At 66.4% G+C, this 56,925-nt stretch carries 53 protein-coding genes (1 of these 53 only partly in view); 29 read left to right on the top strand and 24 right to left on the bottom strand.

All coding sequences use genetic code 11. From position 1 onward, the window contains the following. The 6 genes from FVD38_RS20645 to FVD38_RS20620 all read right to left on the bottom strand — a co-directional run. On the bottom strand, positions 1–420 hold the 5' portion of the coding sequence (locus FVD38_RS20645) for a biotin-independent malonate decarboxylase subunit beta (protein ID WP_147936527.1). The gene continues 483 nt to the left of window position 1, outside the view; the window shows 420 of its 903 coding nt (coding positions 1–420); its start codon is at positions 418–420; its stop codon lies beyond the left edge, outside the window. Further along, on the bottom strand, positions 417–743 hold the full coding sequence (gene mdcC, locus FVD38_RS20640; RefSeq protein ID WP_147936526.1) for a malonate decarboxylase acyl carrier protein: 327 nt from the start codon (positions 741–743) through the stop codon (positions 417–419). Before mdcC ends, FVD38_RS20645 begins: the two co-directional genes overlap by 4 nt. Positions 744–753: 10 nt before the next feature. Beyond that, positions 754–2,421, bottom strand: a complete 1,668-nt coding sequence (gene mdcA, locus FVD38_RS20635; RefSeq protein ID WP_147936525.1) for a malonate decarboxylase subunit alpha — start codon at positions 2,419–2,421, stop codon at positions 754–756. 34 nt (positions 2,422–2,455) lie between these two features. Continuing rightward, positions 2,456–3,880, bottom strand: coding sequence for an SLC13 family permease (locus FVD38_RS20630; protein WP_147936524.1), 1,425 nt, complete (start codon positions 3,878–3,880; stop codon positions 2,456–2,458). A gap of 246 nt (positions 3,881–4,126) precedes the next feature. Continuing rightward, positions 4,127–5,041, bottom strand: a complete 915-nt coding sequence (locus tag FVD38_RS20625; protein ID WP_123071043.1) for a LysR family transcriptional regulator — start codon at positions 5,039–5,041, stop codon at positions 4,127–4,129. 43 nt (positions 5,042–5,084) lie between these two features. After that, positions 5,085–6,011, bottom strand: a complete 927-nt coding sequence (locus tag FVD38_RS20620) for a LysR family transcriptional regulator (protein WP_147936523.1) — start codon at positions 6,009–6,011, stop codon at positions 5,085–5,087. A 283-nt stretch (positions 6,012–6,294) separates the two neighbouring features. Here FVD38_RS20620 and FVD38_RS20615 point away from each other — a divergent pair, with 283 nt between their 5' ends. The 11 genes from FVD38_RS20615 to FVD38_RS20565 all read left to right on the top strand — a co-directional run bounded on the left by FVD38_RS20615 (position 6,295) and on the right by FVD38_RS20565 (position 18,345). Then, on the top strand, positions 6,295–8,577 hold the full coding sequence (locus FVD38_RS20615) for a TonB-dependent receptor (protein WP_147936522.1): 2,283 nt from the start codon (positions 6,295–6,297) through the stop codon (positions 8,575–8,577). Between the two features lie 146 nt (positions 8,578–8,723). Further along, on the top strand, positions 8,724–9,596 hold the full coding sequence (locus FVD38_RS20610; RefSeq protein ID WP_147936521.1) for an alpha/beta fold hydrolase: 873 nt from the start codon (positions 8,724–8,726) through the stop codon (positions 9,594–9,596). Between the two features lie 21 nt (positions 9,597–9,617). Further along, on the top strand, positions 9,618–10,817 hold the full coding sequence (locus FVD38_RS20605; protein ID WP_187271657.1) for a substrate-binding domain-containing protein: 1,200 nt from the start codon (positions 9,618–9,620) through the stop codon (positions 10,815–10,817). Position 10,818: 1 nt separating this feature from the next. After that, positions 10,819–11,616 carry an ABC transporter ATP-binding protein gene (locus FVD38_RS20600; protein ID WP_147936520.1) on the top strand — a complete coding sequence of 266 codons (798 nt, stop codon included), beginning with the start codon at positions 10,819–10,821 and terminating at the stop codon, positions 11,614–11,616. Further along, positions 11,603–12,349, top strand: a complete 747-nt coding sequence (locus FVD38_RS20595; RefSeq protein WP_147936568.1) for an ABC transporter ATP-binding protein — start codon at positions 11,603–11,605, stop codon at positions 12,347–12,349. The genes FVD38_RS20600 and FVD38_RS20595 overlap by 14 nt, the downstream gene beginning before the upstream one ends. A gap of 8 nt (positions 12,350–12,357) precedes the next feature. Beyond that, positions 12,358–13,392, top strand: a complete 1,035-nt coding sequence (locus FVD38_RS20590) for a branched-chain amino acid ABC transporter permease (protein ID WP_147936519.1) — start codon at positions 12,358–12,360, stop codon at positions 13,390–13,392. 4 nt (positions 13,393–13,396) lie between these two features. Then, the gene (locus FVD38_RS20585; protein WP_147936518.1) at positions 13,397–14,488 is read left to right on the top strand and encodes a branched-chain amino acid ABC transporter permease; all 1,092 of its coding nucleotides are present in this window, start codon (positions 13,397–13,399) and stop codon (positions 14,486–14,488) included. 100 nt (positions 14,489–14,588) lie between these two features. Beyond that, the gene (locus FVD38_RS20580) at positions 14,589–15,710 is read left to right on the top strand and encodes an FAD-dependent monooxygenase (protein WP_222706954.1); all 1,122 of its coding nucleotides are present in this window, start codon (positions 14,589–14,591) and stop codon (positions 15,708–15,710) included. A gap of 321 nt (positions 15,711–16,031) precedes the next feature. Next, positions 16,032–16,454, top strand: a complete 423-nt coding sequence (locus FVD38_RS20575; RefSeq protein WP_147936517.1) for a choice-of-anchor J domain-containing protein — start codon at positions 16,032–16,034, stop codon at positions 16,452–16,454. A 15-nt stretch (positions 16,455–16,469) separates the two neighbouring features. Next, positions 16,470–16,889, top strand: coding sequence for a post-PEP-CTERM-1 domain-containing protein (locus tag FVD38_RS20570; RefSeq protein WP_147936516.1), 420 nt, complete (start codon positions 16,470–16,472; stop codon positions 16,887–16,889). Continuing rightward, the gene (locus FVD38_RS20565) at positions 16,876–18,345 is read left to right on the top strand and encodes a PA domain-containing protein (protein ID WP_147936515.1); all 1,470 of its coding nucleotides are present in this window, start codon (positions 16,876–16,878) and stop codon (positions 18,343–18,345) included. Before FVD38_RS20570 ends, FVD38_RS20565 begins: the two co-directional genes overlap by 14 nt. 116 nt (positions 18,346–18,461) lie before the next feature. On the opposite strand, the gene ppa is transcribed toward FVD38_RS20565, so the two are convergent. The 5 genes from ppa to hemC all read right to left on the bottom strand — a co-directional run bounded on the left by ppa (position 18,462) and on the right by hemC (position 23,313). Continuing rightward, positions 18,462–19,001, bottom strand: a complete 540-nt coding sequence (gene ppa / locus FVD38_RS20560; RefSeq protein WP_123071033.1) for an inorganic diphosphatase — start codon at positions 18,999–19,001, stop codon at positions 18,462–18,464. Between the two features lie 89 nt (positions 19,002–19,090). After that, the gene (locus FVD38_RS20555) at positions 19,091–20,287 is read right to left on the bottom strand and encodes a heme biosynthesis protein HemY (protein ID WP_147936514.1); all 1,197 of its coding nucleotides are present in this window, start codon (positions 20,285–20,287) and stop codon (positions 19,091–19,093) included. A 26-nt stretch (positions 20,288–20,313) separates the two neighbouring features. Further along, entirely contained in the window at positions 20,314–21,567 is a 1,254-nt protein-coding gene (locus FVD38_RS20550) for a uroporphyrinogen-III C-methyltransferase (RefSeq protein WP_147936513.1), read from the bottom strand. Continuing rightward, on the bottom strand, positions 21,567–22,355 hold the full coding sequence (locus tag FVD38_RS20545) for a uroporphyrinogen-III synthase (RefSeq protein ID WP_147936512.1): 789 nt from the start codon (positions 22,353–22,355) through the stop codon (positions 21,567–21,569). Before FVD38_RS20545 ends, FVD38_RS20550 begins: the two co-directional genes overlap by 1 nt. Beyond that, positions 22,348–23,313 carry a hydroxymethylbilane synthase gene (gene hemC, locus FVD38_RS20540; RefSeq protein ID WP_147936566.1) on the bottom strand — a complete coding sequence of 322 codons (966 nt, stop codon included), beginning with the start codon at positions 23,311–23,313 and terminating at the stop codon, positions 22,348–22,350. Before hemC ends, FVD38_RS20545 begins: the two co-directional genes overlap by 8 nt. Positions 23,314–23,480: 167 nt before the next feature. Between hemC and ppc the strand changes: the two genes are divergently transcribed. Continuing rightward, positions 23,481–26,294: a phosphoenolpyruvate carboxylase gene (ppc, locus tag FVD38_RS20535; protein WP_147936511.1), complete on the top strand. Its 2,814-nt coding sequence runs from the start codon at positions 23,481–23,483 to the stop codon at positions 26,292–26,294. A 75-nt stretch (positions 26,295–26,369) separates the two neighbouring features. Here the strand turns inward: ppc and rpoD are convergent, their stop codons facing one another. Further along, complete coding sequence (gene rpoD, locus FVD38_RS20530; RefSeq protein ID WP_147936510.1) at positions 26,370–29,108, bottom strand: RNA polymerase sigma factor RpoD; 2,739 nt, start codon at positions 29,106–29,108, stop codon at positions 26,370–26,372. A gap of 562 nt (positions 29,109–29,670) precedes the next feature. Between rpoD and FVD38_RS20525 the strand changes: the two genes are divergently transcribed. From FVD38_RS20525 to budC, 5 genes are all read left to right on the top strand, one after another. Further along, positions 29,671–30,168 carry a ProQ/FINO family protein gene (locus tag FVD38_RS20525; RefSeq protein WP_147936509.1) on the top strand — a complete coding sequence of 166 codons (498 nt, stop codon included), beginning with the start codon at positions 29,671–29,673 and terminating at the stop codon, positions 30,166–30,168. Beyond that, the gene (locus FVD38_RS20520) at positions 30,165–30,770 is read left to right on the top strand and encodes a 3'-5' exonuclease (protein ID WP_147936508.1); all 606 of its coding nucleotides are present in this window, start codon (positions 30,165–30,167) and stop codon (positions 30,768–30,770) included. The genes FVD38_RS20525 and FVD38_RS20520 overlap by 4 nt, the downstream gene beginning before the upstream one ends. A gap of 90 nt (positions 30,771–30,860) precedes the next feature. Next, positions 30,861–31,580 carry a c-type cytochrome gene (locus tag FVD38_RS20515; RefSeq protein WP_147936507.1) on the top strand — a complete coding sequence of 240 codons (720 nt, stop codon included), beginning with the start codon at positions 30,861–30,863 and terminating at the stop codon, positions 31,578–31,580. After that, a complete protein-coding gene (locus FVD38_RS20510; RefSeq protein WP_147936506.1) occupies positions 31,577–32,845 on the top strand; it encodes a c-type cytochrome in 1,269 nt (422 codons plus the stop codon). The genes FVD38_RS20515 and FVD38_RS20510 overlap by 4 nt, the downstream gene beginning before the upstream one ends. 158 nt (positions 32,846–33,003) lie before the next feature. Continuing rightward, positions 33,004–33,765 carry a meso-2,3-butanediol dehydrogenase gene (gene budC / locus FVD38_RS20505; RefSeq protein ID WP_147936505.1) on the top strand — a complete coding sequence of 254 codons (762 nt, stop codon included), beginning with the start codon at positions 33,004–33,006 and terminating at the stop codon, positions 33,763–33,765. A 266-nt stretch (positions 33,766–34,031) separates the two neighbouring features. On the opposite strand, the gene FVD38_RS26695 is transcribed toward budC, so the two are convergent. From FVD38_RS26695 to FVD38_RS20490, 3 genes are all read right to left on the bottom strand, one after another. Further along, a complete protein-coding gene (locus tag FVD38_RS26695; RefSeq protein ID WP_222706953.1) occupies positions 34,032–34,859 on the bottom strand; it encodes a DUF2845 domain-containing protein in 828 nt (275 codons plus the stop codon). Between the two features lie 170 nt (positions 34,860–35,029). Then, positions 35,030–36,151 carry a type IV pilus twitching motility protein PilT gene (locus tag FVD38_RS20495; protein ID WP_147936504.1) on the bottom strand — a complete coding sequence of 374 codons (1,122 nt, stop codon included), beginning with the start codon at positions 36,149–36,151 and terminating at the stop codon, positions 35,030–35,032. A gap of 69 nt (positions 36,152–36,220) precedes the next feature. Further along, a complete protein-coding gene (locus FVD38_RS20490) occupies positions 36,221–36,703 on the bottom strand; it encodes a DMT family transporter (protein WP_147936503.1) in 483 nt (160 codons plus the stop codon). Between the two features lie 181 nt (positions 36,704–36,884). Between FVD38_RS20490 and FVD38_RS20485 the strand changes: the two genes are divergently transcribed. Next, a complete protein-coding gene (locus tag FVD38_RS20485; protein WP_147936502.1) occupies positions 36,885–37,655 on the top strand; it encodes a head GIN domain-containing protein in 771 nt (256 codons plus the stop codon). A gap of 17 nt (positions 37,656–37,672) precedes the next feature. Here the strand turns inward: FVD38_RS20485 and FVD38_RS20480 are convergent, their stop codons facing one another. Next, positions 37,673–38,215 (bottom strand): YaeQ family protein, encoded by a 543-nt coding sequence (locus FVD38_RS20480; RefSeq protein ID WP_147936501.1) that lies wholly within the window; start codon positions 38,213–38,215, stop codon positions 37,673–37,675. A gap of 115 nt (positions 38,216–38,330) precedes the next feature. Between FVD38_RS20480 and FVD38_RS20475 the strand changes: the two genes are divergently transcribed. The 4 genes from FVD38_RS20475 (at position 38,331) to FVD38_RS20460 (ending at position 40,928) form a co-directional block, all read left to right on the top strand. Then, positions 38,331–39,362, top strand: coding sequence for an NADP-dependent oxidoreductase (locus FVD38_RS20475; RefSeq protein WP_147936500.1), 1,032 nt, complete (start codon positions 38,331–38,333; stop codon positions 39,360–39,362). Positions 39,363–39,427: 65 nt separating this feature from the next. Beyond that, positions 39,428–39,832 (top strand): phasin family protein, encoded by a 405-nt coding sequence (locus FVD38_RS20470; protein ID WP_187271656.1) that lies wholly within the window; start codon positions 39,428–39,430, stop codon positions 39,830–39,832. A 151-nt stretch (positions 39,833–39,983) separates the two neighbouring features. Beyond that, positions 39,984–40,328: a KGG domain-containing protein gene (locus FVD38_RS20465; protein WP_147936498.1), complete on the top strand. Its 345-nt coding sequence runs from the start codon at positions 39,984–39,986 to the stop codon at positions 40,326–40,328. A gap of 84 nt (positions 40,329–40,412) precedes the next feature. Then, positions 40,413–40,928: a M48 family metallopeptidase gene (locus FVD38_RS20460; RefSeq protein WP_147936497.1), complete on the top strand. Its 516-nt coding sequence runs from the start codon at positions 40,413–40,415 to the stop codon at positions 40,926–40,928. Here FVD38_RS20460 and FVD38_RS20455 read toward each other — a convergent pair. Further along, positions 40,925–41,335, bottom strand: coding sequence for a hypothetical protein (locus FVD38_RS20455; protein WP_147936496.1), 411 nt, complete (start codon positions 41,333–41,335; stop codon positions 40,925–40,927). The genes FVD38_RS20460 and FVD38_RS20455 overlap by 4 nt on opposite strands. Before the next feature lie 243 nt (positions 41,336–41,578). Between FVD38_RS20455 and FVD38_RS20450 the strand changes: the two genes are divergently transcribed. The 5 genes from FVD38_RS20450 to FVD38_RS20430 are packed head-to-tail and all read left to right on the top strand — an operon-like array spanning position 41,579 to position 47,743. Continuing rightward, positions 41,579–42,844: a hypothetical protein gene (locus FVD38_RS20450; protein ID WP_147936495.1), complete on the top strand. Its 1,266-nt coding sequence runs from the start codon at positions 41,579–41,581 to the stop codon at positions 42,842–42,844. Continuing rightward, a complete protein-coding gene (locus FVD38_RS20445; protein ID WP_147936494.1) occupies positions 42,844–43,281 on the top strand; it encodes a phosphate ABC transporter substrate-binding protein in 438 nt (145 codons plus the stop codon). The genes FVD38_RS20450 and FVD38_RS20445 overlap by 1 nt, the downstream gene beginning before the upstream one ends. Before the next feature lie 7 nt (positions 43,282–43,288). Next, positions 43,289–45,997, top strand: coding sequence for a bifunctional diguanylate cyclase/phosphodiesterase (locus FVD38_RS20440; protein WP_147936493.1), 2,709 nt, complete (start codon positions 43,289–43,291; stop codon positions 45,995–45,997). After that, on the top strand, positions 45,994–47,094 hold the full coding sequence (locus tag FVD38_RS20435) for a diguanylate cyclase (protein WP_147936492.1): 1,101 nt from the start codon (positions 45,994–45,996) through the stop codon (positions 47,092–47,094). The genes FVD38_RS20440 and FVD38_RS20435 overlap by 4 nt, the downstream gene beginning before the upstream one ends. A gap of 31 nt (positions 47,095–47,125) precedes the next feature. After that, the gene (locus tag FVD38_RS20430) at positions 47,126–47,743 is read left to right on the top strand and encodes a YdcF family protein (protein ID WP_147936491.1); all 618 of its coding nucleotides are present in this window, start codon (positions 47,126–47,128) and stop codon (positions 47,741–47,743) included. Here the strand turns inward: FVD38_RS20430 and FVD38_RS20425 are convergent. From FVD38_RS20425 to FVD38_RS20395, 7 genes are all read right to left on the bottom strand, one after another. Beyond that, entirely contained in the window at positions 47,695–48,297 is a 603-nt protein-coding gene (locus FVD38_RS20425; RefSeq protein WP_147936490.1) for an LOG family protein, read from the bottom strand. The genes FVD38_RS20430 and FVD38_RS20425 overlap by 49 nt on opposite strands. Before the next feature lie 10 nt (positions 48,298–48,307). Continuing rightward, positions 48,308–49,003, bottom strand: coding sequence for a TetR/AcrR family transcriptional regulator (locus tag FVD38_RS20420; protein WP_123070826.1), 696 nt, complete (start codon positions 49,001–49,003; stop codon positions 48,308–48,310). Positions 49,004–49,094: 91 nt separating this feature from the next. After that, positions 49,095–49,934 (bottom strand): response regulator, encoded by an 840-nt coding sequence (locus FVD38_RS20415; RefSeq protein ID WP_147936489.1) that lies wholly within the window; start codon positions 49,932–49,934, stop codon positions 49,095–49,097. 60 nt (positions 49,935–49,994) lie between these two features. After that, positions 49,995–50,960 (bottom strand): esterase/lipase family protein, encoded by a 966-nt coding sequence (locus tag FVD38_RS20410; protein WP_147936488.1) that lies wholly within the window; start codon positions 50,958–50,960, stop codon positions 49,995–49,997. After that, a complete protein-coding gene (locus FVD38_RS20405) occupies positions 50,957–52,576 on the bottom strand; it encodes a GMC family oxidoreductase (RefSeq protein ID WP_147936487.1) in 1,620 nt (539 codons plus the stop codon). Before FVD38_RS20405 ends, FVD38_RS20410 begins: the two co-directional genes overlap by 4 nt. Then, positions 52,573–53,139, bottom strand: a complete 567-nt coding sequence (locus FVD38_RS20400; protein ID WP_147936486.1) for a hypothetical protein — start codon at positions 53,137–53,139, stop codon at positions 52,573–52,575. Before FVD38_RS20400 ends, FVD38_RS20405 begins: the two co-directional genes overlap by 4 nt. A 47-nt stretch (positions 53,140–53,186) precedes the next feature. After that, positions 53,187–53,948 carry an RNA methyltransferase gene (locus FVD38_RS20395; RefSeq protein ID WP_147936485.1) on the bottom strand — a complete coding sequence of 254 codons (762 nt, stop codon included), beginning with the start codon at positions 53,946–53,948 and terminating at the stop codon, positions 53,187–53,189. A 183-nt stretch (positions 53,949–54,131) separates the two neighbouring features. On the opposite strand from FVD38_RS20395, the gene FVD38_RS20390 reads away from it, so the two are divergent. Together FVD38_RS20390 and FVD38_RS20385 are read left to right on the top strand one after the other, a co-directional pair. Beyond that, complete coding sequence (locus tag FVD38_RS20390; RefSeq protein WP_147936565.1) at positions 54,132–54,911, top strand: inositol monophosphatase family protein; 780 nt, start codon at positions 54,132–54,134, stop codon at positions 54,909–54,911. A 254-nt stretch (positions 54,912–55,165) separates the two neighbouring features. Next, positions 55,166–56,536, top strand: a complete 1,371-nt coding sequence (locus FVD38_RS20385) for a DEAD/DEAH box helicase (protein WP_147936484.1) — start codon at positions 55,166–55,168, stop codon at positions 56,534–56,536. The last annotated feature ends 389 nt before the right edge of the window (positions 56,537–56,925 follow it).

The raw sequence follows: 56,925 nt of genomic DNA, 5'->3' as shown, positions 1-56,925 counted from the left end.
CACCGCCACCACCGGGATGCCGGCGGCGCGCACGTCGAGCATGGCGCGCATCACCTCCGACACCGCGATCAGGCCGGCGTTGGCCTCGTGCAGGCGCACCCCGCCCGATTCCAGCAGCAGCAGCACCGCGTGCGCGTTCTCGTCGATCGCGCGGCGCAGCATGCCCACCAGCTTGGCGCCGTGGACCTCGCCCACCGCGCCACCCATGAAACCGCCCTCTTGCGCGGCGCCGAACACCAGCTTGCCATCGAGCTTGCCGCGGCCGACGACGACGCCGTCGTCGAACGACACCGGCGCGTCGAGCTGGGCCAGGTGCGGGCTCGCCACCCGTTCGCTCGGCGGCAGGAATTCCTCGAAGCTGCCGGCGTCGAACATCGCCGGAATGCGCTGGCGCGCCGTCAATTCCTGATAACTGCTCATGGCGAGTCCTTTGAAAATGCGCCCGTCAGCGACTCCACCGCCTGGTCCAGCCGCAGGCTGACCACGGCCGGCGTGGCGCCCATATCGTTGATGCTGATGCGCGCGTCGGCGAGACTCCAGCGATCGTGAAAATCGGCCATCACGGCCTGCCAGGTAGCGCCGAAGCCGACGGCGGCGGTGCGCACCTCGATCTCGCACGCACCCTGCAAGGGTGACGGCTCGATCAATACTTCGAGATTGCCCGAGCCGACCACGCCCACCAGCTGCGGCATGCCGGCCAGCGAACGCCTGCCCTGCTCGAAACGGTATTTCAACGTTTCCATGGTTGTTTCCTCACCAGTTCCTGAAGCGCTTCGGCGGATCGTACAGGCCGCCGGACGCGCGCACCAGGCCCTTCATGTTCTTGGCGGCCAGCAGGTCGCGGGTCGCCATCCGTTTGTCGATGCCAAGGTCTTCGGGGCGCTGGACGATGCCGCGGTCGCGCAGGTTCTCGACCATGCGCTTGTCGCGCGCCATGCCCACCGGCGTGTAGCCTGCCACGCCGCGGATCGCCTGCTCGCGTTCTTCCTCGGTGCGGCACAGCAGCAGGTTGGCGATGCCCTCCTCGGTCAGGATATGGGTCACGTCGTCGCCATAGATCATCACCGGCGGGATCGCCATATTCGCCTGCTCGGCCAGCTGCCAGGCGTCGAGTTTTTCGACGAAGGCCGGCGCCATGTGCTCGCGGAAGGTCTCGACCATCTGCACCACCAGCTTCTGCCCGCGCGGGATCACGTTGCGGCCCGCGCGCGCCTGTTCGCCGGCCTTGAGCCAGGCCTTGCTCGGATGCCGCCGGCCGCGCGCATCGGCCCCCATATTCGGCGCGCCACCGAAACCGGCGATGCGGCCCAGGGTCGCGGTCGACGAATTGCCCTGCAAGTCGATCTGCAGGGTCGAGCCGATGAACATATCGCAGGCATAGTGGCCGGCCGCCTGCGAGAACGCGCGGTTGCTGCGCATCGAGCCGTCCGGTCCGACGAAGAACACGTCCGGCCGCGCACTGATGTATTTTTCCATGCCCAGTTCGGACCCGAAGGAATGCACCGATTCCACGAAGCCGGCTTCGATCGCCGGGATCAGGGCCGGATGCGGGTTCAGGGCCCAGTGACGGGCGATCTTCCCTTTCAGCCCGAGGCTGGCCGCATAGGTAGGCAGCAGCAGCTCGATGGCGGCGGTGTCGAAGCCGATGCCGTGGTTCAGGCGCTCGATCTCGTACTCGGCATAGATGCCTTTGATCGCCATCATCGCCATCAAGACCTGGATCTCGGAGATCTGGGCCGGATCGCGTGTAAACAGCGGCTCGATGTAGTACGGGGTCGGCGACTGCACCACGTAGCCGACCCAGTCGCCCGGAATGTCGACCCGCGGAAGCTTGTCGACGATCTGGTTGACCTGGGCGATCACGATGCCGCTCTTGAAGGCGGTCGCTTCGGCGATGGCCGGCGTGTCCTCTGTGTTCGGGCCGGTGTACAGATTGCCCTCGCGGTCGGCCATCTCGGCCGCCACCAGCGCCACGCGCGGCGTGAGGTCGATGAAGTAGCGCGCGAACAGCTCCAGGTAAGTGTGGATCGCGCCGATATTGAGCTTGCCGGCTTGCGCCAGCTTGGCCAGGCGGCCGGCCTGCGGGCCGGAGAACGAGAAGTCCAGCTTCGACGCGATCCCCTTGTCGAACACGTCCAGGTGCTCGGGCAGCGACAGCACCGACAGCAACATGTGCAGGTCATGCACGCGGCTGGTGTCGACTTTCGTGAGCGCCTTGCCCAGGAAATCGGCCTGCTTCTGGTTGTTCCCCTCCAGGCAGACCCGGTCGCCCGGCTCCAGCACGGCATTGAGCAGGTCGACGATGTGCGCGGCCTGGACGATCTTGCCGTCCAGCGCCCCGCCGAGCGCCGCCTGGACCCGTGCCAGGCGATCGCCGCGGTTGCGTTGCTGGGTAGTCCAGCGGCCTTCACTGTGAGTCATGAGATTTCCCGTTGTTGCAAAAGTTTGTCTGTCCTTAGAACACCACGAACAGCACCCACAGCACGACCGGCGCCACCAGGGTGACGATACCGCCATAGATCATCAGCTGTCGCAGGAACACGTCGCGGTCGATGCCCTGGGCGCTGGCCAGCACGAGCGCACCGTTGGTCGAGAACGGGCTGACGTCGACGATGGTCGATGCGACCGCCATGGCGGCGATGAAGCCGATCGGGTCGACGCCGGTGCCCGAGGCCAGGAATGGTACGGCCAGCGGGATCAGTGAGCCCAGCACCGCGGTCGAGGAAGCGAAGGCCGAGACAACCGCACCGACGAACAGCAGCAGCAAGGCCACGGTCAGCGGCGAAGCCAGGCTGGCGGCACTGTCGCCGACCCAGGTGATGGTGCCCATCTTCTGCATCACGCCGACATAGGTACTGACACCGACGATCAGCATGATCTCGGGCCACGACACCTGGCCGATGGCGCGTTTCTGCACCTGCGGCGACAGGATCGAGATCAACAGGCCGATGGTGATGGCAACGAAGCCGATGTCGAGCTTGTACAGCAGGGTCAGCACGGCCAATGCGACCAGGCCGGCCACGGTGAACATCTGGTGGAAGGTCGGGCCTTCGTTCAGGTCGACCGCGGCGTGGCCGGCGGCGCTGCCCGAGCCGGTGGCGCCCACGGCGCCGACGGCCGCCGTCGAACGTTCCTTGGTCAGGCGTTCTTCGCTGGCCGATTCATTCTCGGCATCGCCATAGATTTGCGGGCCCTGGGCCGCCACCGCGACCGGCGGACCGAAAGGCGAAACCGGCAGGCCCTTGCCCGAGCGCTCGGCCTTCGGCACTTGCTGGCGCATTAGCTTGGCGCCGCCGAACACGAAGAACAGCAGCACCGACACCGCCAGGTTGACGCCCAGGCTGGTGAAGGCGGTGGTCAGCGGCGAAATCGGCAGCCCCGCTTCCATCACAACCTTGTTGGTGATGCCCCCGTAGATGCTGATCGGCGAGAAGCCGCCGCCCTGGGCGCCGTGGATCACCAAGAGGCCCATCATGAGAGGATTGATCTTGTACTTGGCCGCGAAGCCGAGCGCGATCGGCGCGATGATCGCCACCGCGGCCGGGCTGACCGCGCCCACCGAAGTGAGCAAGGCGGTGATGAAGAACATCACCCACGGGATGGCCGCGATGCGCCCGCCGACGGCGCGCACCGCGAGCCGCACCAGCCAGTCGATGGTGCCGTTGTTCTGGGCCTGAGCGAACAGGAATGTAATGCCGACCAGGGTCAGGAATAGTTCGGCCGGGTAGCCGGACATGATGGTCTTGGTTTCCATGCCGGCGACAAGGGTGCCGACAAGGAAGGCGCCGACGAAGGCGATGACACCCATATTGATGGGCATGGCGGTGGCGACGATGAACATCAGCGCCAGCACGCAGATTGCAATGACATGAGAGGACACGGCAAGGCTCCTTCGAGGTGCGGGCCGGCTCCAACCGGTTGACCGCGGGTGGTACGTCTCCAATACATGCCCCGTGCCGTGCGCCACCCTCGGAATTTGCGGCGGGCCGGACCATGCTCTTTTTTATGCTGTTCGTGACGCCAAGTTAACCGCGATTGGAGTGGAGATCAATTACGCTCGGTCGGCAACGTTTACTGTCAGCGAAACTGTCAACCTGAAGGCGAGCCAGGATGCTGCGCTGCGGTATCAGGCAGTGCGGTGCTTGAGCATGCGACACACGGCCGCCAGCGCCAGCAGATTGGGGTCGCGTTCACGCACCCGCAAGAAGCTCAGGCCGATGGTCTGCTGCATGTGGTAGTCGGCTTTCAGGGGGATCAGCTGCACCTTGTCGCCAAAGGCATTGCGCACCCGGCCCGGCAGCAAGGTGTAGCCGATGCCGGCCGCCACCAGGTTCATCAGCGAGAAGATGTCGCCCACGCGGGTGACGATGGTCGGCGCATAGCCGGCGATGCGAAAGGCTTCCTGGAAGCCCGTGAGGGTCACGAAGCCATCCTTCAGGCATACGAATTTCTCGGCCGCGCAGGCGCGCAGGTCTACCTCCTTCATGTTCGCGTAGGGCGAGCCGGCCGGCGCGGCGAAGAACACCTCATCCTCGAACAGCGGGATCGATTCGATCTCGGGGTCGGGATCGGGCATGCCCATCAGCGCCGCGTCGATCGCGTTCTGCTTCAGTTTATGCAGCAGCTCGGCGTTCGAGCCCAGCACCAGCTCGGTTTCGATTTCCTGCTTGCGCAGCTTGATGCCGATGATGACCTCGGGGATCGCTCCGGTGGTCAGCGAATACAAAGAGCCGATCCTCAGGTGGTCGGCCGAATAGCCGGCCGCCGAGCGGGTGGCGGCGATCCCGTCGGCCATCAGCTTGACCACTTCGCGGCTCACCTCGGCCAGCACCTGGGCCGCCTCGTTCGGGATCAGGTTGCGGCCCTGCAGGCTGAACAGCTGGCAGCTCATACCTTCCTCGAGCGAATGCAGCGCGCGGTGCACGCTCACCGCGCTGATGTCGAGCATGCGCGCGGCGGCGTTCAGGTTGCCGCCCTCCATATAGGCCAGCAGGATCTCGAGCTTGCGGAAGGTGATGTCGTCGCTGATCTGGCTGCGCATGGTTGCCTTTACAAAGTTGAACCGTGCGAGGATACCGCGCTCTTCAATCCTGCGCCAATGCAGGCTGCATGTCGTCCTGGACGAACAGGCCGGGAGAGCTGTCGGCATACTCGCGCAGCACGTCCCACACCACCTTCACGCGGCGCAGCCGATACAGGTCGGTCGGCGCCGCCAGCCAGAACGAGCGCTCGGCCGAAAAGCCCGGCAGCACCGGCACCAGCCGGCCATCGTCCGGCACCGCATAGGGCGGCGCCATCATGAGGCCCATGCCCAGCGACGCCGCCTCGATCTGCGCCGTCATGCCCGAGCAACACATGCGCCGGCGCGGCGTGAAACCCAGCTCGTTCAGGTACGACAGTTCGCGGCTGGCCAGGCGGTCCTGCACGTAGTCGACGAAGTCGTGGCGCGCCAGGTCGGCCTGGGTGCGGATGGTCGGATGGCGCGCCAGGTAGGCGGGCGACGCGTACAAATAAAAGCGGAACGAGGCCAGGCGCGTCACCACGTAGCGGCCAGTGGTGGGCGGATCGAGCATCACGCCCAGATCGGCCTCGCGGTTGGCCAGATTGGCGAAGCGCGGCAGCGCCAGCAAATCGATCTGCAGGTCCGGGTGCTGGTCCAGCAGGCCGACCAGCAGCGGCGCCACGACCTTTACCCCGAATACTTCGGGCACCCCGAGCCGCACCACGCCGTGGGCCGCCACCTCGGCCCCGCCGATCTGCTCGGCCGCCGCCAGCGCCGCCCCTTCCATCGCCTCGGCGTGCGGCAACAGGGCCAGGCCGACCTCGGTCAGCTCATACCCTTCGCGCGAGCGGTCGAACAGGGTCGCGCCAAGCTGGGTCTCGAGCCGGTCGATGCGGCGCGCGACGGTCGTGTGCTCGACGTCGAGACGGCGCGAGGCGCCGGACAGGGTGCCGGCGCGGGCCAGTTCGAGAAAAAATCGTAAGTCCGTCCACTCCGGGAGCGTATTCATGAGATCGCTTGTCAGATATCAAGATGACACATTGTGCACTCGTGCACATTCCCTCTGCAAGCAATTTACCGACGATGTCTGCAGTGCCACAGAAATGGTGCGATGCGGCATCTGTCCCTAGGAAAGCTCACCACGAAGTCCGGCAAGCGGGCTGTGCATTCATGCACAACGGGGTGGGCGATTGTTGACTATTCAACCAAACCCGACCTTGGCACACTGCTTGGCACGCGCTCGATCGCACGCATGCTCGATTGCATGCCATACCAAAAATGAGGAGACTAGAATGCGTCTGACCAGGAAGAAGATGAAGCTGCTGAACCAGTCCGCCGCCGCCCTGCTGGTGCTGTCCGGCGGATCGGTGGGAATGGCCCAGGCCCAGGATGCCGGAGCCGCGCCGGTGGCTTCTGCCGAGGAAAACGTCTCGAAGGTGGTCGTCACCGCGCGCCGGCGCGAAGAGACCCTGCAGGACGTCCCGGTCTCGGTCACCGCGTTCAGCGCCGACCAGCTGTCCAAGCAGGCCGTGCCCGACGTGACTGCCCTGGCCCTGGCGCTGCCCAACACCACCCTCAAGGCTTCGCGCGCCACCAACAGCACGCTCACCGCCTTCATCCGCGGCGTCGGCCAGGCCGACCCGCTGGCCGGCTTCGAATCCGGCGTCGGCATCTATATCGACGACATCTACCTCGCCCGCCCGCAAGCCGCGGTGGCCGACATCTACGACGTCGAACGCATCGAGGTGCTGCGCGGCCCGCAAGGCACGCTGTACGGCCGCAATACCATCGGCGGCGCCGTCAAGTACGTCACCCGCAAACTCGGACCGCAGCGCGACGTGCGGGTGCGCGCCACGGTCGGCGAGTACGGCCAGAAAGAAGCCGTGATCACCGCCAGCACGCCGCTGACCGACACCGCCCGCGTGGGCGCCACCGTCGCCCGCTTCAAGCGCGATGGCTTCGGCGACAACCTGTTTACCGGCAAGGGCAACTACGACAAGGACGTCACCGCCGGCCGCGTCTCGGCCGAGTTCACGCCCAACCAGGACCTGTTCATCCGCCTGGCCGGCGACTTCACGCAAGACGACTCCAATCCCAAGAACGGCCATCGCCTGATCGTCGGCCGCACCAGCGGGGCGCCGATCCTGCCGGACGTGTTCGACACCCAGGGCAACCTGACCAAGGCCCTTGGCCACGACCAGGAAGTGCGCGCCTACGGCGGCTCGGCCACCATCGAATACATGCTCAATAGCGAGTGGAGCGTAAAATCGATCACCGCCGCCCGCCGCGACAAATCGTATGCGCCGATCGACTTCGACGCCCTGCCGGTGGTCGACATGGAAGTGCCGGCGCTGTACACCAACCGCCAGTTCAGCCAGGAGTTCCAGGTCAGCTACAACGGCCCGCGCCTGCAGGGCGTGGCCGGCGTCTACTATATGGACGCCAACGCCTTCAACAAGTTCGACACCATCCTGGCCGGCGCCGTGCCGACGTCCACCTACACCATGGGCGACATCGCTACCCGCGCCTGGGCCGCCTACTTCGACGGCAGCTACAACCTCACGGATACCGTGAGCCTGTCGCTGGGCGGCCGCTATACGGTCGACAAGCGCGAAGCCGACGTGCTGCGCCAGATCTACTTCGGCCTGGCCGGCACGCCCGACATGGGCAACCCGGGCGCGATCCTGTTCCGCACCGACACCGACCTGCGCAACGGCCTGCTGGAACGCGAAGACAAGAAATTCACGCCGCGCGTGGCCATCAACTGGAAGATGAACCCCGCCCATAACGTCTACGCCTCGTATTCCGAAGGTTTCAAGGGCGGCGGCTTCGATCCGCGCCTGAACGTGGTCGGCACCCGCATCCCGCTCGACGTGGCGCGCGCCGGTTATGCGCCCGAGACCATCGAGACCTATGAGCTGGGCCTCAAGTCGGCCTTCAACGGCGGGCGCATCACCACCAACGCCGCCCTGTTCTACAGCGACTACCAGGACGTGCAGATTCCCGGCTCGATCGCGGTCGACACCAACGGCGACGGCCGCGACGACAGCTTCGCCGGCGTGACCACCAATGCCGGCAAGGCCGAGATCAAGGGCGCCGAACTGGAAGCGATCGCCAACATCACGCCCAACTTCATGATCGCCGGGATGTACAGCTACATCGACGCCAAGTACAAGGAATACATCGTGGCGGGCGTGAACGTGGCCGACCAGCGCATCTTCCAGAACACGCCGAAGAACTCGGCCAACCTGCGCGCCAACTACGACATTCCGCTACCGCTGATGGGCCACAACGGCCGCATCTCGCTGATCGGCAGCTATTCGTACAAGGGCGCGACCGCCCAGTTCGAGACGCCGTCGATCCTCGACCAGGAGTCGTACAAGATCTGGGACGCGTCGATCGTCTGGACCCGCGCCGATGGCAAGGTGCGTGCCGGCCTGCACGGCAAGAACCTGGGCGACGAGCACTACAAAACCGCCGGCTACCTGTTCCCGACCCTGGGCAACGAAGGCACCGTCACCGCCTTCTACGGCAACCCGCGCACAGTGTCCGCCACCCTGGAGCTGCGCTTCTAGGAGCAAACCCGCTGCAGCGAGCGAAGCCACACGAAAGGCCCGCTGCAGCAACCGAAACCACACGTCATCCCCGCGAAGGCGGGGACCCCAGTTCTCATCCGAAGTCAAAGACATCAAGTAACTCGAACATCAAACAGGAACCCCGCGTGCACCACTCCAGCGCCATCACCTACACCAGCAGCGACGGCCTCGCCCTCTACGCACGCGACTACCACGGCGCCGGCGGCCCGGCCCGCCTGCCCGTGATCTGCATCCACGGCCTCACCCGCAACTCGCTCGACTTCGACGAACTGGCGCCGCAAGTGGCCGGCCTGGGACGCCGCGTGCTGGCGATCGACGTGCGCGGCCGCGGCCACTCGGCGCGCGACCCGAACCCGGCCAACTACACGCCGATGGTGTACGCCGCCGACGTGGTGGCCCTGATGCATGCGCTGGGCATCGCGCGCGCCGTCTTCATCGGCACCTCGATGGGCGGCCTGATCACGATGACCCTGGCCGCCCAGCGCCTCGACCTGGTGGCCGGCGCGGTGTTGAACGACATCGGCCCGGTGCTGTCCCCGCGCGGCCTGGAGCGGATCGCCGGCTACGTCGGCAAGCCGGCCACCTTCGCCAGCTGGGACGAGGCGGTCTGCCATGTACGCGACATCAATGCGTGTGCCTTCCCCGCCAATCCGGACACGGAATGGAACAAGTGGGCCCAGCGCGCGTTCGAACAACGCGACGATGGTCTGTTGTGCGCCCGCTACGATCCCAGTATCGCCCACAGCCTGCAAAAAGGTAGACTTCCTCCAACCTCGCTGGCCTTGCGCATGGCCTTCCGGCGCCTGACGCGGCATCGCCCTACCCTGATGATCCGCGGCGAGCTGTCCGACCTGGTCGAAGCCGAACAGGCGGCCTGGATGCGCAAGGCTGCCCCCAGCCTGGCCTATACCGAAGTGCCGAACGTCGGCCATGCGCCGATGCTCACCGAACCGGAAGCCTTCGAGGCGATCGGCGCTTTCCTGGCGCGGATCCCTTAAATAGAACAAGGAGACACATATATGCAGCATCTGATCAAACCCCTCGCCTTCTCCCTGGCCTTCGCCTTCGCAGCCGGCGCCGCACCTGGCGCGCTGGCCCAGGGTAAAGACTTCAAGGTCGCCCTCATCGCCGGCAAGACCGGCATCATGGAATCGTATGCGCGCGAGACCGAGGCCGGCTTCATGCTCGGCCTCGAATACCTGACCAAGGGCACCATGGCCATCAACGGCCGCAAGATCAAGGTCATCGTCAAGGACGATCAAAGTAAACCAGACCTGGGTCGCACCTTGCTGGCCGAGGCCTATGGCGACGACCGGGTCGACATCGCCGTCGGCACCACGTCATCCGGCTCGGCGCTGGCGATGCTGCCGGTGGCCAAGGAATACAAGAAGGTCCTCATCATCGAACCGGCGGTGGCCGACGCCATCACCGGCGACAAGTGGAACAAGTACATCTTCCGCACCGCGCGCAGCTCGATGCAGGATGCATTGGCCGCCGCCAGCACCCTGAAGGGCGGCAGCATCGGCTTCCTGACCCAGGACTATGCCTTCGGGCGCGATGCGATCAAGGCCGGCAAGGAGGCACTGGCCGCGACCGGCAGCAGCGCCAAGGTGGTGCATGAAGAGTACGCCCCGCTGGCGACGACCGACTTCACCGCGTCCTCGCAGCGCCTGTTCGACGCACTGAAGGACAAGCCGCAGCCGCGCATCCTGCAGATCGTCTGGGCCGGGCCCAACCCGATGAACAAGATCGCCGACCTCAGGCCGGAACGCCATGGCATCGTGCTTTCCCCGGGCGGCAACATCCTGCCGGTGATGAAGACCTGGAAGAACTTCGCCGGCACCCAGGGCACGATCTATTACTACTACGACTTCCCGAAGAACAAGATGAACGACTGGTTCGTCGCGGAACACACCAAACGCTTCAAGGCGCCACCCGACATGTTCACCGCCGGCGGCATGGCGGCGGCGGGCGCGGTGGTGGCGGCGCTCTCCAGGGTCCCGGACGGCAATGGCGACAAGATGGTGGCGGCGATGGAGGGCATGAGCTTCGAGACCCCGAAGGGATTGATGACGTTCCGCAAGGAAGACCACCAGGCGATCCAGCCGATGTACCACTTCCGCATCAAGAAGGACCAGAAGAACGAATGGGACTTGCTGGAACTGGTGCGCGAAATCCCGGCCAGCGAGATGCCGCTGCCGGTGAAGAACAAACGCTGACATGACGGTGCCCCCTACTCTTGACCCGCGCCAGCCGGCGCTGTCGACCCGCGACCTGACCATCCGTTTCGGCGGCCACGTAGCGGTGAACGCGGTGACGGCGGACTTCTACCCCGGCACCCTGACCGTGATCGTCGGCCCCAACGGCGCCGGCAAGACCACCTATTTCAACCTGGTCTCGGGCCAGTTGACGGCCACGAGCGGCAAGGTCGCGCTGCACGGGCGCGACATCACCCGTGATGGCGCCGCGCGCCGCACGCGGCTGGGCATCGGCCGCGCCTTCCAGCTCACGAACCTGTTCCCGCACCTGACCGTGGTCGAGAACGTGCGCCTGGCGGTGCAGAGCCGCGCCGGCATGGGCCTGAACTTTTTCTCGATCTGGTCGAGCCACAAGGAGCTGGTCGCGCGCGCCGAGCACTACCTGGAGCGCGTTGCCCTGATGGCCCGGCGCGACATGTTCGTGGGCGCGCTGTCGCACGGCGACCAGCGCAAGCTCGAAGTGGCGATCCTGCTGGCGCTCGAACCCTCGGTGATGATGTTCGACGAACCCACGGCCGGCATGAGCGTGGATGAGGTGCCCGTGGTACTCGACCTGATCCGCCAGGTGAAGCAGGAGCGCGACAAGACCGTGCTGCTGGTCGAGCACAAGATGGACGTGGTGCGCCAGCTGGCCGACCGCATCGTCGTGCTGCACAACGGCACGCTGGTGGCGGACGGCGATCCGCGCGAAGTGATGCAATCGAAGATCGTACAGGAAGCCTATCTTGGAACACCCGAACCCGAACATGCTCACGCCTGACCCGTCCCACGTGGCGCCGCTGCTGCGGTTGTCCGGCGTGCACACCCACATCGGCCAGTACCACATCCTGCAAGGCGTCGACCTGGCCGTGCGGCGCGGCGAGCTGGCCGTCCTGCTGGGCCGCAACGGCGCCGGCAAGACCACCACCCTGCGCACCATCATGGGCCTGTGGAAGGCCAGCGCCGGCAGCATCCACTTCGACGGCCGCGACATCACGACAATGGCCACCCCCGACATCGCCCGCGCCGGCATCGCCTACGTGCCCGAGAACATGGCCGTGTTCTCGGAACTCACCGTGCGCGAAAACATGGTGCTGGCCGCCCGCAACGGCCCGCTGGACGCGGCCCGCGTGGACTGGATCTGCGGCTTCTTCCCGGCCCTGCGCAAGTTCTGGAACCAGCCGGCCGGGAACCTGTCGGGCGGCCAGAAGCAGATGGTGGCGATCGCGCGCGCAATCGCCGAACCAAGGAAGCTCTTGCTGGTCGACGAGCCAACCAAGGGACTGGCGCCGAGCATCGTGCAAAGCCTGATCGCGGCCTTTCGCGAACTCAAGGAGCGCGAGACCACGATCCTGCTGGTCGAGCAGAACTTCAACTTCGTGCGCTCGCTGGGCGACAGCGTCAGCGTGATGGACGACGGCCGCGTGGCCCATGCCGGCAAGATGGCGGCGCTGGCCGGCGACGCCGCGCTGCAGCAGCGCCTGCTCGGGCTGTCGCTCGACTCCCACCAATAGGACACGATATGAGTGCAATCCTTCCTGTTTCGAAAACCGTGGCAGAGGCCGATGCGCCGCTGCCGGCGGCGAAGCGCGACATCGCGCCGCTGCTGCTGGTGCCGGCCCTGATGCTGGCCATGCTGCCGCTGGTCGGCAGCTTCCCCACCTGGCTCACCCTCACCGTCGCCGGCCTGGCGATGGGCATGATGATCTTCATCATGGCCAGCGGCCTGACCCTCGTGTTCGGCCTGATGAGCGTGCTGAACTTCGGCCACGGCGCCTTCGTCGCCGTCGGGGCGTTTTCCGCCACGCTGGTCCTGCTGCCCATGCGCGGCTGGCTCGAGATGGACTCCTTATTAATCAACCTGGGCGTGCTGGCCCTGGCCGTCACGCTGGCCATGGTCGTCACGGGCCTCCTGGGCTGGGCCTTCGAGCGCATCATCGTCAAGCCGGTCTACGGCCAGCACCTCAAGCAGATCCTGATCACGATGGGCGGCATGATCGTGGCCGAACAGCTGATCCACGTGATCTGGGGCGCCGAGACGATCGCCTTGCCGCTGCCGACCGCGCTGCGCGGCGCCATCCTGATGGGCGATGCGGCGGTGGAGAAGTATCGTCTGGTGGCGGTGGTGGTCGGGCTGGTGGTCTTTGTCGCCATGTTCCTGGTACTCAATCGCACCAAGATCGGCCTGCTGGTGCGCGCCGGGGTCGAGAATGGCGAGATGGTCGAGGCGCTCGGCTACCGCATCCGGCGCCTGTTCGTGGCCGTGTTCGCGGCCGGCTCGGCGCTGGCCGGCCTGGGCGGCGTGATGTGGGGGCTGTACAAGGAAACGCTCACCGCCGCGATGGGCAGCGAGATCATGGTGATGATCTTCATCGTGATCATCATCGGCGGCCTGGGTTCGGTGGGCGGCTGCTTCATCGGCGCCCTGCTGATGGCGCTGGTGGCCAACTACGCCGGCTTCCTGGCGCCGAAGATCGCCCTGGTGTCGAGCATCATCCTGATGATCTCTGTCCTGCTGTGGCGCCCGGCCGGCCTGTATTCGACTTCGCGGAGCTGAATTTATGCTGCACCGACTTCTCTCCGGCGACCTGCCGCGCAGCCGCATCCTGACCGCGCTGCTGCTCCTGATCGTGCTGGGACTGGCGCTGGCGCCTTTCCTGTTTTCCGGCGCCCGTCCGCTCAACACGGCGGCCACGATCTGCGTCTACATCGTGCTGGTGGCGTCCTACGACCTGCTGCTGGGGTATACCGGCATCGTCTCGTTTGCCCACACCATGTTCTACGGCATCGGCGCCTATGGCGTCGGCCTGGCCCTGGCCCGCGTCGACGAACCCACCTGGGGCGTGATGGTGACGGGCCTGGTGCTGGCGCTGCTGCTGGCGCTGGCCCTGGCCCTGGTGGTCGGCCTGTTCGCGCTGCGCGTGCGCGCCATCTTCTACGCCATGATCACGCTGGCCGTTGCATCATCCTTTGCCGTGCTGGCCTCGCAGCTGTCCGACCTCACCGGCGGCGAGGATGGCGTGACCTTCGGCGTGCCGGAGGTGCTGTCGCCCAGCTACCTGCTGTTCGAGAACGAGGTGTTCGGCCGCTACGTCGACGGCAAGGTGATCACCTACTACCTGGTGTTCGCCGGCTGCCTGCTGCTGTTCCTGTTCCTGCTGCGGCTGGTAAACTCGCCGTTCGGCCGCGTGCTGCAGGCGATCCGCGAGAACGAGTTCCGCGCCGAGGCGCTCGGCTACCGCACCATGGTCTACCGCATCTGGGCCAACTGCCTGGCCGCGCTGGTGGCGGCACTGGCGGGCGCCCTGATGGCGCTGTGGCTGCGCTACGTGGGGCCCAAGACCTCGCTCGGCTTCGAAGTAATGACCGACATCCTGCTGATCGTCGTCATCGGCGGCATGGGGACCATGTATGGCGCGGTGATCGGCGCCACCCTGTTCATCCTGGCCCAGAACTACCTGAAGGAACTGATGGCGCACGGCTCGACGGCGCTCGAAGGCGTGCCGCTGCTGGCGGCGGCCCTGCACCCCGACCGCTGGCTGCTGTGGCTGGGCGTGCTGTTCATCCTGTCGATCTACTTCTTCCCGATCGGGATCGTCGGCAAGCTGCGCGTGCGGGCCTGGCTGGCGCGGAGCCGCGCGCCCGCTTCCTGACACCACCCGTTCCCGTCTCCCGTCCTTTCCGGCGCGCCGCATCCGAAATGCGGCGCGCCGCGTATCTTCATGCTGAACGAATCAACGGGCGGCAGACATCATGCAAAGGAAAATCTTGATCGTGGGCGGCGGCATCGCCGGCCTTTCGCTGGGCCTGGCCCTTGAACAACGCGGCATCGCGGCCGACGTCGTGGAGCGCCTCGCCACGCCATCGCCATCCGGTACCGGCCTCTACCTGCCCGGCAACGCCACCCGCGCCATCGCCAGCCTGGGCCTGCTCGACCGGGTACGCGCCAACGCCGTGGCCGTGCGCACCCAGAAGATCCTGGACCACCGCGGCTGGGAACTGACCGAGACCCGCACCGGCGACGTCTGGTCGCGCTGCGGCCCCTGCCTGTCGCTGCCGCACGCGCGGCTGCACGCCATCCTGGGCGCCGCCTTCGGCGAATCCAGGGTGCGCCACGACGTGTCGGTCGAGGCCATCGACCAGTCCAGCGGACGCTGCGAGGTCGCCTTCACCGACGGCCGCTCGGCCACCTATGACCTGGTGGTGGGCGCCGACGGCATCCATTCGGGCGTGCGCCGGATCGTCCGCCCCGACGTCAACCCGCAATATGGCCGCCAGGTGTGCTGGCGTTTCATTACCCAGAACATCACCGGCGTCGCCGGCTGGACCGCCTTGCTGGGCAATGGCAGCACGCTGCTCGCGATTCCCGTGAGCGGCAGCGAGGTCTATGTGTACGCCGACCTGACCTTGCCGCCGGGAGCGGATCCCGAGCCCTACCGCCACGCCTGCCTGCCGGAACTGTTCCAGAAATTCGCCGCGCCCGTATCGCTGCTGCTCGAGCGCGGACACCAGGATGAGGCGCCAGTCCACTTCGGCCGCCTTGGCCAGGTCGTCATGGACGACTGGGTGCAGGGACGGGTCGTGTTCATCGGCGATGCCGCCCACGCCGCCTCGCCCAATATGGCGCAGGGAGCTGCCCTGGCGATCGAGGATGCCGCGGTGCTGGCCGACGTCCTCGCCGCGGGACAGGACCTCGACACTGCGCTGGCGTCGTACACGCGCCGGCGCCAGCACCGGATCCGCTGGGTACAGCGCCAGTGCGCGGCCAGGGACAAGATGCGCGCCCTGCCCGCGCTGGCGCGCGCCGCCATCTTCGGCCTCTTCGGCGACAAACTGTACCGGCGCAGCTATACGCCGCTGCTTGCGCCGCTGTAGGCCCGGCGCGTCCTTGCGCCGCCGGGTTCTCGCCCGGCGCGATTCTGAATCCTCTTTCCTACCCGGCGCCGACGGCGCCGGGTAGCCGTCTTTTCCAGCACCCGTTTTCCTTATCGCGATTGCCTCGCAGCATAGACTTGCGAGATTGCAAGCGTTTTCGTCAAGTTCCGTTGCTGCATTTGAGGAACACGACACGTCGTGGTCGCCACCCTGAATGCATATCAATAACGCCGAGGTTGCCATTTTTATCATGAATAGGCAAATGGCCTCGTCGTCAGCCAGCGCGAGGAATCCCATCCTTCTGGCCCATGCACATACACCATGAAAAGACTCACATACCTGATTGCGACAGCCGCGGTCACCGCCGCCGCATCCTCGCCCCTGGCCGCTGGAGCCAAGGTCAAGGTGCTCAATGAGGGCTTCGGCAACCTGGCCGGCCCGTCCGGCTGGGACCGCCTCAATCACAGCGTCCCGCCCGGCGCCGACGCAGCCGGCTTCGACACCTTGCTCACCCCCACCGGCGACGACGCCTTTCCCGCCGAATGGCGGCAATGGAGCGCCGACCTGACGGTCGAAGAAGAAGGACGCTTCGCCTTCCGCTACCTGGGCGACCCCGCCACCCTCGGTGACATCGGCCTCGACTCCGTGCGCGTGGTCACGGCCGTGCCCCAGCCGGCCGGCTTGCTGGTGCTGGCCAGCAGCCTTGGCGTGATTGGCCTGATGCAGCGCCGCGAGCGCCATTGAAAACCGGAGAATCCCATGCGAACCACACTTTCCTCCTTTGCTCCCGCCTTTGCTCTCACTCTTGCCGTCGCGCTCATGACGCTGTGCGGCATCGCCGGCGCCGCGCCCCGGGCGCCAGCCGCCCAGGGCCTGACCGTCGTCCGCGACGCCGAGACCGGCGAGCTGCGCGCGCCGACCGCGACCGAACTGCGCGCCTTGCGCGCCTCTCCGGTCACCACCACGCGCGAGGCGCCGGCACAGCCGCAGGCGGTGACCAGCACCCGTGGCGAGAGCAGCGCCGTGCTGGGCGAGCGCGGCCTCGTGTACGCCGTCGTCAAGCGCGGCGCCGATGGCAAGCTCGACCACCACTGCGTCGACGGCGCCCATACCGCCGCCCGCATCCTCGACCAATCCGCGCCGGCCGCTCAGGGAGCCTCCCGCCATGACCATCGTTAACCGCCATGCCGGCTTTGCCGGCGCCTGTCTTGGCCATCTTGCCCGCATCGCCGCCATCGCCCTGCTGGCCGTGGCCGCCTTCGCCACCATCGGCGGCGCGCGCGCGGCCACCATCCAGATCATCAACGAGAACGCTCCCGGCGTCGGCTTCAACGATCCGACGCCGGCCCTGCCGGTCGGCGGCAATCCCGGCACCACCCTGGGCGAGCAGCGCCTGCACGCCTTCCGCCGTGCCGCCGACATCTGGGCCTCTCACATCGTCAGCAACGTGCCGATCCGCATCGGCGCCGCCTTCCTGCCGCTCGACTGCAACGCCACCGGCGCCGTGCTCGGCGCGGCCGGCGCCTACCAGGTGGTCGCCAACTTCCCGGGCGCGCAGATCAACGGCACCTGGTATCCAAGCGCCCTGGCCAGCAAACTGGCCGGTGTCGATTTCGCCGCGCCCGGCGACCCGCACATCATCGCGCGCTTCAATTCGCGGCTGGGCCTGTTCCCAGACTGCGTTCCTGGCCTCACCTTCTACCTGGGGCTCGACCGCAAGGCCGGCAGCCAGATCGACCTGGTGGCCACCCTGCTGCACGAGATCGCCCATGGCCTCGGCTTCCAGACCTTTACCGACGACGAAACGGGCGCCTTCCTGCTCGGCCGCCCCTCGATCTGGGATTTCAACCTGGTCGACAACCGCCGGGAGCGCCCGTGGGTAATCATGACGGAGGCCGAACGGGTGGCCAGCGCCACCACCTGGCGCGGCCTGTCCTGGAATGGCTGGAATGTCACCCGCTCCACGCCGGCCGTACTGAGCCCGGCATCGGTGCTGACGATCGGCGGAGAGAATGCCGGCGCCGCCGCGGGCGAATATGCGGTGGGCGACGCCAGCTTCGGTCCGGCGATCCGCAACGCACCGGTCAGTGCGCAGCTGATGCCGGTGGTCGACCAGCTGAACGGCAACGGCCTGGCCTGCTCTGCGCTGAGCGCCACCAATGCGCTGGCGGTGCGCGGCAATATCGCCCTGGTCGACCGCGGCGGCTGCGACTACGTGGTCAAGGCGCGCAATGTGCAGGCCGCCGGCGCGCTCGGCATGATCGTCGCCGACAGCGTGCCGGGCGAAGTGGCGGGCATGCCGGGTCTCGATGCGAGCATCGCGATTCCCTCGGCCCGCATCACGCGCGCCGACGGATGGGCGCTCAAGGCAGCCCTGCAGAACCGCTCATCCGACCGCTCCGGCGTGGTCGCGCGGCTGCAGTCCGATCCGGTGCGGCTGGCCGGCACCGACGGCCGCAAGCGCATGCTCATGTACACGCCGGGCGTCAACGCACCCGGTTCCTCGGTGTCGCACTTCACCACCGAGGCCACGCGCAACCTGCTGATGGAACCGTCGATCAACAGCGACCTGCGCTACTCGGTCATGCCGCCGCGCGACCTGACGCTGCCGCTGCTGTGGGATCTCGGCTGGTAGGCTGAGCTGAAAAGGCGGCAGCGGCGGCTTCACGCGCCGCGCTCGCCGCCGGCAAAAAAAGAGCCGGCGCCCTCGCGGGAACCGGCTCGCTCTGCGACAACGTCAAGCCTGGGCGATTAGGCCTGGGCGCCCTTCTTGTACGCTTCCACGCCGCTCACCAGCTCGGCCTTGGCTTCATCGATGCCAGCCCAGCCTTCGATCTTGACCCATTTGCCCGGCTCCAGATCCTTGTAGTGCTCGAAGAAGTGCTGGATCTGCTTCAGGCGCAGCTCTTCCAGGTCTTCCAGCGACTGGATTTTCTTGTACATCGGCAGCACTTTTTCGACCGGCACCGCGATCACCTTGGCATCGCCGCCGCCATCATCGGTCATCTTCAGCACGCCCAGCGCACGGCAGCGCACCACCACGCCCGGCGGCAGCGGGAACGGGGTGATGACCAGCACGTCGCATGGATCGCCGTCGTCGGCGATGGTCTGCGGGACGTAGCCGTAGTTGCACGGATAGTGCATGGCCGTACCCATGAAACGGTCGACGAAGATCGCGCCGCTGTCCTTGTCGACTTCGTATTTGACCGGATCGGCGTTCATCGGGATTTCGATGATGACGTTGAAGTCGTTCGGCACGTCTTTGCCGGCTGGGACGTTATTCAGGCTCATGGATGGTCCTTGGTTGCTGGAGAGTCAATAATAGGCCGTCATTATAGCGAAACAGACATGGCCTGTGCGGCGGGCCATGCGTGCGCGCCTCAAAGAATGCTGGCCAATGCACACTGCCGGTAATGGCTTGCCGCCTCCTGCTCCTGCCCCAGCGCCTCGTGCATCTGGGCCAGCTTGAGGTGCGCCTCGCGCACCATCGACGGCTCGGTGGCGTCCGACAGTGCCTGCTCCAGGTAGCGCTGGGCCTTGCCCCACAATTTCTGTTTCAGGCACAGCGAACCGAGGGTCAGGGCCAGCTCGGCGTCCATCGGGCGCTCGCGTCTCCAGGTCTCGCAGGCCTCGATCTGGGCCAGGAGTGAAGGAGAGCCGAATGGACTGGCGGCGTCGCGGTAGGCGCGCACCACGCGCTCGTCCCAGCCGGCCTTGAGCGATTCTTCGGCGATCGCACGCGCCTCGTCGTGCAGGCCGCGCGCATTGAAGGCGCTGGCCGCGCGCGCCGCGATATAAGGCACGGTGCGGTCTTGCGGCGGCACCGTGGCCCAGATGCGGCGCAGCGATTCGGCGTCGTGCCCGTCGCCACCCAGCAGCGCCTCGTAGGACAGCTCGCGCAGGCGGCTCGACAGGGCCGGATGCAGGGCGCGGCGTTTATCCAGGATGCGCACCAGGCGCAGCACCTCGGGCCAGTTGCGCGCCTGTTGGTTGGCCTTCATTGCCCACTGCAGCGCGTGGATGTGGCGCTGGCCGCTGGCATTGAGTTCGGCCACCGCTTCGAGCGCGGCCTCGGGCTGGTGGTCGTCGACCAGCAATTCGGTGACCGTCATCAGGCGCGCGGTCTTGAGGGTGTTGTCGTGGGCGATCCCGGCCAGCCAGGCGTCGCGCCGCGCCGGCTCGCGCATGCGGTGCGCGGCGCGCGCGCCGACCAGGGCCGCCAGGCCCGCGTTCTCGGGCAGCTCGGCGGCGCGCATCGCGGCCTTCTCGGCGTGGCCGAAGCGGCCTTCGAACAAGGCCTTGAGCGCGTCGCGCATGCCCTTGTTGCCTTCGCGCTCGGCACGGCGCTGGCGATAGGCGGCCACGCGCTGCGGCATCTTGAGGGTGGCGTTGGCGGCGCGCACCAAGGCGTACAGCGCCAGGAAGGACACCACCAGCAGCACCACGAACAGGTTGAGGGACATGTCGATCCGGTGCGGCGGATAGAACAGCACCACATTGCCCGGATTGAAGCGCGCCGTTACGGCGATGCCGATGGCGGCGGCCATCAGGGCGACTAACCAAAGAAGTAAACGCATTATTATCGCTTCGCTCTGTGCATGACTTATTTCGCTTTGTAGTTGCGCACGGCATTCAGGCTGTCGGCCAGCGTCGGCATCTCGATCGTCAGGTTATTGGCCTGGACCTGGCGCAGCGCGGCCTGGGCCGACTGCGTCACGCGCGCGCGCGTGTCGAAATACTTGAGCAGCATGGCCTGGGCCGTGGCCAGGTCGTCGCGGAAGGTCGCCTCGTTGCGCGACAACAGCGCCAGGCGCGCATTCAGCAGGCGCAACTTGAGGTTCTCGCGCACGAAGAACGATTCGCTCGGCGACAGCATCAGCGCCTCGGGAGACTCGACGCTGCGCACCCGGATCAGCTGGCGCACGTCGTCCCACATCTCCTGGCTCCACAGGCTCCAGGTGTCGAGCATGCGCTGACCCACGCCCAGAGGCTGCGCCGGACCGGTGGCCGGCGTGGCCGGCGTGGCCGGCGCTACCGCTGCCTCGCCCTTGCGGCCGGTGCGCACGGGCGCCACCGGCAGCAGCGGTTTTTCATTGGACAGCATCGGCAGCGAATCGACCTGCCCGATCACGTGGTCAAGGCGCACGGCGACGCCGGCGAGGTCCACCGCCGGCAAGGCCTTGAGCTTCTCGATGTCGCCCGCGATCGCGCGCCGGATGGTGAGGAATTGCGGGGTGTCGGAGCGCGACACCGCGCGGTCGGCGTTCTGCAGCGCGATCAGGGCGCCCTGCACGTTGCCGGCCAGTTGCAGCTGCTGGCTGGCGGTCGACAGCACCTGCTCGATTTCGGTCAGCGCCCATTCGTCGCGGTTCTGCGACAGGTCTTTATAAAGCTGCTCGAGCGCCACCTGCTGGCTCTGGGCCTCGCTCTGGCGGCTTTCGAGCACGCCGACCTTGATCTGGAGCTCCTTCGACTGGTCCGCCACGTCGCGCGCCAGCGCGGCCGTCTCGGCATTGACCGCATTGCCCTTCTGGAGGCTGCGCGCCATGTCCTGGCGCAGCGCATTGATGCGGTTGTGCGACGAATAGGTCTGCAGCGCCAGCAGCACGGCCAGGGCGATCACCGCCAGCGGCAGCGGGCGCGCCAGGCGGTCGAACAGGCCGGGGCCGCCCGGTTCGCCCATGCGCGGCAGGACGGGGACTCCGCCGGCCGGCGGCACGCCTCCCGGCGGGGGCGTACCAGTAGCGCCACCGGCCGCGCCCGACGGCGCGCCGCCCTGGACGCCGTCGGGCTTGTGGAGACTCGGTGCGGGCACATTGGCCTGCGGCTGATCTGGATTGTTCGGCAATTCGTTCATTATTGTGATTGTAACGCTGCTAGTAGGCGTGCATCTCCGGATCCCGTCAGGGTCACGTGGCGCAGCCCCAAAGCGTGCGCCGTCTCGGCGATCCGCGCGTGGGGCACGACCAGGCGCTGCTGCCGGAACTGTGCCTCGAATTGCGGCCCCAGCGCCTCCACCAGGCCGCCCAAGCCACGCAGGGCTTCCGAGCTCGTGATTATCCAGTCGTTTGGCTGCGCCAGCAAGGCGCGCAATCGTGCGGCCAGTCCGGGCGTCAATACAGGGGTACTGCGGCGGTAGGCCGCCACCGCCTCGACCGTGGCGCCGGCCGCGCGCAGGGCGTCGGCCAGCAGCTCGCGCCCGCCATCGCCGCGCACGATCAGCACGCGCCGGCCACTGAAGGCGGCCAGGTCCAGGTTCTGGAGCAGGTGTTCCGAATCGCTGTGGGCGGGGTCGAGCGGACTGTGGATCGTATAGCCCGGTTCGGCAACGCCATGGCGCGCCAGCGCGGCGCGGCTGCCCTCGCCCACGACCGCCAGCGGCACGGCCGCCGGCCAGGCATCGAGGTGGGCAAACGCCGCATCGACCGCATTCGGCGACACGAAGACCGCCAGCGCATAGTCAGGCAAGTCGGCCAGCGCCGCACGCAGGGGCGCCGGATCGTCGACCGGGGCGATCTGAAGCAGCGGCAAGACTTCGACCGCGCGGCCGATCGCGCGCAGCGCCTCTGCCAGGCCGTCGGCCTGGGCGCGCGGCCGGGTGACCACGACCACGCGCTCGCTCGCCTTTGGCTCCAGCTCAGGCATCCTCGGCCGCATCGACGCGGCAGGCGGCCAGGATCGCGTTGGCATCCTGCTGCGCCAGCAGCTCGGACACCTGTTCGCCCAGGTATTCCGGCTGCTCGGCCGAGCCAAGCACTTCGGCGTGCGCGCTGCGCTTGCCGTCCGGGGTCGCGACCATCGCGCGCAGGCGCATCTGGCCGTCCTGCACGGTGGCATAGGCCGCCAGCGGGATCTGGCAGCTGCCGCCAAAGATACGCGACACCTTGCGTTCGGCCAGCACCGCCTGGGCGGTGACGACATGGTTGAGCGGCGCCAGCACGGCGCGCAGGTCGACGCCGTCGCTGCGCTGCCCGCTCAGGATCTCGATCGCCATCGCGCCCTGGCCGGCCGCCGGCAGGGAAAGTTCTGGCTCGAGCAGCGCGCGGATGCGCTGCTCGAGCCCCAGGCGCTTGAGGCCGGCGGCAGCCAGGATGATGGCCGCGTACTCGCCGCGATCGAGCTTCGCCAACCGGGTGTCGAGGTTGCCGCGCAGCGGCAAGATCACCAGGTGCGGGTAGCGCGCCGCGATCAGCGACTGGCGGCGCAGGCTGCTGGTGCCCACCACGGCGCCGGCCGGGAGCTCATCCAGGCTGGCAAAGTCGTTCGAGACGAAGGCGTCGCGCGGGTCTTCCCTTTCCAGCACGGCGCTCAACTCGAAGCCCTCCGGCAGCTCCATCGGCATATCCTTGAGCGAGTGCACGGCCAGGTCGGCGCGGCCTTCGGCCATCGCGACCTCGAGTTCCTTGACGAACAGGCCCTTGCCGCCGACCTTGGACAGCGTACGGTCGAGGATCTGGTCGCCGCGTGTTGTCATTCCGAGAATTTCGACGCTACATTCTGGATATAATGCGGCGAGCCGGTCGCGCACGTGCTCCGCCTGCCACATGGCGAGGCGGCTCTCGCGGGATGCGATAATCAGTCTGGCTGGCGCCTGGGGCGCCACGGTAACTACCTGCTGTATAGCGTTTAACACTCGAGTTCTTTCACTGTCATTGGGCCGACCCGGACGATGCCAGTAGCCGTTCCCTGCATAAGATCATAAATTTTATCATGGGGCATCCTGCAGATCGTGGCCAACCGCCATCGCACAATCTATTACTTGTGGTCGATATGGACAATCCTGCTGCACCCGTAGTACAAGCCGGCGCCGACAAGGACGCCCCGCTCAAGGAAGACATCCGCCTGCTCGGCCGCCTGCTGGGCGACGTGCTGCGCGACCAGGAAGGCGACGCGGTGTTCGACATCGTCGAAACCATCCGCCAGACCGCGGTGCGTTTCCGCCGCGACGACGATCCCGATGCCGGCGAAGAGCTGGCCACCCTGCTGCACAAGCTCACCCGCGACCAGACGATTTCGGTGGTGCGCGCATTCTCGTACTTCTCGCACCTGGCCAATATCGCCGAAGACCAGCACCACAACCGCCGCCGCCGCGCGCACCTGCTCAAGGGGTCCTCGCCGCGCTCGGGCAGCATCGGCTACGCGCTGGGCAAGCTGGCCGAAGCCGGCATCGGGCGCGAGACGGTCGATGAATTCTTCCGCGACGCCCTGATCTCGCCGGTGCTCACCGCCCACCCGACCGAAGTCCAGCGCAAGAGCATCCTCGACGCCGAGCACGATATCGCGCGCCTGCTGGCCGAGCGCGACGCGCCGCAGACGCCGAAGGAACGCCACCGCAACGAGCAGCTGCTGCACGCCCGCATTGCCACCCTGTGGCAGACGCGCATGCTGCGCTATTCCAAGCTGACCGTGGCCGACGAGATCGAAAACGCCCTGTCCTACTACCGCATCACCTTCCTGCGCGAAGTGCCGGCCCTGTACGACGACATCGAACTCGAAGTCGCCGAACAGTATGGCGGCGATGGATCGGCTGCCGCCGCCCACGCTTCCTTCCTGCAGATGGGCAGCTGGATCGGCGGCGACCGCGACGGCAACCCGAACGTCAACGCCGACACCATGCGCCACGCGCTGACGCGCCAGTCGACCACCATCCTCGACTTCTACCTCGACGAGGTGCACGCGCTGGGCGCCGAGCTGTCGGCCTCCACCCTGCTGGTCAAGGTGTCGCCGGCGCTGGAACAGCTGGCGGACGCCTCGCCCGACGCCTCGCCGCACCGCAGCGACGAACCCTACCGCCGCGCCCTGATCGGCATTTACGCGCGCCTGGCCGCCACCGCGCGCGAGCTGGGCGTGGGCCACATCCTGCGCAAGGAAGTCGGCCATGCCGCGCCCTATCTCGACCCGGAACTGTTCGCGGCCGACCTCGAGGTGCTGGCCGATTCGCTGCGCCAGAACCACGGCGCCATGCTGATCCAGCCGCGCCTGGCCGGCCTGCTGCGCGCCGCGCGCATCTTCGGCTTCCACCTCGCCTCGCTCGACATGCGCCAGAGCTCGGACATCCACGAGCGCGTGCTGGCCGAGCTGTTCGCGCGCGCCGGCGTCGAAGCCGACTATGCGGGGATGGAAGAAGAAGAAAAACGCGCGCTGATCCTGCGCGAGCTGGAGCAACCGCGGCCCCTGTTCTCGCCCTACGAAAGCTATGGCGACGAGACCAATTCGGAGCTGGCGATCCTGCGCGCCGCACGCGAGATCCGCCTGCGCTACGGTCCGCGCGCGATCCGCAACTACATCATCTCGCACACCGAGACCGTGTCCGACCTGCTCGAAGTGCTGCTGCTGCAGAAAGAGACGGGCCTGATGCGGGTCAGTGCGGGCACGAGCGACGCGATGGTGATCCCGCTGTTCGAGACGATCCCCGACCTGCAGCGCGCCGCCGGCATCATGGACGAGTGGATGGCGATTCCGCTGGTGGCCGGCATCATCGAGAAACAGGGCCGGCTGCAGGAAGTCATGCTCGGCTACTCCGACTCGAACAAGGACGGCGGCTTCCTGACCTCGAACTGGGAGCTGTACCAGGCCGAGCTGAAGCTGGTCGAGGTGTTCGCGCAGCGCCAGGTCAAGCTGCGCCTGTTCCATGGCCGCGGCGGCACCGTCGGCCGCGGCGGCGGCCCGAGCTACGACGCGATCCGCGCCCAGCCGCCCGGCACCGTCAACGGCCAGATCCGCCTGACCGAACAGGGCGAGATCATCGCCTCGAAATTCTCGAACCCCGAGATCGGCCGCCGCAACCTGGAGCTGCTGGTGGCGGCGACCCTGGAAGCGAGCCTGACGCCGCATGACGTCGGCGGCATCGATACCGAACGCCTGCAGCGTTTCGAGTCCGTGATGGCCGAGCTGTCCAACCGCGCCTACAAGGCCTATCGCAACCTCGTGTACGAAACGCCGGGCTTCACCGACTACTTCTTCGAAGGCACGCCGATCGCCGAGATCGCCGAACTGAACCTCGGTTCGCGTCCCGCCTCGCGCAAGTCGACCCGCCGCATCGAAGACCTGCGCGCGATCCCCTGGGGCTTCTCGTGGGGCCAGTGCCGCCTGCTGCTGCCTGGCTGGTTCGGGTTCGCCTCGAGCGTGACCAGCTGGCTCGACGACGCCAGCGTCGGTGGCGAGCGCGAAGCGAAACTGGAAGAGCTGCGCGCGATGTACCGCGACTGGCCGTTCTTCGCCACCCTGCTGTCGAATATGGACATGGTGCTGGCCAAGACCGACCTGGCAATCGCCTCGCGCTATGCCGGCCTGGTGAGCGACGCGGGCCTGCGCGAACGCATCTTCCGCCGCATCTCGGCCGAGCATGGCGAAACGATCCGCACCCTGGAGGCGATCACCGGCGCCAGCGAACGCCTGGCCGGCAACCCGCTATTGGCCCGTTCGATCCAGAACCGCTTCGCCTACCTCGATCCGCTGAACCACTTGCAGGTGGAGCTGATCCATCGGCGCCGCAAGCTGGCCGACAATGCCGATCCGCGCGTGCATCGGGGGATTCATTTGTCGATCAATGGTGTCGCGGCGGGCTTGCGCAACACCGGTTGAACGCGTAACGTCCGAAAAAACAAAAGCCGCCCGGCGCAAACCGGGCGGCTTTTTTACATCCACACCACCAATGAATTAGTGGTTGTGGAGGAAAGTCTTGAGCTTGTCCGAACGCGACGGCTGGCGCAGCTTGCTCATTGCCTTGGCTTCGATCTGGCGGATACGCTCGCGGGTCACGTCGAACTGCTTGCCCACTTCTTCCAGCGTGTGGTCGTTCGACATCTCGACGCCGTAGCGCATGCGCAGCACCTTCGCTTCGCGCGGGGTCAGCGAGTCCAGCACTTCCTTGATCACGTTGCGCATCGAGGCGTGCAGTGCGGCGTCCAGCGGGGCTAGGGTCGCGTTGTCCTCGATGAAGTCGCCCAGCTGCGAATCGCCGTCCTCGCCCATCGGGGTTTCCATCGAAATCGGTTCCTTCGCGATCTTCATGATCTCGCGAACCTTATTCTCCGGCATCTCCATCTTGGCGGCCAGGGTCGGCAGATCCGGCTCGCTGCCGGTTTCCTGCATGATCTGGCGCGAGATGCGGTTCATCTTGTTGATCGTCTCGATCATGTGCACCGGCACGCGGATCGTGCGCGCCATGTCGGCGATCGAGCGCGTGATCGCCTGGCGGATCCACCAGGTCGCATAGGTCGAGAATTTATAACCGCGGCGGTATTCGAACTTGTCGACCGCCTTCAAGAGGCCAATATTGCCTTCCTGGATCAGGTCCAGGAATTGCAGGCCGCGGTTGATGTATTTCTTCGCGATCGAGATCACCAGGCGCAGGTTGGCCACCGTCATTTCGCGCTTGGCCTGGCGTGCGCGCTTCTCGCCGGCCGCCATCTGCTTGTTGATCTTGCGCAGGTCGGCCAGCGGCAGCGCCACGCGCGCCTGCAGGTCGATCATGCGCTGCTGCAGTTCCTTGATCGCCGGCAGATTCCGGCTCAGCACCGCGCTGTACGGATAGGCGCAGTCGACTTCGCGGTCGCCCCATTGCAGGTCGGTCTCGTTACCCGGGAAGACCTTGATGAAGTGGGCGCGCGGCATGCCGCAGCGGTTCACGCAGATGTCCAGCACGGCGCGCTCGATCGAACGCACTTCGTCCATCTGGCGGCGCAGGGTGTCGCACAGCTTCTCGACCACCTTGGCGGTGAAGCGGATGCCCAGCAGCTCGTACGAGATCACGGCCTGCGCTTCTTCGTAGGCCGGCGAACCGTAGCCTTCGTTCTTGAATGCGTGGCCCATCAGGTCGAACTGCTGCTCGATCAGGGTGAACTTCTCCAGCGCGCTCTTGCGCAGCTGGGCCAGTTGCTCGGCCGAGTAGCCGGCCGCGGCGCCACCGGCGTTACCGCCGTCGCCTTCCTCTTCTTCTTCCTCGACTTCTTCTTCTTCCTCGTCGTCCTCTTCGGCCGTGGCAGCCGCGTGGGCCACCGAAGCGGCAGGCGCCGGGGTGTCGTTCAGGTCGACGAAGCCGTCCACCACGTCGTCGATCTTCATCTCGTCGCTGGCGATCTTGTGCGACAGCGCGATGATTTCCGAAATCGTGATCGGGCACGCCGAGATGGCCTGCACCATGTCCTTCAGGCCCTGCTCGATGCGCTTGGCGATCTCGATCTCGCCTTCGCGAGTCAGCAGCGACACCGCGCCCATTTCACGCATGTACATGCGGACCGGGTCGGTGGTGCGGCCAAAGTCGGAGTCGGCGGTCGACAAGGCGGTGGCGGCGGCGGCTTCGACTTCATCTTCGCTGGTCGGGGTCACGGCCTGGTCCGACAGCAGCATCATCTCGGCTTCAGGGGCGCGCTCGTAGACGGCGATGCCCATGTCGTTGAAGGTCGCGATGATGCCTTCGATCGCTTCCGGATCGATGATGTTTTCAGGCAGGTGGTCGTTGATCTCGGCATGGGTCAGGTAGCCGCGCTCCTTGCCCATATTGATCAGGTTCTTCAGCTGCTGGCGGCGTTTTTCGAGTTCGGTTTCCGAGAAGCCGGCTTCGCTCAGCATGGCGATGCCCTTGGCCTTGCGCTCGCGCGCCTTCGAGGCGGCCTTCAGTTCGGCACGCTCGACGGCGTTCAGCGCCGCGACTTCGTCGTTCTCCGGCACGAATTCGCTTGGCTTGCGCCCGCGGCGGCCCGGAACCTTCACCTGCGGCAGCAGGTAGCCCGAGGTGTCGATCGCGGCCAGCGCGGCGGCGTCGGTGGTCTTGCTGACGGCGCCGACGGCGCTCACGGGGACGCTGGCGCCCGTGTCGACGCGGCGCACGGCGCGGGTGCGCACGACTTTCGGCGCTTCCTCGGCGACGGCCTGGGCCACCGGCGCCACGGTCGGAGCAACAGCGGCGACCGCGGCTTCCGGCTCGGCCGTCTTCAGGGCGGCCAGCTTGCCGCGCTTGCGCACGATGACCGGCGCCACGGCCGGCTTGGCCTGCGCCTGCAGGTATTCGGCGGCCAGGTCGATGCCGGCGTCCACGTCGGCAGCGACAGAGTCAGGAGCAGATTCGTCGACCACCGGGGCGGCGGCTTCGGCCACGACTTCTTCGACCGCGGCGGCGATCGGGGCCACGACCGGCGCAGCAACAGCAACAGGCGCCTCCTCCACGACTGGCGCAGCGACCGGCTCGGCCGCCACCGGGCCGCCGGCGGCCAGGATGGCGTCGGCCTGGGCCTTGAGCGTGGCCAGGCGCGAACGGGTCTTGACCACCGTCACCTTGGCCGCCGCTTCCGTTTCGAGGAAGTAGGAGGTCGCGGTTTTCGGCACTGCCAGCGGCGCCGAAGCCTTGGCCGGCGCTTTTTTCGCTGTCAGTGTCAATGTCTTGGCGGTGTTTTTCATACTTAAAACTCTCCAGTCGAGGCCTGTTGCGCGCCTGCGAAGTCAATATTCCAGCGGGACCCGCGTACGGGTCCTGGGAAAGGGGGAACGGAAGTGGCCCTACCTAGGGGCGGACATGCCAGGTTTCAAGCACGACTTACCGGTTTTTGCGCGCGCCAACTCGATTCTGGGCTGCGGACAGATAGGCGATGGTCGATGTTCAAAATCGTGCTGTGCATGTCGGAACGAAAAAAAGCCCGCTAACACGGGCTTGCATCTATTTTTCTAGAAGAATAGGGGAAGGGGCTATTATGCCCCAATGCAAGTTTTGGTGATAATTGATAGATCCGATAAGGGATATACACAATTCACATAGCGCCGTCCTGACATGCCCTCCCGACAAGCTTCCGGGAAGGTCTGCGCCAGCGCAAGCCGGTCTCAAGGCAAGAGGCGGATGATACACGATTTCATGCGCCGACGCTTCCCCCCGCTGTAAGTTTCCCAACATTTATAATTGGAACTAGTACAATGCGCGCCCGAGCGCCGTGCTATCCTTCGCAATCTTGTTCTTACCATGAAGTCAATGAATACCAATACCCCTGCAGAGTCCGTCGACACCAACGCCACCACGCCGGAGGCGCAGCAGCCGCAAGCAGCGGCACCGGCCGCACCAGCACCGGCGCAAGGCATGTCGGCGCGCGCACTGCTCAAGCAGCTCCAGCAGGAGTATCCAGCCTTCCGCGACTGCCTGCCGCTGTCGATCGGCATCGACAAGCAGCTGCTGACCCGCATGCCCGGCCTGGACAAGAAGGTCATGCGCGCCGCGCTCGGCATCCACACCGGTTCGATGCGCTACCTGCGCGCGATGGAAAAAGCAAAAACGCGTCACGACCTGGACGGCACCGCCGGCGCCGAAGTGCCCGAGGCGCACCGCCTGCACGCCAAGGAGCAGCTGCAACAGCGCTTCAAGAAGGAAGCCGACCGCAAGAAGGCCGAACGCGACGCCGCGCAGGAAGAAGAAAACAACCGCAAGCGCCAGGAAAAACTGCAGGCGCTGGCCTCCAAGTTCTCCAAGAATTGAGCGCAGAGCCCGAGATCCTCGAGGACGACTTGCCGGCCTACGTCGGCATCGACCTGGCCAATGTGCGTCTGGTACGCAGCGAGCAGGACGCGCGGGCGGCGCTGGCCGACCTGCTGGGCAGCGACGCGATCGGCTTCGACACCGAATCCAAGCCGACCTTCGCCAAGGGAGAAGTCTCGACCGGGCCGCACCTGGTTCAGCTCGCGACCCTGGAAACGGCCTGGCTGTTCCAGACCGCGACCCCGGCCGGCAATGCGCTGGCCATCACCGTCCTGAAACCCGTGCTCGAGGACGAGCGCGTGCTGAAGGTCGGCTTCGGCCTGGGCGACGACGTGCGGCGCCTCAAATCCAAGTTCGGCATCGAGCTGCGCAATGTGCTCGACCTGTCGACGGCCCTGCGCCGGCGCGGCGAACGCAATCCGCTTGGCGCGAAGAGCGCCGTCGAGCGCTTCTTCGGCCAGCGCCTGCAAAAGTCGAAGCGCATCACCACCACCAACTGGGCCCTGCCCCGGCTGTCGGACAAGCAGCTGCAGTATGCGGCCGACGATGCGCATGCGGCCTTGAAGATCTACCGCCACTGGAAGGCGAATCCGCCGGCCTGACCCTCGGCGGGTGATTGCGCACCAAAAGAGGGAGTTCCGGCTCAACAATTCGCGATATCATTCCCACATCGTCGATGTCGGTGGGAGCTCATGATTTCACGTCGCCTGCGCCTGTGGTTTACCTCTCTGTTTGGCATGCTGGCCTGTGCAGCCACGGCGGCCCCGCAAACCGTTCCCGACACGCTCGACCAGCGCCTGCGCGCCTGCGCCACCTGCCATGCGCGGGTCGATGCGCGCGGCAATCCGGTCAACGACAGTTTCTATCCGCGTTTGCAGGGCAAGCCGGCCGGCTACCTGTATCACCAGCTGCTGAACTTCCGTGACGGCCGGCGTCAGTATCCGCTGATGACCTACCTGGTCGACCACCTGCCCGACGCTTACCTGCGCGAGATCGCCCAGCACTTCGCGGCCCTGTCGCCGACCGTGCTGCCGCCCCAGGCGTCCGGCTTGTCAGCCGCAGTGCTCGAACGCGGGCGCCGGCTCGTGGTCGACGGCGACGCGGCGCGCAAGATCCCGGCCTGCATCGCCTGCCACGGCGCGCGCCTGACCGGCGTGCAGCCGAACATCCCGGGCCTGCTCGGCCTGCCGCGCGACTACGTCAACGCGCAATTCGGGGCCTGGCGCAACAAGGTGCGGCGCGCGCATGCGCCGGACTGCATGGCCGACATCACCGCGCGCCTGTCGCTGGAGGACGTGGCAGCCGTCTCGGGCTGGCTGGCAGCGCAGCCGATGCCGCCTGACCCGCGCCCGGCCGAATCCATCGCGCGCCCCTTGCCGCTGGCCTGCGGCAGCGATCCGGAGGCGCGATGAAAACGTTACGGGCAGCGCTCCTCGTCATCATCGTTGTCGCGCTGGCCGCAGCGGCATTGGCCTGGCCGCGCGCCGAGCATATCCCATCGAGTTCGCCGGCGGCCTATGCTTTGAACACGGCCAATATCGAACGCGGCGCCTACCTGGCGCGGGCCGGCGACTGCATCGCCTGCCACACGGCGCGCGGCGGCGTGGCGTATGCCGGCGGCCGTGCGCTCGAGACGCCGTTCGGGCGTTTCTACGGGCCGAATCTCACGCCCGACAGGGAGACCGGCATTGGCGACTGGAGCGCGGACGACTTCTGGAACGCCCTGCACAACGGCATCGCCAAAGATGGCCGCCTGCTCTACCCGGCCTTCCCCTACACGAACTACACCAAGGTCACGCGCAACGATTCGGACGCCCTGTTCGCCTATTTCCGCAGCCTCGCGCCGCAGCGCCAGCCGAACCGGCCCCACGAATTGGGCTTCCCCTACGACAGCCAGGCGCTGCTGGCCGGCTGGCGCCTGCTGTACTTCCGGTCCGGCGTGCATGAGGAGCAGTCGGCGCGCGGCGCGGAGTGGAATCGCGGCGCCTACCTGGTCGAAGGCCTGGGACATTGCAGCGCCTGTCACAGCACACGCAACCAGTTCGGCGCGCACAAGGAGGGGCTCGATGGCGGCCTGATTCCCACGCTGGGCTGGTATGCGCCGTCGCTGACGTCCGGCAGCGAGGCTGGCCTTGGCGACTGGGACAAGGAACACATCGTGGCGCTGCTCGGCACCGGCATCTCGCCACGCGGCTCGGCAACGGGACCGATGGCCGAAGTGGTGGCGCGCAGCCTGCAGCACCTGACACAAGACGACCTGGGTGCGATGGCGAGCTATCTGCAATCGTTGCCGGCAACGCCCGCGCAGCGGCCGAGTCGCGTGCCGCCGGCGAGCGAGCAGGTGTTGAGCGAAGGCCGCCGCATCTATGAAGCCAAATGCGCGCAATGCCATGGCGACGATGGACGCGGCAAGCTGCCGGCTTATCCTCCGCTGGCCGGCAATCGCGCCGTGACCCTGACGCCGGCTGTGAATGCGATCCGCATGACGGTCAATGGTGGCTTCCCGCCCGGGACCAAGGGCAATCCCCGTCCGTATGGCATGCCGCCATTCGGCCATGAGCTGGACGATGCCCAGGTGGCGGCGGTGCTGAGCTGGATTCGTACCAGCTGGGGCAATGCGGCGCCGCCTGTAACCGCGGTCGAGGTGAACCGGTATCGGGCGATTACGGGAGACTGAAGCGGGTGGCGCCGTGCCCTGCCCTTGCCTGCCAGAACCGTACGGCTGTGCAGATATGGCCATGCTATCGTCGTGACCAAACTCCCGTGAACCGATCAGGCTCACGTTGGCGGCCTGCGCGCAGTCGCGCCGCCCTGAGCCGGCCCGAAAGGATAAGTATGACCCGTTTTAATGAAAAAACCGTACTGGTCACCGGTGCCGCTTCCGGCATCGGCCTGGCAGTCGCCCGCCGCTTCCTCGATGAAGGCGCCCGCGTCGTCATGCTCGATATCGATGGCGACAAGCTGAAGAAGGCTGCTTCCAGCCTGCCCCAGGACCGCGTCCTCGTGCAGGTTGGCGATACCGCCGCCAAGGACACCGCGACCGCCGCCGTCAAGGCAGCGGTGGAGCGCTTCGGTGGCCTGCATATCCTCATCAACAATGCCGGGATGGCCACCGAGGGCGACATCACACAGACGAGCGAAGAAGACTTCGAGCGCGTCATGGCGGTCAATGTCGGCGGCTACTATCACATGGCCAAGGCGGCGATGCCCGAGCTGATCAAAGTGCGCGGCTCGATCGTCATGACCTCCTCGGTTTCCGGACTTGGGGGCGACTGGAATCTGTTTGCCTATAACACCTCGAAAGGCGCCGTCAGCAATATGGTGCGGGCGATGGCGATGGATATGGGAAAGCACGGCGTGCGCGTAAACGCCGTCAATCCGAGCTTCACGAAAACCGGGATGACCGAGGATATGGTGAACGATCCGGAACTGGTCGCCAAGTTCAGGGAACGCATGCCGCTCGGCGCGCCGGAAGATCCGGAGGGCGTGGCGGCGGCGATGGTGTTCCTGGCGAGCGAGGATGCGCGGCTGATTACTGGCGTGAATCTGCCAGTGGATGCGGGGTTGATGGCGTCGAACGGACAGCCGCCGCAGTGACAATCGCCGCCCCGGAGAGTTCAATCCACGACGAGTCCCATCTTGCACAAAGCGCGTTGGGAGCGACTCCTAGGAGAAAGAAGTAGGCTGCAACCACGAATCAACTTCGCCTGAAACGACGGCCACGCGCTTATGACTCGTATATGTAGATAAAGCACAAAATCGAAACATCGCGTGTATCCGTTAGCGATCAGTAGACGATTGGAATAGGTCCGAGCCACCTACCGTTACTCAAATCAACAGATCCGATTAACCTCTAAAATTGATCAGTTCTGGATAGTAGTAAGAATTCCGTTTTGAAAGTATAGATAGGAGCCGTCGTAAACCCACTGCTCGAAGCTGCCTGCCACTGTGGTCGTACGGTTTACATCGTCTGGACTCCCCCAATTCGAGGCCAGAACTTGCTTTTTCGTCATCCCGATACGCACACCACCTTTTTTTGCATTTGCTTTCGCAACCGCTATACGTGCCTGCTCCGCTTTTTTTACCTCAACTTCCCGAGCGAGACGCTCGCGCTCTAATTCCTCGCTTTTTTCACGTTGCTGGCGACTATAGCGCTCAAGAATTTCGCGCGGGTCCTCAGCGAAAACATAAATATTCCCATAGCTTGCAGAATCCAAATTTCGAGCCATCGTCACTGGGTCGGGGATCATGACATTATCTACAAGTTGACGTCGTGGAAGGCCAGTGTAAGTGCCGAGCGACGACGCTTCCATATATGCCATCGTTCCGTCCTCAAGCCTTAGCTTATAGACGTAAGCGTCTTGCAACCCAGACCTTGATTTACCAAGAACGAGCACTTCCAGAATTTCGAATTTCGTCAGCGAACTCGGAAAGATTTCCTGTTCGTAACAAACTATCCCATGCCGGTCCGGGCTAGCGCTAAGATGAAGTCTGTATCGGGGATATTGCTCAGTGCCAGGACGATACCAGAACATTTTTCCAACGAGCTCTGCGTAGTACTCATTAGGCATGGGCTTAGTCTTGCTTATACGCTGACTCCGCTCCTCAGCCGTTTCATACGTACGCTCGGCCTGTGCCTGCGAATAATCGGCAAGAGTAAACAGCCACAAAATAGCGAGAATCTTTTTCACACGAGTCTAACTAGAATCAAATCGAATTAAATATGAGCCGGCCTACATTCTGCGCTAGCCATCACACTCGAGTTAGCGCAGATGGCGGCTCCAGTCAGCCTGCAGATTTTTTGTCAGCGCGACTGCGACAACAATAGAGTAAAGCGTCATGCAAGTAACTAGTGGACTTGCTAAACCATGTCGGCGAACGCCACGCGATCGGTTGTCGCATTACGCGCATCCTCAACCCGCACCTTGTGCGAAGCCAGGAGCCCCTCAAGCGACGAATTCATCGTATGGCATCCCGCATCGATCCCCTTGTTCATCTGCGCCCGAATGCCACCCAGATCCCCCGCCTCGAGCATGCGCACGACCGCCGGACTCGGCGTCAGACACTCGGTCGCCAGATAATAGCGATTGCCCTCGACCGACGGCAGCAAGGCCTGGCACAAGATGCCGCGCAAGGCATGCGCCAATGCCTGCGCCTGCGCCTCCGAATTACCCAGCAGGCGCAACATCTTTTGCAGCCCGAGCTCGGTCGACCGCGCATGCAAGGTCGCCAGCACCAGCGGTCCCGACTCGGCCAGCGCCAACGCCTCCTGCGCCGTCTGCGCATCGCGGATCTCGCCGATCACGATGACATCCGGCCGCTCGCGCAGCGCGTCCAGCGCCCCCAGGTAGTAACTCTCGACGTCCCCATCCTCCCCCACCTCGCGCTGCGTGATGATGCACTTGCGCTGCGGGATCAGGGTCTCGACCGGATCTTCGATGGTGATGATATGCCCCGAACGCTGGCGATTGATCTCATCGAGGATCGAGGCAATGGTGGTCGACTTGCCCTGGCAGGTATCGCCAATGATCAGCACCAGCCCGCTGGTCAAGCGCGCGAACTCGCGCTCGTCATCCCACAGGCCAAGATCACTCAGCGCAATCGGTTCCTTCGGAAAGCGCCGAATCACGCACCCGATGCGCTTGCCGCCCTGGAAGCGGAAGCAGTTGGCACGAATGCGCGCCGTGTGCAAATCGATCGAACGGTCGAAGGCGCGCGAGGCGATGCGCTGCGGCCAGTTCGGCTCGATCACGTCGAAGAATTCTTCCAGCTCTTCCTTCGTGATCGGCGAATCGGTCACCGCCACCAGGCCTTTCGGCTGGCGCAGCATCAGCGGGCTGTTCTGATGGATGATGATGTCCGAGAACACCAGCTTCGAGTTGAGCAGGTGCAGGATCTGCTGCACCAGGGTCTCGAACACCGGATGGTCTTCGTTTTCGATGTACGAGAGGGTCGGGATCTGCGAGGACTGGTGATGTTCCATCTGGTGCTGACGTAAAAACGAGTTCCAGTCATTATAGAACTGGAATGTTGCACCAGAGTAAAAAAATCGTCAGCGTGACAAACTCGCAACAATGCGTTCGCCAAACACCGTGATCGTCACACCCAGCGCCACCACCAGCGCACCAACCAGGCGCACCGGCGACACCTCGCGCCTGGCCATATTGATCAGCCCAAAATGGTCGATCGCCATCGAGCTAAGCAACTGACCGGCAATCACCAGCACCACCAGGGTCAACAGGCCGATGCGCGGCGCCAGGAACACGGTGCCGAGCACGAAGGCCGCACCCATGAAACCGCCCAGGAATTTCCAGGCCGGCTGCGACGGCAACGCCGCCAGGGTCGCCCCCAGGCCGGACACCCCGCCCTTGGCCATCGCCATCACCAGCAGCGCCACCGTGCCGCAGCTGAATGAGATCAGCGCGGCCATGATCGAATTCGCCCCGATCGAATGGGCCAGCTGGCTGTTCACCGCGGCCTGCGCCGACATCGCAATGCCGATGCAAAATGCCGCAGCCAATAAAATCAGGTTCATCTCAGTACGTCCAAGCAAAAAACGCACGATTCTAGTGCATTCCGGGCCGGCGCGTCGGCTCGCCCGGTCGCGTGCTCGTGCATTTCATCCCCGAAAGGCTGCAATTCGTCGCAAACGGCTCTCCCGGACACGCCCGGCTGGCTACGATGGCTGCCATACCAACGAATCACGGAGTCCACCCATGCCAGCCTTCAAGCCATCCTTCGCTGTACGCACCCTGCTGCTGGCCGCCACCCTCGCCTGCGTGGCCGCGCCGACACCCGCCATGGCCTGGCCCTTTGGCGGCGAAAAAGTCGAAGGCAGCGGCAACGTGACGCGCCAGGCGCGCCAGGTCGAGCGCTTCACCGGCATCGCGCTCGAATTGCCGGCCCAGCTCGAACTACGCATGGGCAATACCGAAGGCATCACGATCGAGACCGACGACAATCTGCAGCGCCTGATCGAGACCGAGGTCGACGACGGCGTGCTGCGCATCCGTCCCACCAAGCGCAATATGAACCTGCGCGCGCGCACCATGAAGATCGTCGTCAATGCGCGCCAGATCGAGCGCCTGTCGCTGGGCGGCTCGGGCACCATCGATACGGACGCACTGCGCGCCTCGACCCTGCGCATCAACCTGGGCGGCTCGGGCAAGATCCGGGTCGCCAGCCTGGACGCCGAAAAAGTCTCGGTTAGCGTCGGCGGCAGCGGCGACTTCCGCGCCAATGGCGGCAAGGCGCGCGACGTGTCGGTATCGATCGGGGGTTCGGGCAATGTCGACCTGGGCAAGGTCGCGGCCGACAGCGCAAGCATCAGCGTGGCAGGTTCGGGCGACGTGACGGTCTGGGCCAGGAACGAATTGAGCATGTCGATCGCCGGCTCCGGCGACGTCAAGTACTATGGCGACCCGAAGCTGCGCAGCTCGGTCGCCGGTTCGGGCAAGTCGCGCCGCCTGGGCGACGCGCCGAACTGATCCGGTAGCGGCGTCTGTTACAGGGCGCCGCGCAGCACTTCGCGCTCGACCTGCACCGTATCCGTGCCGTCGGTCAGCCACACTTGGCCGTCCTGGATCGTGCACTGCAGCTGCATCGAGCGTTGCGCCATCTTTTCCAGTTGCGCGCTGATCTCGGAAGGGATGTTGATCACGCTGACGTTTTTCGCGCGCTCGATCTTGTTGGCCAGGCCCTTGAACCAGATGCTGCTGGTCGCGCTATAGCTGTACACCACCACCTTTTCGGCGCGGCCGGCCGCCTTCAGCAGGCGCTTCTCGTCCGGTTGGCCGACTTCGATCCAGGTCTGGATGGCGCCGGTCAGGTCCTTCAGCCACAGCGCCGGTTCTTCGACGTCGAACAAATCCTTGCCATAGGCGAGCGCCGGATCGGCGTGCAGGGCGAAGGCCAGCACACGGATCATCACGCGCTCTTCGGTCTCGGACGGATGCCGGGCGATGATCAGGGCGTGTTCCTGATAATAGTTTCGGTCCATGTCGGCGATCGACAGGTCGGCCTTGTAGATGGTCGCTTTGATAGCCATTGTTGCGTGCGCTTGTAGGTGCTGGTGGATGAAAACCCGCTATTGTCGCATGCGCGGCGACTGCCGGGTTCCCTGCCGGTATAGACTAGCCGTCTTACCGAATATGGAGCCCGCGATGACCAATGCTTTTCCTCCGAACCAGCAGTTCCTGCTCGCCGCCCGTCCGGTCGGGCTGCCCAAGCGCGAAGACTGGCAGTTCCACGAACAGGCCGTGCCCGAACCCGGCGAAGGCGAGGTCGTGGTCAAGGTGCTGTACCTGTCGCTCGACCCGGCCATGCGCGGCTGGATGAACGAGGGCAAATCGTATATCCGCCCGGTGGCGATCGGCGAAGTCATGCGCGCCGGCGGCGTCGGCGTGGTGGTGGCTTCGCGTTCGCCGCGCTTCACCGTGGGCGAGCACGTGATGGGCGGCACCGGCGTGCAGCGCTACTGGTCCGGCCCGGCCGACGACAAGACCGCCAACCTGGCCAAGATCGATCCGCAGGTAGGCCACCTGACCGCCTGGCTCAACCTGCTGGGCATGCCCGGCATGACGGCATACTTCGGCCTGCGCGAAGTCGGCCAGGCCAGGGCCGGCGAGACGGTGGTGGTGTCGGGCGCGGCCGGCGCGGTCGGCATGACCGTGGGCCAGGTCGCGAAGCAAATGGGCTGCCGCGTGGTCGGCATCGCCGGCGGGGCCGAAAAATGCGCCTTCGTCGTCGACCGCCTCGGCTTCGATGCCTGCATCGACTACAAGGCCGGCAACGTCGGCGCCGCCCTCAAACAGCATTGCCCGCAGGGCGTCGACGTCTATTTCGACAACGTCGGCGGCGAGATCCTCGACACCGTCCTCACCCGTATCAATATGAAGGCGCGCATCGTGATCTGCGGCGCGATCTCGCAGTACAACGTGACCGAACCGGTCAAGGGTCCGGCCAACTACCTGGCGCTGCTGGTCAACCGCGCGCGCATGGAAGGCATGATCGTGTTCGACTATGCGGCGCGCTATCCCGAAGCCGTGGCCCAGCTCGGCGAATGGCTCAAGGATGGCGCGATCCAGAGCCATGAATACGTGGTCGATGGCTTCGAGCAGTTCCCGCAGGCGCTGCTGATGCTGTTCGAAGGCCGCAACCTCGGCAAGCTGGTGCTCAAAGTGGCGGATGCCTAGAACTTGTCGCCGGCTCCATGGTCGTACAGGTCAGGGCGCCTCGACCTGCCTCCATGGAGCTGGCCATGCTGTCCCTTTTCGAACAATTCTCCGCCAACCCGGCGCTGCAAGGCCAGTTCAATCCGCAACTGGGCGCGCCGCTCAATGCGCAACTGGCCACCCAGCTGGGCGCGCAAGCGAACCTGCTGGCCACGCTGTCGCAGCGCAGCCATGAGCTGCTGGCGCGCCTGACCGAGCTGAACCTGCAGATGGCGCGCCACGTCGTCGAGACCGCGCTCGACACCGGCCGCCAGCTCGCCGCCTGCACCGATCCCCTGCAACTGGCCCCTACCGCGATGCGCGGCTGGCAGCCGCTGGGCGAACACGTGCGCGCCTGGCAGCAGGGCCTGATGGGCGTGATGGCCGAAGCCCAGACCGGCCTCGGCCACGCAGCCGCGCTGGCGCCAGTGCCCGCCAAGCGTCCCGCCTGAGCCGACCAGGGCGCCGTGTGGCGACGGGGCGGAACTAACGCTCACCACGTTTCTCTAAACGCAAGAGCGCAGCCTGAGATGGCTCCAAGTGCGTTCATGCATAACGTACGGCCTCTACAACTGACAGCCCCAAGGGCACAAGGAGATCGACATGGCGACCAGCAAGGAGAACGGAGCAAAGAGCAGCAGCCAGGGCAGCGCCCAGAAGAGCGGGCCGCCCGCCAAGCGCGGCTTCGCGGCAATGGACCAGAACCAGCAGCGTGAAATCGCCAGCAAGGGCGGCCAGGCGGCGCACCAGAAAGGCACGGCGCACGAATTCGATTCCGAAGAAGCGCGCCGCGCCGGCCAGAAAGGCGGCGAGGCCGTGAGCCGCAACCGGGCCCATATGGCCGACATCGGCCGCAAGGGTGGCGAAAGCCGGCAATCGGCGCAGCGCGCAGCAGCCGCCACGGCCGCGGCCTCGCAGAAGGGCAACCGCCAGGGAGAAGACGGCTAGCGCTGCCTGGCTGTTGGCTGTCCACGGGGCGGTCCCGGCGCGGCCCGCGCGGCGCGATCGCCCCTGTGGTACATTGCCGGGCTTATGCCCACCCTGAAATACCTGACCGCCTACCCGGACACCCTGCAAGCACAGGTGAGCGGGCTGATCGAACAGAACCGCCTTGGCGACACTTTGCGCCGCCGCTATCCCGAGCCGCACGGCATCCGCACCGACCGCGCCCTCTACGACTATGTGCAGGAGCTCAAGGACGACTACCTGCGCCAGGCCGCGCCAGTATCGAAAGTCGCCTTCGACAGCAAGATCCAGATCATCCAGCACGCGCTGGGCCTGCACACCGCCATTTCGCGGGTCCAGGGTTCACGCCTGAAGGCCAAGCACGAGATCCGCATCGCCAGCCTGTTTCGCGACGCGCCGCTGCCCTTCCTGCGCATGATCGCCGTGCACGAACTGGCGCACCTGAAGGAAAAGGAACACGACAAGGCGTTCTACAAGCTGTGCTGCTGGATGGAGCCGGAGTACCACCAGCTCGAGTTCGACGTGCGCCTGTACCTGACCTGGCTCGACCTGTCCGGCGAGCGCTTGTGGAGCGGCGACTAGCTCGACTGCGCCGGCGCCGAAGCTGGTGACGCTGGCGGCTGGTGCAGCGGCGACCGTCCGGCGCCATCCGGCTGCGCCGCGCAGCTGCGCGTGCAGCGCTGGAGCGCCGTGTCGCAGGCGCCGAGCCGTGCCATACGGCGTCCGTTGTCGCCGGCGGCATCGATCGCGCGGGTCGCCTGGCCCGGCACCGCGCCCTGGGCCGTGCGTGCCAATGGGTTGCGGTATTCCGGCGTCGACCCGGTCAGCCGCTGCTCCAGCGGCAGCGCCTGGGCGCCAGCGCGGCATTCGCGCTGTTCGGAGGCGCACATCGAGGCGCAGAAGGCCGGATCTGCGGCCAGCGCCGGCGTGGCGACGGACGCGGCCGCAGCCAGGGTTGCGAGGATGATCGACAAGACTGAGCGCTTCATTCCAACCTTTCAGGAAAACGTGGCGGCATGCCATCCTGTCATCCTAGCCTCTTTTTGCACGGCACGGCTCGCGGATGTCCGAACGCATTCAATCGCAATCGTTGCTCGCCAACAACGAACGTTTCGTACAAGTAAATTTCTAACCGGCGGTCACTCGACTTCGCGAACGGGCTCCGCTACAGTCTGCACACTCGGAATTGCCGTCATCCCGAGACCTCCCTCGCTTCCCGCCACTCACATCACATGGTTCAGCAACATACCAGGCGCCTGTCCGCCGCGTTCGCTACGTGCGCGCTCGCTTTCCTGTCCTCCCACGCCAGCGGCGCGGACGCACCCGGCGAGCCGGCCGCACCCACGCCCGTCCTGAAGCTGTCCGGCTTCGGCACGCTGGGCGCGGTGTATGCAGACGCGCGCAGCGCCGACTTCACCGCCTCGGTGCTGCGCGCCGATGGCGCCGGCCATACGCGGGCCTGGAGTCCGGACGTCGACAGCCGCCTCGGCGCCCAGCTCGACCTCGATCTTGGCGCCTGGTCGGGCGTGCTGCAGGTGGTCAGCGAGCAGCGGCTGGACGGCAGCTATGCGCCCCAGCTCGAATGGGCCAATATCAAGTACCAGCTCACGCCCGACCTGGCCGTGCGCGCCGGCCGCATCGCCCTGCCCGTCTTCCTCGGCGCCGAATCGCGCAAGGTCGGCTACACGATTCCCTGGGTGCGCACGCCGGTCGAGGTCTACGGTTCCCTGCCGATCTCCAGCAGCGACGGCCTCGACGCCACCTGGCGCTGGAGCACGGGTTCCGTGCTGCATGCCACCCAGGTATTCGCCGGCCGCACCGACCAGGACTTGCGCAACGGGTTGCGCATCAAGGCCGAGGACATCGTCGGCCTGTCGCACAGCATCGAACGCGGCGCCGTCAGCGCGCGCCTGTCGGCCGCCAGCGGACGCCTGAACACCGCCATCGGCGAGGAATTGTTCACCGTGCTGCGCCGCTTCGGGCCGGCCGGCGATGCGCTGGCCGACCGCTACGAGATCAGGGACAAACACGTCTCCATGGTCAGCATCGGCATGAGCGTCGATCCGGGCGCCTGGTTCATGACCGGCGAGTGCGGCCGCACCCGCACCGATTCGCTGCTGGGCGGCGGCACGTCGATGTATGTCGGCGCGGGCCTGCGCCGCGGCGCCCTGACGCCCTACGCCGGCTATGCCCAGGTGCGCGCCGACGTCCCGACCCGCGATCCCGGCCTGCCGCTGGAAGGCCTGCCGCCGCCGCTGGCCGCGGCGGCAGGCCAGATCAACGCCGGCATCAACGATTTCCTGGCGACGATCCCGGTGCAGTCCACCTGGAGCGCCGGCCTGCGCTGGGATGCGGCGACCAATATCGCGCTCAAGCTGCAGCTCGACCGGGTGCGTCCGCGCGACGGCTCGCGCGGCACGTTGATCAACAACCAGCCCGACCTGCGTCCCGACCGCGCGGTGCACGTCGGCAGCGTGGCCCTGGACTTCGTGTTCTGATGCGCGCTCTCTTTCGCTCACCTCGGCGCATGTTCGCCGCCCTTGCCCTCAGCCTGGCTGCCGCCAACGCCTCGGCCGAACTGGTGGTGGTGGTCTCCAGCCGCAGCCAGGTCGCCGCGATCAATGCCGACCAGGTGGCCGCGATCTTCCTCGGCCATGCCAGCCGCTTCCCGGACGGCACCCAGGCGGTCGCCATCGACCAGCAGCTCGGCGCGCCGCAGCGCGACAGCTTCTACCGCGGACTCACCGGCAAGACGCCGGCCCTGCTCAAGGCGCACTGGTCGAAGATGGTGTTCACCGGCCGCGGCCAGCCACCGCGCGAAGCCAGTGGCGACGCCGGCGTGCGTCGCCTGGTGGCCGGGAATCCGGCGATGATCGGCTATATCGAACGCGAGGCGCTCGACGCCTCGGTGCGCGCCGTGCTGGTCCTGCCGTGAGGATGCGATGAACACGCTCGCATCCATCGCCACGCCGGCCGCGCCGTCTCCGAGCCGGGCGCGCCGCAAGCCCGCGCGCTGGCTCGCACTCGCGCTCGAGACCCACATCTCGCTGCCGCTGTTCGCCCTGTTCCTGCTGGGCGCCATGTGGTTCGCCACCCTACACGTGATCGAGGCGGAACGCAGCACCGCGGCGACGGCGGCGCGCGACGCCACCCACGAGCTGCTCGACACCTATGAAGCCCAGATGGCGCGCAGCCTGAGCAATATTGACCAGACCCTGCGCGTGCTGAAATACGCGGTCGAGCAGAACGGCGCACAAGGCGCGCTGCCCGCGCTGGCGGCCAAGGGGCTGCTGCCGCCCGGCCTGGTGTTCCAGGTCGAGATCACCGACAGCCACGGGCGGGTGGTGGCCAGCAATCCGGATGCCGGTCCACGCGACCTGTCCGGCGCCAGTTATTTCGAGTTCCATCGCCACATCCGGCACGACCTGCCCTACGTGAGCCAGGCCATCGTCCACCCGCGGGCCGCCGAGCCGCATCTTCATTTCTCGCGCCGCATCGACGACGCCGCCGGCCGCTTCGCCGGGGTGGCGATCGTGGCGGTCGACCCGGCCTATTTCACCAGCTCGTACGAACGCTCGCGCCAGGGCGAACGGGGCCTGCTCGGCCTGGTCGGTGTGGACGGCGTGGTGCGCGCGATGCGCATCGGCGAACAGGTCTCATGGGGCCAGTCCTACACGCCCGGCCCCACCGACCTGGTCGGCCTGCGGGCCTGCCGCATCGATGGCGAGACGCGCTACACCACCACCCGGCCGTTGGGCGGCTTCCCGCTGCTGGCGGTGGCCGGCCTGTCGGAAAGCGAACAGATGGCGCAATTTCGCCAGCAGCGGCGCGCCTGGCTGCTGGGCGCCGGCGCCGGCAGCACGCTGCTGGTGGCGGTGGTGATCCTGGTCAGCGCCTGGTCCTGGCAACTGGCCAAGGCGCGCCGGCGCGAGCGCCAGGCCCAGGAAACCTATGCCGCGGCCTCGGAAGCCAGTCCCGACGCCTTCTTCGTCCTGCGCAGCATCATGAACCAGCGGGGACGCGTGACCGACTTCACCATCGTCACCACCAACAGCCGCGCCGAACAGCTCACCGGCCTGCGCAAGGAACAGCTGGCCGGCCAGCGCATGTCGGTGATGCTGCCTGGGGCCTTCAGCGCCGGCATCTTCGCCGACCTGGCCGCAGTGGCCCTGGACGGCGTCACGCACGAAACCGAATGGCTGGCGCGTTCGCTGCCGCAGGGGGAGCGCTGGCTGTACCGCCAGGCGGTCGCGGTCGAGGACGGCGTGGTGGTGATCGTGCGCGACGTCACCGAGCGCAGGCTGGCCGAAGGCCGCATCCGCCACCTGGCCCACCACGACGACCTGACCGGCCTGCCTAACCGCAGCCTGCTGCGCGAACGCCTGGACGGGGCGATCGCGACTGCGGCCGGCGACGGCAGCGCGGTAGGCCTGGCCTTCATCGACCTCGATGGCTTCAAGCTGGTCAACGATGCGCTCGGCCACAACGCCGGCGACGCGCTGTTGAAGGTGGTCGGCGCGCGCATGGCGCGCTGCCTGGGCGCGGGCGACACGCTGGCGCGTTTCGGCGGCGACGAGTTCGTGATCCTGCTGCCCGCCCTGTCGGGCGAGCCGGCCGCCATCGCGCCGCTGCTTGAACAGGTGCGCGAGGCGGTCACCGAGCCGGTGCTGGTCGAGGGCCAGGAGGTGCAGGTCAGCTGCAGCATCGGCGTGACCTTCTACCCGCGCGACGGCATCGACGCCAACGCCCTCATGATGCACGCCGACGTCGCCATGTACCGCGCCAAGGAGCTGGGCAACGACAACGTCCAGTTCTACGCCAGCGAGATGAACGCCAGCATCGACGAGAAGCTGGGCCTGCTGGAGGGCTTGCGTGCGGCGTTGGATAGCTGCCAGGATGACGATGCCGGCGCCTGCCAATTCGAGCTGCTGTACCAGCCCAAGGTCGACCTGCGCTCTGGCCGCCTGTTCGGCGTCGAGGCACTGATCCGCTGGCACCATCCGGAACAGGGCCTGGTCTCGCCCGATCGCTTCATCGGCCTGGCCGAAGAGAGCGGACTGATCGTCCCGATCGGCGAATGGGTGCTGCGCACCGCCTGCGCCCAGAACGTCGCCTGGCGCGCCGCCGGCCTGCCGCCAATCAGCATGTCGGTCAACGTCTCGGCGCGCCAGTTCGAGGACAAGCGCCTGGTCGAGCGCATCGCCGACGCCCTGGGCGCAAGCGGCCTGCCGCCCCAAGACCTCGAGGTCGAGGTGACCGAGAGCCTGATCATGCGCGACCTGGGCCGCTCGGTCGACAAGATGCGCGAGCTCGAGGCGATGGGCGTGTCGCTCTCGATCGACGACTTCGGCACCGGCTACTCCAGCCTGTCGGCGCTGAAATCGTTCCCGATCACCCGCCTCAAGATCGACAAGTCCTTCGTCGCCGACCTGGCCAGCTGCGCCGACGACCAGGCGATCGCGCTGGCGGTGATCTCGCTCGGTCACAAACTGGACCTGCGCGTGATCGCCGAGGGCGTCGAGACCGAGCAGCAGCGCGACTTTTTGCGCGCCAACGACTGCGACGAGATGCAGGGCTATCTGTTCAGCCGCCCGCTGCCGGCCCAGGCGCTGGCGCGACTGCTGGCCGACGGCCACGGAGTCGTCGCGTGAAGCCGGTGCGCGACACCACCAGCGTCCTGCTGGGCGCCGAGCCCGCGCTGCGGCGCATGCTCAATTACTGGATCGCCACCGCCCTGCTGTACCTCGCCGCCATCGTGCTGATGGCCTGCCAGGTGGCGGCCGGCCACACGCCGCGCGAACCGGCCCTGCTGCTGGGCGCGACCGCCGCCGCCGGCACCCTGGTCTCGTATGCGCTGATCCGCTTCAGCACGGCGCTGGATCTCGCGCCGGACGTGCTGGCGATGCTGCAGTCGGTGTTCGCGATCGGCTGCTGCATGGCGGGTTACGCGATCTCCGGACCGGTGCGCGCCGCGCTGCTGTGCATGACGGTGGTGATCATCGCCTTCTGCGCCGTCGCCCTGCGCCCGCGCCAGACCATGTTCCTGTCGGCCGTCACGCTGGGCGGCATGGGCAGCGTCATGTGGTGGCTGCAGGCGGGCGACCCGCTACGCCATCCGCCGGCGGTGGAAGCGATGAACTTCGGCTACCTGGCGGCGGCGCTGCTGTCCACCGCCCTGCTGTCGAGCGAGATGACCAAGCTGCGCCGGCGCATGAAGCGCAAGAAGCAGGAACTGGAAAAAGCGCTCGAGACCATTCGCACCCTGGCCACGATCGACGAGCTGACGGCCCTGGCCAATCGCCGCCACATGAACGAACTCCTCTGCGCCGAGGAACGGCGCCAGCCGCCCGGCGCGGGCAGCTGCGTGGCCCTGCTCGACATCGACTTCTTCAAGCAGGTCAACGACCTCCACGGCCACGCACTGGGTGACGCCGTGCTGCGCGAGTTCGCCAACGCCGCGCGCGGCGCACTGCGCGCGCACGACACGCTGGCGCGCTGGGGCGGCGAGGAATTCCTTCTGCTATTGCCGGACGCGGCGCCGCACGACGCGCGCCAGGTGCTCGAGCGCATGGCCGACCACGTGCATGCCTTGCGGGTCGAGGGGCTCGATCCCGCGCGCCGCATCAGTTTTTCGGCCGGCCTGGCCGCACGGCGCACGGGCGAGCCGTTCACCGAGGCGATCAGCCGCGCCGACAAGGCGCTGTACCGCGCCAAGGCGTCGGGACGCGACCGGATCGAAGTCGCCTGAAGCGCGATAAAAACCGGCTAGAATTGGGGTCATGCACCCCGACCTGTCCGTCATCGCCGCCTACGTCATGCCCGAGCTGCCGCTGCGCGCCTCCGACGTCGGCTTCCTGTTCGGCACCCGCCACGGCGTGGAAGAGTTCTGCCTGGCCGCCCACGCGCTGTGGGAACGCGGCATGTTCCGCGTGCTGCTGGTGTCGGGCGGCGTCACGCGCGGCGACACGCGGCCAGAGGCCGAGGTGATCGGCGCGCGCCTGGTCGAACTGGGGATGCCGCCGGCGGCCCTGGTGCTGGAAACGGCGGCCACCAATACGGGAGAGAACGTGATCCTCGGCCGCGCCGCGCTGGCCGCGCAGATGGACTTGTCGAAGGTGGGCAGTGTGCTGGCGATCGGCAAGGCCTGCGCCATGCGGCGCTACCTGATGACGCTCGAGCGCCACTGGCCGGGAATGGCGCTGTCGGGCTGCCCGGTCAACTATTTTGGCGTTGCGACGGAGTGCTGGCACGAGCACGCCGAGTTCCGCTCCCGCGTGCTGGCTGAGTACGAAAAAATTCCCGGCTATCTCGAACGGGGCTTCCTCAGCGAGCTGGCCGGCTACGGCGCTTATCCGCGCAATCCCCTGGCTTCGGCGTCGGCCTCGACCGCCGCCTGAACGGCCGGCGCCGGCGCCGCCGCGCGCAGGCGCCGGATCAACTCACCAGGGTCGCTCTCGGCCAGCATCAGGCCCTCGTGCTCGGGCCGCACGAAACCTTCTTCCACCTGGTGGTGCACGAAGGCGCGCAGGCCGTCGTAGAAGCCGTTCACGTTGAGCAGGCCGATCGGCTTGGCGTGGATGCCCAACTGGGACCAGGTGACCATCTCGAACAGCTCTTCCAGCGTGCCCATCCCGCCCGGCATGGCGATGAAGCCTTCCGACAGGTCCGACATCATCGCCTTGCGCTCGTGCATGTCCTTGACCACGAACAGGCGGGTCAGGCCGGCGTGGCCGACCTCGCGCTCGACCAGCGCGCGCGGGATCACGCCGGTGGCTTCGCCGCCCAGGCGCAGCACTTCGTCGGCGATCACGCCCATCAGGCCGACCTTGCCGCCGCCATAGACCAGGGCGATATTGTGCTCGACCATGGCGCGCGCCAGGCCGCGTGCGGCGTCGGCGTACACAGGATTGACGCCGTGGGCGGCGCCGCAATAGACGGCCAGGGATTTCATGGATAAAACCTCAGAAGAAGTCGGCGCCCGGCTTGGCGTCGGCCGACAGTTTTTGGAGATAGTCGTCGGACAGCTTCTCGAACAGCACCCGGGTCTCGCCGCACAGGTAAGGGCCGACCATCGACAGCACCTGGTAGCAGCCGCGCGCCAGCGCGTCGGCGATGGCCTGCTGCTCGCTGTACTTGCGCGGGTTGCGCACGTATTCGAACGACAGCCAGTAGGTCGCCACCACCACCATATTGGTCGCCATGGCGCCGATCTGCTGGTCGGAGGCCTCGAGCGAGCCTTCGCTGCGCAGGTCTTCGCACAGCTGGCGCGCGACCTTGATCTTGTGGGCGTGGATGGCCTTGAAGTGCAGTTCGAGCTTGCGGTTGCGCGACAGCAGGTCGTTCAGGTCGCGGTAGAAGAAGCGGTAGCGCCAGATCAGCTTGAACATATGGTGCAGGTACAGCCACACGTCTTCCATGTTCGAGCGGCGCCCGGCCGGCACCGCGAGCACGCGCTCGATCTCCGCCTCGAACTGGACGAAGATCGAATTGACGATGTCGTCCTTGTTGCGGAAATGGTAGTACAGATTGCCGGGCGAGATATTCATCTCCTCGGCAATGACGGTCGTCGTGATATTGGGTTCACCGAACTCGTTGAACAGCCTGAGCGACAGCTCGAGGATGCGTTCGCGGGTGCGGCGCGGGGCTTTTTGTTGCATGTAGGCCGAAGTTAATAGTGCATTACCGCAAGGATAACATCGAACGGTCGTTCGATGAATCTTTCGATCGGCGCTATCGCATCGCCCCCGTTCAGGCGGCGGCGCGCTGGCTCTGCAGGCGGAAGGCTTCGTCGATCCGTTCGCGCAGGGTGCGCGCGCCCAGCGGCTTGACGTAGTGGCCGTCGGCCACGCCGCTGGCGATCGCCGCCTCGATCTCGGAGAGGTCGGGCTGGCCGGACAGCATCAGGCGCACGGTCTTGGGATAGCGCTCGGCGGCGCGCGCCAGCACTTCGGTGCCGCGCATGCCGGGCATGGCCTGGTCGCACAGGATCACCTCGACCGCTTCGTGGTCAAGCACATCCAGCGCCTCTTCGCCCGAGCAGGCGCTGAGTATGCGGTAGGGCTGGCCCACCAGCATGTCGTTCAGCACACCCAGCATGAAACGGTCGTCGTCGACCAGCAGCAGCGTGCGTTCTTCAGGCGCGGTGCTGGGCCCTTGCGCTGGCACGGGCCGGGCAGCAGGCGCGCTCGCGGCAGCAGGAGCAACTGCAGGAGAAACTGCGGGCGCGGCAGCCAGGAAGGCTTCGAGCTCGGCGACGAAACTCTCCGGTTCGATCGGTTTACTGATGTAGCCGTCGAAGCCGGCGGCCAGCACCTTCTCGCGGTCGCCCGCCATCGCCAGCGCAGTCACGGCCAGGATCGGCACGCCGGATAGCGACGGGTCGGTCTTGAGCGCGGCCAGCACCGCGAAACCATCCATGCCGGGCAGGTTGACGTCGCAGGCGATCAGGTCGGGCCGCTCGCTGCGCGCGGCGGCCACGCCACGCGGGCCGTCGGCGGCCGACAGCGGCGAGTGGCCGTAGGCGCCGAGCAGGAACGACATCAGCTCGATATTTGCTGGGTTGTCTTCGATGATGAGGATACGGGCCACGATGGCGCTCCGGGAATGCGATGTTGACATCACTGTACCACGCGGCGACGCCGTCGTGACTCAGTGATGATGGTGCGCTGCGGCAGTCGCCGCACGGTCGCTGCGCACGGCCTCGATCTCGCCCATGACCATGGCCAGCACACGCGGGTTGCGGCCGAGCGCCACATGGCCCACGCCGCCCAGCGCCAGGTTGCGCGCGCCCGGCAGTTCGCTCGAGGTCTGCGGCGCGATGATGTTGTCGTGGTGGCTGTAGAGCGAGACGATCCGCGCGCGTACCTCGGGCGCTTCGCCGCCCGCGAGCGCGTTGAGCCAGGCGCATTCGGGTCCGGCCACGCCCATGCGCCGCATCTGGCCCGCATTAATGCCCAGGCCGAAGGCGGCCAGGCAGGTGCCGTGGTGCGGCGTGCCGAGCGTGATGAGGCGCGCCACCCGCTCCACGCCATGGGTGCGCATCCAGGCGCGCGCCGCCAGCCCGCCCATGCTGTGGGCGACCACGATCAGCTGCGCCGCGCCGGCCTGCGCGCGCAGCTGCTGCGCCGCTTCCTCGATGCGCGCGGCATAGCCGTCGATGTCACCGGTCAGCGGTTCCAGGTCGAGCGTGGCGTGGCTGATGCGCGCCGCATCCAGCCGCGGCGCCAGATGCGCCCAGTAGCCGCTGTTGCAGCCGTAGCCGTGCACCAGCAGCACCGGCGGCGCCGTCGAGCCGGGGTGGATGCGGGTGTGCGCCCGCGCGCGCGGCATGTGCCAGGAGGTCATCAGCATGCTGGTGCTGAACTCTTCCCAGAGCATTTTCAGGGCGGCGCCCGGGGTGACCCGATAGTCGGGCGGCGTCGGGCTGGCGGCGCGCGCCGCCATCAGGAAGTTGTTCGTATTGATAAGCAGGCGCACCAGCGCCACGCTGCCCAGCCCCAGCGCGGCGGCCTGCCAGCCGTTCATCCCGAGCCAATGCATGCCAGCCGCGCCGATGCCGAGCGCCGCCAGCGCCTGCACCAGCAGGAGCCATCGCAGCAGGGTGCGCGAGCTCATGCCAGCGCCACGGCCGGGCGGCCCGTGAGGTTGGCCGTCAGGCCGCTCGCAAGGCGCGCCGTGATGGCGTAGATGGTCAGCTGCGGATTGGCGCCGAGGGAGGTCGGGAACAGCGAGCCGTCATGCACCGACACGTTCGCCAGTCCCCGGTAACGCCCGTTGGGATCGACCACGCCGCGGCGCTCGTCGCCGTCCATGGCGCAGCCGCCCATCACATGGGCCGAGACCACGCGCGTGACGTGGGCGCGCTGCGGCAGGGCCGCGATCTCGCGCCGCGCCTCGGCCCAGGAACGGTAGCGCTGGGCCTTCTCGTGCGCCGGCTGCACGGTGCGGGCGCCGGCCGCGAACTGGATCTCGGCCATGGAGAGCAGCGCGCGGCGCGCGCCGTCCCACAGGTAGTCGTTCAGTTCGTAATCGAGCTCGCCGCTGCCGTCGCTACGCAGGCGCACGATGCCGCCGGGCGACTCGTCATGGAAGCCGTCGCGCAGCAGCGCCAGCATGCCGCCCAGGTGGGCCAGGTCGCGCATCGCCGCCGCATGCTGTTCGCCGAAGCCGCTCATCATGGTGGCCGCCAGCAGCGGATGCACCGGCGGCGTCTCGAGCATATAGCCCATCGGGCCGTCGATCGGATCGCGCGACAGGAAGTGGTCGGAATACACGCTCTGCGGCGCCCCGGCCCAGCCCTCGACCCGCTTCTCGTAGAAGCCGGCCGAGATCAGGGTCGGGTGCAGGAAGGTGCGCTTGCCGAGCTGTCCGCTGGGATCGGGCGCCTTCGAACGCAGCAGCAGCGCCGGGGTATTGATGGCGCCGCCCGCGACCACGAAGTGGCGCGCGCGCAGGCGCAGCTCGCGCCCGCTGGGCAGCACGCCATCGGCGCCGAGCGCGCTGCAGACCAGTTCCTCGGCCTTCTGGCCGCGCAGCCGCAGGCGTTCGGCGCGCGCCCGCGTAATCAGCGTGGCGCCATTATCGAGCGCCGCCGGGATGCTGGTGACCAGCATCGACTGTTTGGCATTGGTGGGGCAACCCATGCCGCAATAGCCCAGGTTCCAGCAGCCCTGCACGTTGCGGCGGATGGCGGCGCTCGGGATGCCGAGCTTTTCCGCGCCGCGGCGCAGGATGGCGTTGTTCTCGTTCGGCCCCACCAGCCAGTCGACCACGCCGGTGCGGCGCTCGGCCATGGCGAACCAGGGCGCCAGCTCGTCGTTCGATGCGAATGCCAGGCCGTGGTGATCGCGCCACCAGTCCAGCGTCGGCTGCGGCGTGCGAAAGCTCGAGGTCCAGTTGACCGTGGTCGAGCCGCCGACGGCGCGGCCCTGCAGGATGTTGATCGCCTTGTCGGCCGTCTTGCGCGCGGCCGACTCCTGGTACAGCTGCGGGTAGGCGTCGGCCTCGCGCATCTGAAAATCGCGCGAGGACTTCAAGGGGCCCTCTTCCACCACGATCACCGACAGGCCGGAACGGGCCAGGATCTCGGCGCTGATGGCGCCACCGGCGCCGCTGCCGACGATGACGACATCGGCCTCCAGGGTGCGGTCCTGCTCGAGCGTCGAGGCGTCGATCGTGCGCCAGCCGCGTTTGAGGCCAGCCTCGATCGGATCGGGAATGCGGCCCGTCATGCCGGCACCCGTGGCGGACCGGGATAACCGATCGCCTCCCAGCTGGCCGGCTGGGCATACCAGGCGCCCAGCACCAGGTCGTGCAATGCGCCGTAGGCACTGCGCATCAGCTTGAGGCGGTGCACGCGCCACTCCTGCAGGAAGGCGCTGACGTGGGCGATATCGGCGCTCTCCCAGCCGGTCGGCACGCCGGTGAGCAGGCGCCGCGCGGGACGCAGGGCCAGCAGGCCGAACAAATCCTGCACTTCTTCCTGCGTGGCTTGCGGCAGGCCGCGGATGGCGGCTTCGACGGCGTCGATGGCAGCGCCCAGCTGGCGCTGGCGGCGGCCCGGGTCATGGGCCAGCGCGCCGTCCAGGATGGCCGGTGCGATCGCATGCAGGGCGGCGCGCGCCTCGCCGTCGAGCGCGAAGCCATGCGGTGTTTGCCGATGCGTGACGCGGTACCAGGCGCCGCCGGCGCCCAGCGCCAGCGCGGCCAGGCCGCCGACGGCGAGGAAGGTCCGGCGCGAAGTGTTGCCTGACCCGCTGCCCGACTTGTTGCGTGTATTGCGTGAATTCGCCATGCCCTCAGTGTACGCCATGCGGCTGTACGGACAGCGTGCAATACGGCTCAGCGTGGGGGCCGGTCCTTTAGGATCGCGCTCGCGATGCCGCGCAGGATGTTGACTTCTTCGGTCTCGAGGCCGGTGCGCGCGAACAGGCGCTTCAGGCGCGGCATCAGCTTCTTGGGACTGTCGGCATTCAGGAAGCCGATCGCAACCAGCGCCTGTTCGAGGTGCGCATACATGCCGTCGACCTGGGTCACGCTTGCCGCCTCGCCGTGGAAGCCCACGCCACGCGCGTCGATGCCGTCGCCCACCGCGGCCATGCGCGCTTCGTAGGCCAGCACCTGGGCCGCCTGCGACAGGTTGAGCGACGAGTAGTCCGGGTTGGCCGGGATGTTGATCAGGACGTTGCAGCTTTCGACGATCCCGTTCGGCAGGCCGACCCGCTCATTGCCGAACACGATGGCCGGGCGCAGGTCGGGCTGGCTGCCGGCATGGTCGGCGAAGGCGCGCGGGGTCCAGACCGGCGGCGAGAATTCGCGCAGGCGGGCCGAGACCGCGGCGGCGAAGTTGCAGCCATCCAGCGCCGCGTTGATGTCGGCGACGATGCGCGCGTTGGAGAGCACGTCGATGGCGCCACTGGCGAAGGCTACCGCTTCGGGGTCGGTCTGCGGGTTCTCGCATTTGGGGGCGACCAGCACCAGGTCGGAAAAGCCCATCGTCTTCATAGCGCGCGCGACCGAGCCGACGTTGCCGGCGCGGCTGGTCTCGACCAGGACGAAGCGGAGGCGTTTGAAAAGAGAAGTGTCGGTTTGGGTCGGGTTCATTTACAATAGCGACCATCGCGCATTGCGGACGGTTTTTCAGGATGGCGGGGACAAGCCCGCGATTGTAGCCGTTTCGACACTGCCCTGCTCTTTAATCACTCTTCAATAGCTGATCGTTCACGACGCCCCCAAGGTGCGTGAGTGGGCGTTCGCGTTTTTTACGGATAAGCCTCCATGCACCCAATGCTCAACACGGCCATCAAGGCCGCCCGCCGCGCCGCCACCGTCATCAACCGTGCGTCCTTCGATATCGATCGCATCGTCGTCTCTGAGAAGCAACACAACGATTTCGTCACCGACGTCGACCAGGCGGCGGAGCAAGCAATCGTCGAGACCCTGCTCAAGGCCTATCCCGACCACGCCATCCTGGCGGAAGAAAGCGGCGCGTCCAGCAACTTGAACGACGAGAGTGAAAACGTGTGGATCATCGACCCGATCGATGGCACCACCAACTTCCTGCACGGCTATCCTAACTACTGCATCTCGATCGCGCTCAAGCAGCGCGGCGTGATCACCAATGGCCTGGTCTACGACCCGGTCCGCAACGACCTGTTCACCGCGACCAAGGGCGCCGGCGCCTACCTGAACGACAAGCGCATCCGCGTGCGCCCGACCGAGCGTATCGGCCGCGCCCTGCTGTCGGCCGGCCACGGTCCCGATCCACGCGCGCTGGCCGAATACCTGCGCATGTACGAAGTGGTCGCCTCGCGCAGCCACGGCGTGCGCAGCGGCGGCTCGGCGGCGCTGGAACTGGCGAACGTCGCGGCCGGCCGCATCGACGGCTATTTCGAAAAAGGCCTCAAGGTCTGGGATATCGCGGCCGGCGCCCTGCTCGTGACCGAAGCAGGCGGCATCGTCGGCGAATTCGACGGCGAGTCCGATTACCTGAACAAAGGCGATGTGATCGCCGCCGGTCCGAAGGTTTTCGGCGCGCTGGTCCCGCTGCTTTCGCCTTTCGCGTAAAATACCGGTTGTACTGGTCGGGCTACTGGCAGGCTGCGCTTGCCGGTAGCCCGCTTGCTTTTGACCAGGCGTCTTACAAAGCATTACATAGTAATGGCGCAAAAACTTTCTATGGTGAAACTAACTTCACTATAATTCCTGCTAACCGCCTTGCGCGGCAGCGTCCGGGCGAGCGCTTGATTGCGCGCCCGCATCAACCCGATTCCAGGACTTGCCGCCACTGTGGCGACGGGCCGTTTTTTACTGAAAAATCTATGTCATTCTCTTCACTTGGTCTCTCTGACGCGATCGTGCGCGCGGTGACCGAACAAGGTTATACCGCCCCGACGCCGATCCAGAGCCAGGCCATCCCGGCCGTCCTGAACGGCGGCGACCTGCTGGCCGGCGCCCAGACCGGCACCGGCAAGACCGCCGGCTTCACCCTGCCGATCCTGCATCGCCTGTCGAGCGACGCTGTGGGCGCCGCCCAGCGCAACAAGACCGCGCCGCGCGTCATCCGCGCGCTGGTGCTGACCCCGACCCGCGAGCTCGCGGCCCAGGTCGAGGAAAGCGTGCGCCTGTACGGCAAGTACACGAACCTGAATTCGGCCGTGATCTTCGGCGGCGTCGGCATCAACCCGCAAATCAAGCTGCTCAAGCAAGGCGTCGACATCCTGGTCGCCACCCCGGGCCGCCTGCTGGACCACGCGGGCCAGGGCACGATCGATCTGTCGAAGGTCGAAATCCTGATCCTTGACGAAGCCGACCGCATGCTGGACATGGGCTTCATCCACGACATCCGCAAAGTGCTGGCCTTGCTGCCGCCGAAGCGCCAGAACCTGCTGTTCTCGGCCACCTTCTCGGACGACATCAAGGCCCTGGCCGACCGTCTGCTGGACAATCCGCAATCGATCGAAGTGGCACGTCGCAACTCGACGGTGGAAGTGATCGCGCAGAAAATCCACCCGGTGGACCGCGACAAGAAGCATCCGATGCTGGCGCACCTGATCAAGTCCAACAACTGGACCCAGGTGCTGGTGTTTACGCGCACCAAGCATGGCGCCAACAAGCTGGTGGAACAGCTGGGCAAGGACGGCATCGGCGCGATGGCGATCCACGGCAACAAGAGCCAGTCGGCGCGCACCAAGGCGCTGGCCGAGTTCAAGGATGGCAGCCTGCAAGTGCTGGTGGCCACCGACATCGCGGCGCGCGGCATCGACATCGACCAGCTGCCGCATGTGGTGAACTATGACCTGCCGAACGTGCCTGAAGACTATGTGCACCGCATTGGCCGTACCGGCCGTGCCGGCGCGACGGGCGAGGCGGTGTCGCTGGTCTGCGTGGACGAGCACCAGATGCTGAAAGACATCGAAAAGCTGATCAAGCAAACCCTGCCACGCGCCGTGATCCCCGGCTTCGAGCCCGACCTGAACGCCAAACCGCAGCCGATCCAGCTGCGCAGCGGCGCACCAGGCCATACGGGCCGCGGCGGTCGTCCAGGCGGCGGTCGTGGCCACGGCGGTGGTGGTGGCGGTGGCGGTGGCGGTGGCGGCAACAAACCGCGCACCCCCGGCACCGGCGCCCCCGCCGCCGCGAAGCGCAACAACGGCCCCCGCCCCGCCTCCGCCGCCCGCCGCGACCGCTAACCCTATTGAGGGTCCATTGAGGGTCAGAGTCGAATTATTGGGAAAGATTGTCACACCACCCAATTCGCCGACTTCACCCTCAGCTTGTTTCAGCCAAGTTATTACCCAAAAATTGGGGTCAGAGTCGAATTAAGTGACAACTTTCGATGTTGTCATTTAATTCGACTCTGACCCTAATTTATTTATTCCCTCCGCTCTATTGAATCGCCCGTCTTTCGGGAACATCGATTCATCCTGCCAATTTTTCTGCCAATTCTCACCAAAGCCTTATTCCCAGGCCATTTTTGGCCTCCAAATTAATTAGGGTCAGATACCGTCTTGGATTGCAAGATTTTTGTGAAGATAATTGGCGTCAAATGGCTTGCCGGTTCGAATGACGCCATAGATCA

Origin of the sequence: Massilia arenae, assembly GCF_008014745.1 — a bacterium.
Classification (GTDB): Bacteria; Pseudomonadota; Gammaproteobacteria; order Burkholderiales; family Burkholderiaceae_D; genus Telluria; species Telluria arenae.
Note: the sequence above shows the minus strand (reverse complement) of the source record. Positions and strands in the feature narration are given on the sequence as shown.

Coding starts and splice junctions, on each gene's coding strand:
- mdcC (WP_147936526.1), bottom strand. CDS start 743: ATGGAAACGTTGAAATACCGTTTCGAGCAGGGCAGGCGTTCGCTGGCC.
- mdcA (WP_147936525.1), bottom strand. CDS start 2,421: ATGACTCACAGTGAAGGCCGCTGGACTACCCAGCAACGCAACCGCGGC.
- FVD38_RS20625 (WP_123071043.1), bottom strand. CDS start 5,041: ATGCGCAGCCAGATCAGCGACGACATCACCTTCCGCAAGCTCGAGATC.
- FVD38_RS20620 (WP_147936523.1), bottom strand. CDS start 6,011: ATGAATACGCTCCCGGAGTGGACGGACTTACGATTTTTTCTCGAACTG.
- FVD38_RS20615 (WP_147936522.1), top strand. CDS start 6,295: ATGCGTCTGACCAGGAAGAAGATGAAGCTGCTGAACCAGTCCGCCGCC.
- FVD38_RS20605 (WP_187271657.1), top strand. CDS start 9,618: ATGCAGCATCTGATCAAACCCCTCGCCTTCTCCCTGGCCTTCGCCTTC.
- FVD38_RS20600 (WP_147936520.1), top strand. CDS start 10,819: ATGACGGTGCCCCCTACTCTTGACCCGCGCCAGCCGGCGCTGTCGACC.
- FVD38_RS20595 (WP_147936568.1), top strand. CDS start 11,603: ATGCTCACGCCTGACCCGTCCCACGTGGCGCCGCTGCTGCGGTTGTCC.
- FVD38_RS20590 (WP_147936519.1), top strand. CDS start 12,358: ATGAGTGCAATCCTTCCTGTTTCGAAAACCGTGGCAGAGGCCGATGCG.
- FVD38_RS20585 (WP_147936518.1), top strand. CDS start 13,397: ATGCTGCACCGACTTCTCTCCGGCGACCTGCCGCGCAGCCGCATCCTG.
- FVD38_RS20580 (WP_222706954.1), top strand. CDS start 14,589: ATGCAAAGGAAAATCTTGATCGTGGGCGGCGGCATCGCCGGCCTTTCG.
- FVD38_RS20575 (WP_147936517.1), top strand. CDS start 16,032: ATGAAAAGACTCACATACCTGATTGCGACAGCCGCGGTCACCGCCGCC.
- FVD38_RS20570 (WP_147936516.1), top strand. CDS start 16,470: ATGCGAACCACACTTTCCTCCTTTGCTCCCGCCTTTGCTCTCACTCTT.
- FVD38_RS20565 (WP_147936515.1), top strand. CDS start 16,876: ATGACCATCGTTAACCGCCATGCCGGCTTTGCCGGCGCCTGTCTTGGC.
- ppa (WP_123071033.1), bottom strand. CDS start 19,001: ATGAGCCTGAATAACGTCCCAGCCGGCAAAGACGTGCCGAACGACTTC.
- FVD38_RS20555 (WP_147936514.1), bottom strand. CDS start 20,287: ATGCGTTTACTTCTTTGGTTAGTCGCCCTGATGGCCGCCGCCATCGGC.
- FVD38_RS20550 (WP_147936513.1), bottom strand. CDS start 21,567: ATGAACGAATTGCCGAACAATCCAGATCAGCCGCAGGCCAATGTGCCC.
- FVD38_RS20545 (WP_147936512.1), bottom strand. CDS start 22,355: ATGCCTGAGCTGGAGCCAAAGGCGAGCGAGCGCGTGGTCGTGGTCACC.
- ppc (WP_147936511.1), top strand. CDS start 23,481: ATGGACAATCCTGCTGCACCCGTAGTACAAGCCGGCGCCGACAAGGAC.
- rpoD (WP_147936510.1), bottom strand. CDS start 29,108: ATGAAAAACACCGCCAAGACATTGACACTGACAGCGAAAAAAGCGCCG.
- FVD38_RS20525 (WP_147936509.1), top strand. CDS start 29,671: ATGAATACCAATACCCCTGCAGAGTCCGTCGACACCAACGCCACCACG.
- FVD38_RS20515 (WP_147936507.1), top strand. CDS start 30,861: ATGATTTCACGTCGCCTGCGCCTGTGGTTTACCTCTCTGTTTGGCATG.
- FVD38_RS20510 (WP_147936506.1), top strand. CDS start 31,577: ATGAAAACGTTACGGGCAGCGCTCCTCGTCATCATCGTTGTCGCGCTG.
- budC (WP_147936505.1), top strand. CDS start 33,004: ATGACCCGTTTTAATGAAAAAACCGTACTGGTCACCGGTGCCGCTTCC.
- FVD38_RS20495 (WP_147936504.1), bottom strand. CDS start 36,151: ATGGAACATCACCAGTCCTCGCAGATCCCGACCCTCTCGTACATCGAA.
- FVD38_RS20490 (WP_147936503.1), bottom strand. CDS start 36,703: ATGAACCTGATTTTATTGGCTGCGGCATTTTGCATCGGCATTGCGATG.
- FVD38_RS20485 (WP_147936502.1), top strand. CDS start 36,885: ATGCCAGCCTTCAAGCCATCCTTCGCTGTACGCACCCTGCTGCTGGCC.
- FVD38_RS20480 (WP_147936501.1), bottom strand. CDS start 38,215: ATGGCTATCAAAGCGACCATCTACAAGGCCGACCTGTCGATCGCCGAC.
- FVD38_RS20475 (WP_147936500.1), top strand. CDS start 38,331: ATGACCAATGCTTTTCCTCCGAACCAGCAGTTCCTGCTCGCCGCCCGT.
- FVD38_RS20470 (WP_187271656.1), top strand. CDS start 39,428: ATGCTGTCCCTTTTCGAACAATTCTCCGCCAACCCGGCGCTGCAAGGC.
- FVD38_RS20465 (WP_147936498.1), top strand. CDS start 39,984: ATGGCGACCAGCAAGGAGAACGGAGCAAAGAGCAGCAGCCAGGGCAGC.
- FVD38_RS20460 (WP_147936497.1), top strand. CDS start 40,413: ATGCCCACCCTGAAATACCTGACCGCCTACCCGGACACCCTGCAAGCA.
- FVD38_RS20455 (WP_147936496.1), bottom strand. CDS start 41,335: ATGAAGCGCTCAGTCTTGTCGATCATCCTCGCAACCCTGGCTGCGGCC.
- FVD38_RS20450 (WP_147936495.1), top strand. CDS start 41,579: ATGGTTCAGCAACATACCAGGCGCCTGTCCGCCGCGTTCGCTACGTGC.
- FVD38_RS20445 (WP_147936494.1), top strand. CDS start 42,844: ATGCGCGCTCTCTTTCGCTCACCTCGGCGCATGTTCGCCGCCCTTGCC.
- FVD38_RS20440 (WP_147936493.1), top strand. CDS start 43,289: ATGAACACGCTCGCATCCATCGCCACGCCGGCCGCGCCGTCTCCGAGC.
- FVD38_RS20430 (WP_147936491.1), top strand. CDS start 47,126: ATGCACCCCGACCTGTCCGTCATCGCCGCCTACGTCATGCCCGAGCTG.
- FVD38_RS20425 (WP_147936490.1), bottom strand. CDS start 48,297: ATGAAATCCCTGGCCGTCTATTGCGGCGCCGCCCACGGCGTCAATCCT.
- FVD38_RS20420 (WP_123070826.1), bottom strand. CDS start 49,003: ATGCAACAAAAAGCCCCGCGCCGCACCCGCGAACGCATCCTCGAGCTG.
- FVD38_RS20410 (WP_147936488.1), bottom strand. CDS start 50,960: ATGAGCTCGCGCACCCTGCTGCGATGGCTCCTGCTGGTGCAGGCGCTG.
- FVD38_RS20405 (WP_147936487.1), bottom strand. CDS start 52,576: ATGACGGGCCGCATTCCCGATCCGATCGAGGCTGGCCTCAAACGCGGC.
- FVD38_RS20400 (WP_147936486.1), bottom strand. CDS start 53,139: ATGGCGAATTCACGCAATACACGCAACAAGTCGGGCAGCGGGTCAGGC.
- FVD38_RS20395 (WP_147936485.1), bottom strand. CDS start 53,948: ATGAACCCGACCCAAACCGACACTTCTCTTTTCAAACGCCTCCGCTTC.
- FVD38_RS20390 (WP_147936565.1), top strand. CDS start 54,132: ATGCTCAACACGGCCATCAAGGCCGCCCGCCGCGCCGCCACCGTCATC.
- FVD38_RS20385 (WP_147936484.1), top strand. CDS start 55,166: ATGTCATTCTCTTCACTTGGTCTCTCTGACGCGATCGTGCGCGCGGTG.